Below are 49,175 nucleotides of genomic sequence, written 5' to 3' on the forward strand. Positions count from 1 at the left end.
ACGATCTGATCGCGATCGCGATCTCGGCGCAGGCCGCGCAAGTCAAGCAGAAACAGATCGCCGTGCACCTGGTCGATCTCGGGCGGTTCGGAGAAGCGGCACGGATCGGCGAACATATGCAGAACAGGGCGGAGATTCGCAATATCTGCCTGCAGATAGTCAAGGCGATACCGCGCGGCGCGACCGGATCCTCCGATGAATGGGCCGCGCTGGACCGTCTGCATCCGAAGCTCGGCAAACCCCAGCGTCGGGACGTGCTGGAATTCATGGACCAGAACGGTGTGGCTCCCCTCGGCCGCTGGGCGCCTGCGGATGCGTTGGACGAGGGTGGCGGATGACGAACCGGCCTGCGGCTTCAGCCGCGCACGCCGCGCTCGAGCCGGGAGCGATCACTTCGGCATGATGGGGTGCGAGCGGGTCTAGGCTACGGATTCACGTTGTGTCGCGGTGACGTGCGTTCTCGCTCTCGAACTTCAAGGCCACCGAATGGTGGCGGCTCAGAACGAAAGATGGTGCTGACGATGGCAAAGCCCGGCGACATGCTCGTGATCCCCGACACGGAATTCACCTTGAGGTTCATCACCACCGGTGCCGAAACCGACGGTCAGCTGCTTGTGACCGAGTGGTCCGCACCGATATGGAGCGGTCCGCCGCCCCATTGGCATACGTCGATGACCGAGTCCTTCCATGTCTTGGCGGGTGTCATGACGTTCACGCTCAACGGATCCACGAGACCTCTGTGTGTGGGGGAGAGTGTCACCGTTCCCCCTGGCGAACATCATGACTTCAGCAATGACGGTCCGGACGTCCTGCGATGGCGACAGGAGAACAGGCCCGCTCTCCATCACGAGCAACTCTTCGAGTTGTTCCACACGATCATGACCAGGGAGGGCATCTCGGGCGCGCCGCAGCTGGGTGAAGCTGTCCGCCTCTTCCGGTATCTGGACGGCGGGATCAGCAGGATGTCCAGCTAGTTGCTAGTCCGCTCGTCTGAGCGCCGGCCTGCGCGATGTGGCACGGCGCCTTGCCGCACGCCTGTGCTTGTGTCCCGCACCTAGCGGGATCTGTCCGATTCGTGAGGTGTCCAGACCACTCTTACCGGCAGAGCGCCATGCCTTCCTCGGTTCTAGCGTTATCCGAGCTTCGGCGCTGTCGAGCCGCTACGACGGCGCCGGTGGAGGAACGCTGTGGTTGTGGAGGAAGCAAGCGATGAAACGAAGTATCCACGTCGGCGCAGGGCTCGCGGCTGCGGCTGTTGCCGATTCGGGCAGGGTGCAGGCAAGGATCAAGTTGGTCTCCCGCTTTGGGGTGCACGCACTCGGGGTGCTGGCGGCGGTGTCCGCCCTGGCCGCAGGGGTGATCGCGGCGTCTCCGGCCGCCAGCGCCGACTCGCCGTCGATCACCGGTTCGTGGGCGGAGGACGACCGGACCGTGCAGTTGCGGGTGCATTCCGCGGCGATGGGGCAGGACATCATGGTGAAGGTGCTGCGTCCGGCCGACCGTTCGGTGCCGCGGCCGACATTGTATCTGTTGAACGGTGGCGGCGGTGGCCAGGACAGCGCGACCTGGCAGAAGAACACCGACGTGCTGAGCTTCCTCGCGGGCAAAGACGTGAATGTCGTGCAGCCGGTGGGCGGCCGCTGGAGCTATTACGCGGATTGGCGCTCCCCGGACCCGAAACTCGGTGTGTACAAATGGAAGACGTTCCTCACCGAGGAGTTGCCGCCGCTGATCGACGCCGAGTTCGGCACCACCGGCGTGAACGCCATCGCGGGCTTGTCCACCTCCGGAACCTCGGTACTGCAGCTGCCGATCGCCAAACCCGGTCTGTATCGAGCGGTCGCGGCGTACAGCGGTTGTGCGCAGATCAGCGATCCGATCGGCCGCGAGTTCGTGAAATTGGCAGTCGAGAGCTGGGGCGGCGGCGACACCGAGAACATGTACGGCCCGCCAGAAGACCCGATGTGGGCGGCCAACGACCCGTACCTGCACGCCGAGCAACTCCGTGGCATACGCCTGTTCTTGTCGACCGGGACCGGAGTGCCGGGCATGTATGACACTTACAACGGCGCGTATGCCCAGCCGGGACCGCGCGGCTACCTCAATCAGCTGGTGCTGGGCGGCGTGATCGAGGCCGCGGTGAACTGGTGCACCCACAACATGCGCGACCGCCTGAATGCCCTCGGTATCCCCGCCACCTACGATTTCCAGCCCACCGGGACCCATTCCTGGGGCTACTGGCAGGAGGCGTTGAAGAATTCGTGGCCGGTGCTGGCCGACGGGTTGGAGCTGCCGCACTGATTGCCCGGGGAGGGAGGGCTGGGCGGCCGGCGGCCTCGACCACGCGGTAGCGCCCGACGCCCCGGGCCCCGCCGTGCGCCACCTTCGCGTGCACCGGAATCGAGCATGGCCCGAACTCGAGTACCAAGCGGTGCTACTGCATGATCGCCTGAATGCTCTGGGCTCTCGATTATTCAGCTCGATCCGGCATTCGGATCGGGTAAGTCTGGGCGATCCGCACAGGAGCGGGTGATTCGCCGGTGTCGAATGGTCCGATTCCGTAGTGGTGGATCTCCGGTCCAAATCAGCGGAAGCCGGTAGGCCCGGAACTCGGCCGTGGCGGATACTGGCCCGCATGACCGATGCCCTGGTGGACTCGCACTCCCTGCCGGCTGAGTTGCGTCCCTATCTGGATGGTCTCGTGCGTCGCACCCGCGCCGTCTGTGGAGGTCATCTGATCAGCGTCTTCGCGGTAGGGTCGATCGCGCTGGACGACTACAGGCACGGGCGCAGCGACGTCGATGTGACAATCGTCGCCGACCCATCGATCCCCGCGCGGGTACTGCGGGAACTGGCCGAATCGCTCGCCCACGCCTCGCTGCCCTGCCCCGCGGCCGGGCTGGAGCTGGTGGTCTACGGCGCGGACTTCGTCGCCGAACCATCCGGCGCGGCTGGCTACCTCATGGACCTCAACACCGGCCCGATGTTGCCGAACCGCGTCAGCTTCGATCCGGCGGAATCATCGGACTTCTGGTACGTCATCGATCGTTCCATCGCTCACCAGGCCGGGCGTCTCCTGTTCGGAACCCCTGTACGGCAGGTCCTCGCAGCACCGTCAAGGCTCGACCTGTACGCGGCGATGCGGGCTTCGGTCCGGGAGCACGCCGGGGGAGCGGGGCATCTGGGCGACAACCGGGTGCTGAACGGCTGCCGGATGGCAGCGTTCTGCCGCACGGGTCGCTGGCCGGCCAAACGCGAAGCGGCACAGATGATCGCCACATCCGAGGAGAAATTCCGCCCCCTCGTCGAAACCGCCCTGCGCAGCTTCCAGCGCCCCCGCTCGGCAGCGCTTCCGCTGCCCGCGACCGACGTTCGAACCTTCCTCACTTGGGTGGGGGAGCGCGTCGAGGAAGCTGCGATCCACGCGTTGGTCGATGGTCAGCGGGGAGATGCGGACCTGCGCCGGGGGAACGTGAAGTCCTCCGAAGTGAATGACTGACTCGATCCGCGTCGGAAACCCGGCTTTCGAAGACAGTCAATAATGTCGTTACTCGGATATGCGCATCTGGCTATAAATTTGTCCTGAACAATGCTCGGTGGGAATAAAAGCCGGAGAACGAAGGGCGCTAGGCCTGTTCGCTGGCCATGTAGTGCACACGCACCGGTACATCGTCGGCCCAGGGCTGGCGGGTGACCATGTCGGCGACCTTCACCTCTCCGCGTTCGAATTCGCCGGTGGCCGCGTCGACGAGGCGGTATTGCTGGGTCTGCTTGTGGATCGGCTGGGCGTCCAGGAGGACCACGCGTACTTCGCCGGGTTCGAAGTTGCAGCGCCGGTGCATGGCGGCGATGAGTTGTTCGTTGTGCATGTGGCCGTCGCCGAAATTCCAGCCTACGGCGGTGCTACAGATGCGTTCGCCGTCGGTGATGGTGTACTCGTCTTCGCGGCCGGGCGGCATGGCGCGGTGGACGAGCGTGAACAGTGCGCGGCCGTGGGTGTTCATGGCACGGAAGGCGTATCCCAGGTACATCGGAATCTGCGCGCGGTCCTTCCCGTAGAACCGCTCCAGCTGCGCCTGCGGCATGCTCGCGATGGCGACGATGCTGGTGCCGATCTTCTGCGCGGCCGAGGGTTTGACGCACCACATCGTGGTGTCCCAGTTCCCCGCGTAGTACCGCATGCCCGGCAGGAAGGAGATCTTGCGCGGGAACAGGTTTCCGGCGATCGCGATGCTCGCGGTCACGCCGAACAGCACTGCGACCGGTACCGGATTTCGCAGGCTGCTCAGGCCGAGGTCGGCATGCGCGACGAACAACGCGGCGATGCCGAAGATCATGAAGACGTTCCATTCCAACGGCACGCCCATCGGAATGGCGGTCAGGATCGCCAGATGGAAGCACACCATGACGAACGCCGCGACGGCGGTCGGCCACCCGCCGGGGGAGAAGAACAGCGCCGGCGGAACGCACATCTCGACGACGGTGCCGCCGTGGGCGAAGACGCGGGACAACCGCCCTGGCCGCAGATCGTCGGGGAAGCGTTCGAAGAAGGCGCGCTTGAGTGGTTTCGGCCGGAACACCGGACTGTTGGACATCATCGTGGAGACCACGAAAGGGAAGTGCTTGTTCAGCTTCGATGTGGCCGCGCCCATCCAGATCACGACGAAAACCGCTTTCGCGGCGACGATCGAATCGGCTCCGGGGAAAAGGAAAGCGATGGTTAGCGTGGCGTAGACCTCGCCCCGGGCGGCCAGAAAGATCACCTTGTCGCGCAGGCCGATGACGCCCAGCAGGCCGAGAACCGCCGCGACCTGCCAGTGCGGCAACAAACCCACGGTGGTGTCCAGTTCCGGGATCGGGCCGGTGCCGTCGGACAGCAAGGCGACCGTTGTCGTCGCCAGCAGCGCCGCGTACACAGCGATGTCCACCGGGGTGCGGTTGTCGCCCTTGGTGAGCGGTACCCGATCCGGCCATGGTGGCAGCCGAATAGTGTTGGGGCGCAGCCAATACAGGATCGAGCCCAGCGGCGGGAAGTATCGGTTGTTGAGTGGGCCGAAGCCGCAGCCCAGCCCGACCACCTCGAACAGCAGCGTGTACAGCACGATCTTCTGGAAGACGATCGGTTCCGCCCACCAGGCGCTGACGTTGGTGAATCCGTCGATGCCCGCCGTGGTCAGCGCGACCAGCATGCCGCCGAGCACGTACAGACAAATCTTGCCGACGTAGAACAGGTGCAGCACCACGGGTGTCCCGAACCCCACTTCGGCCCAGTGCCGGGCCATGGGACGGATGCGCTCGCCACGCGTGCCCTTGCTCCATTCCGCCAGGTCGACCACGGGCAGGTCGGGCTCGAGAAACCCCATCAAGCACGCTCCGATCGCGAACGCCCGAGGCACGGCCGGGGCCCCGAGGTTCCCGATACGGTGACAGGTGCGGCATTTGCTGTCAACGACTCCCGCGTCGCCTCCCGTGTCCGGTTCGGGCAAGATCGAGGCCATGGAGCCGACTCCGAAAGCGCCGCTGCCCAGGAGCATCGACGAGTTCCGCGTGCTCGCGACCTCCCGGCTGGCGGGATTCCCGCGCATCGAGGTCGCCGACGCGCCCGGTGTGCGCCGCGCGGCGGTGGTGTTGTGTGTGGTCGAGGAGCCCGATGGACCACCGGCGGTGATCGTCATCAAGCGGGCCTACCGTGGCCGCAACGCCGGACAGTGGGGATTGCCCGGTGGCCGCTTGGACGAAGGCGAGACCGCGGAACAAGCCGCCCTGCGTGAACTGCACGAAGAATTGGGGCTGCACGCGCGTCCCGAAGATCTGCTCGGCGCGCTCGACGACTTTCCCGCCGCGTCCGGCTTCACGATCACGCCTCTCGTTCTGGTGCTGACCGACGCCACGCGATTGCGGCCGAACCCGGACGAGGTCCACTCGGTGCACCTGGTCGACCTCGCCCGGCTCGCCGCCGAGGACACCCCGCGCTGGGTCCGGGCCGAGGACGCGGTACGGCAGGCGGAACTGCGCGACGATGCCGCGCCTGCCGACGAAGCCGGCCTGCTGCAGATGCGGCTCGGCCCGAAGATGACCATCCACGCGCCGACCGGCGCACTGCTGTGGCAGTTCCGCGAAGTCGTCCTGCTCGGTACAGCGCCTTCCGCGGCCCGGGTCGCTCACTTCACCCAACCCGATTGGACGCATCGGTAGGCCTCCTGCCAGGTCCGGCGCGGGAGGTCGACGGCGGTGGAACGTATACGGCCTGCTACCTTGAACGTCGTTCAAGTTCTATGCGGAGGGTTGTCGTGGAGGGTGTCGAGGACTCTCGGGAGCCGAGGGTCGGTATTTCCGCGCGGGACATGGCGCAGATCGCCGTCTTCGCGGCGCTGATCGCGGCGCTGGGCTTGCCGGGCGCCATCACGGTCGGGTTCAGTGGTGTGCCGATCACGGTGCAGACCCTCGGTGTGATCCTGGCGGGTGCGGTGCTCGGGGCACGCAAAGGAACGGCCGCGGTCGTGGTCTTCCTGACGCTCACGATGATCGGCCTGCCGCTGTTGTCCGGCGGCCGTACCGGTCTGACGGCGCTGGCCGGTCCCAGTGCCGGGTACCTGATCGGCTGGATCCCCGCGGCGCTGTTCATCGGACTGTGCACCGCCCGCATCCTGCCGAAATACCCGATCGCGCTCGGTCTGCTGATCAACGCCATCGGCGGCCTGCTGATCATCTACCTGTTCGGCACGGTGGGCCTGCTGCTGCGCACCGACCTGGGCGTCGGAGCGGCCATCACCACGAACTGGGCGTTCATTCCCGGTGACCTGCTCAAAGTGGTCGTCGCGAGCGTCGTGGCCAAAGGAGTGCACCGCGCGTATCCCGGTGTGATCCGTGCCTAGTCGCGAACTCGGCGGCGCGGGCGACGCGCCTGCCCTCGACTTCGACGGCCACACCTACACCTACCGCGAACTCGACCGGGCTATCGAGCGATGGATCGCCCGGGATCCGGACGCGGCCGTCTACGACGCGTCGGCCCTATCCGTCGCGGACGCGCTGATCTGCGTCTGCGCCGCGGCACGGCGCGGTATCCCGGTCTTCGTGGAGAATCCCGAAGCCCGCCCGCACCGGACGGGCATACCGCCCGCGGCGTTCTTGCTGGTGGCGACCTCGGGCTCGACCGGTCGTCCCAGGCCGCTCGCGCGAACGGCCGCCTCCTGGTACGACAGCTTTCCGGCGTTCTCGGCGATCACCGGCGTGGAACCGGCCGACCGCGTCCTGATCACCGGGCCGTTGCACGCGACCATGCACCTGTTCGGCGCACTGCACGCGTTGTGGCGCGGCGCGTGCGTCACCGACGATCCGGCGCGAGCCACGGTGGTGCACGCGGTTCCCGCGGTACTGCGTGCGGTGGTGCGCACCTGCCCGCGTCTGCGTACGGCGATCGTGGCGGGCATCGCGCTGGACGACGGCGCCTTGTCGGCGGCAGGCGAGGTGGAGGTGGTCGAGTACTACGGCTCCTCGGAGGTCTCGCTGGTGGCGGCACGCCGCGTTCCCGAGCCGATGCGGCTGCTCGACGGAGTCGAGGCCGAGGTGCGCGACGGACTGCTCTACGTTCGATCGCCGTACCGTGTGCTCGGCGCACCCGATTGGTTCGGAGTCGGCGACCTCGCCGAACTGGGCCCCGATCGCGAGCTGACCGTCCTGGGCAGGGGTGACTGCGCGATCAATGTCGGTGGCACCACCGTGGTCGCCGAGGAGGTGGAGCGCGTCCTCGAATCGTTCGACGGCATCGTCGCGGTGGCCGTGATCGGCTCGCCGCATGCCGTTTTCGGTGAAACCGTCACGGCCGCTGTGCAGTTGGACGACGGCGCGGGACTCGACGAGATCCGGTCGCGAGCGCGTCGCGTGCTGGCCAAGGAGGCGATGCCGCGCCGGTGGGTGCCACTGCCCGCGCTGCCGCGAACCGCCGCGGGAAAGGTCGCCAGGGGCAGGCTGAAAGACTTGCTGACATGAGTCCGGTCCCCGTTCTGGTAGCGCCGCGCCGTACGCCGATCGGCAACGCGGGACATGGATTGGCGGACCTGACCGTCACCGACCTCGCCGCTCCTGTGCTGCGCGACGTGCTGGCCTCGCTGCGCGGCGCGGGCGTGGACGCCGACGTGGACGACGTGGTGCTCGGCAATTGCCTGGGACCCGGCGGCGATCCAGCCCGTGTCGCCGCACTGCGGGCGGGGCTGGGTGTGCACGTCCCCGGCGTCACCGTGGATCGGCAGTGCGGGTCGGGCTTGGACGCGGTGATGCAGGCGGCGTTGCGGGTGTGTAGCGGCGCGGACGAACTGATCCTCGCCGGAGGCGTCGAATCGGCGAGTACCGCTCCGTGGCGCTTCTGGCCGCCGGTGGCCGGCGCCGAGCCCGTGCGGTACACCCGGGCTCCCTTCGCGCCACCGGGCTTTCCCGATCCGGACATGGGCGCGGCCGCCGATGATCTCGCGCGAGCGCGCGGCATCAGCCGGGAACGGCAGGACGCCTACGCGGCCCGTTCGCACACGCTCGCCGCGGCCACCGACTTCTCCGCGGAGATCGTGCCGATCGGTGACGTGCACCGCGACGAACGTATCCGCGCGGGCATGACCACTGCCCGGCTCGCGCGCCTTCGCCCGAGCTTCGGCGTCGACGGCACGGCCACCGCGGGCAACTCCTGCGGCATCTCCGACGGCGCCGCGGTCATGGCGGTCACCAGCGAGTCGATGGTCGCCGGGCTGCCCGCGTTGCGGATCCTCGGCTGCGCGGTCGCCGGATCCGATCCCGCGTTTCCCGGTCTCGGGCCCGTGCCCGCGATCCGGAAATTGCTGGGCCGGACCGGCGTCGGTGTGGCGGACCTCGGCGTCATCGAGATCACCGAGGCGTTCGCCTCGGTGGTGCTCGCGGTGGCGGACGAATTGGGCCTCGACGAGTCCACGATCTGCCCGCAGGGCGGCGCCATCGCGATGGGACACCCGTGGGGCGCGTCCGGAGCCATCTTGCTGGTGCGCCTGGCGAGTCGGATGCTGCGGGCGGACGGCCCCGCGCTCGGTCTCGCGGCCTGCGCCATCGGCGGCGGGCAGGGAATCGCCGTGCTCGTGGAGCGAGTGTCATGAGTGAGATCGTCTTCGACTCGGTGCACCACCGTTTCGGTGAGCGGAAGGTGTTGCGCGACATCGACCTGCGGATCACCGAGCCCCGCGTCGGCATCATCGGGTCCAACGGCTCCGGCAAATCGACCTTGGCGCGCATGATCAACGGCCTGCTGACGCCGAGTTCCGGCACGGTCACGGTGGACGGCGTGGACGCCTCCCGCAAGGGCGCACAGGTGCGGCGGAAGGTGGGGTTCGTCTTCACCGACCCCGATACCCAGATCGTGATGCCCACGGTCGCCGAGGATCTCGCCTTCTCTCTGCGGCGGACGGGGCTGAGCAAGCGAGAGATCGCGGCGCGCGTCCAGGAGATCCTGGAACGGTTCGGGCTCGCAGGCCACGCCGAACACCCCGCACATCTGTTGTCCGGTGGCCAGAAACAGCTGCTCGCCCTCGGTGCCGTCCTCATCCGGCGGCCGGAGGTGATCGTGGCGGACGAGCCGACCACGCTGCTGGACCTGCGCAACGCCAGGGTCGTCGCCGACGCGCTGGACAACGTGGATCAGCAGGTGATCGTCGTGACCCATCAGCTGTCGTTGCTGGAGAGCTTCGAACGCGTCATCGTGATCGACGACGGCGCGGTGGCGTTCGACGGAACCCCCGGCGACGCCGTCGCGGCATACCGGGCAGCGGTCGAATGATCGGCCTGTACCGTCCGGGCGATTCGCCGCTGCACCGGATACCGGCCGGGGCGAAGCTGGTGCTGCTGCTCGGGTCGATCGTGGCCACCACGGTGTTCGCGCGAACCCCGCCGCAGGTGCTGGCTACCGCGGGGGTGGTGGCGGTCCTGTTCGCGGTGGCCCGGATCCCTTGGCGCGTCGCGCTGGCACAACTGCGTCCGTTGGTGTGGATGCTGCTGCTCATCGCCGTTTTCCAGGTGCTGATCACCTCGCCCGCGCGAGCCGCGGTGGTGTGCGGGGTGCTGGTGGTCTCGGTGGCGCTCGCGGCGCTGTTCACCCTCACCACGCGGGTGACCGACATGCTCGACGCCGTGACCCGGTGGCTCGGGCCGCTGCGCAGGGCCGGTGTCGATCCGGAGCGGATCGGCCTGCTGCTGGCTCTGGCGATCCGGTGTGTCCCGTTGCTGGCGGGGATAGTGCACGACGTGGCCGAGGCGCGGCGCGCACGTGGCCTGCAATGGTCGATGACGGCACTGGTCACCCCGGTGCTGGTGCGGGCGCTGCGGACGGCCGACGCGATGGGTGACGCCCTCGCGGCGCGAGGGGTGGACGATGACTGAACTGCTCGCCGCGCGGATCGCCCGGCAGGCCGCCGCGAACCCGGCCGCATCCGCGGTGATCACGGGACCCGAGCGGGTGGGTTACGAGCGGTTCTGGTCGAAGGTCGTTCGGGTCGCGGCCGGGCTCGGCGGCATGCGCCGGGTGGCCGTGCTCCCCACGTCCGATGTCGAATCGCTGGTGACGGTGACGGCGGCGATGCACGCCGGGGTGAGCGTCGTGCTGCTGCATCGTCATCTGCTGCCCGCCCAGCTGAGCCGGGTACTCGCGCTCGCCGAGCCGGGAGCCGTCGTGGCCGTGCCGCAGCAGCACCGGCGATTGCGGCGGCTGGGATACGACGGAATCGTGCGGACCGCCGCCACACTGGAATCCGAGGGTGCGGTGGGCCGGGTGGAGCCGGGCGCCGAACTGTTGGTCGGCATCACCTCCGGCACCAGCGGCGAACCGAAACTCTTCGTGCGCGACCAACGGTCGTGGGCCACGACATCGGATCGCTCCGATCGGACGTTCGACATCGGCGCCGGCGACCGGGTGTCGGTGCCCGGCGTGCTGGACCACACCCATTTCCTCTACGGCGCGTTGCACGCCTTGAGCCGGGGCGCGACGGTCGATCTGCGGCCGGTGGGCGATGCGCTGAAAGACGGTGCGACGCATTTATATGCGGTGCCGACGATCGCGTGGGACGTGGTGCGGGCGGGTATCGGCCGGTTCGGCGGTGTCCGGGAAGTGCTGTCCTCGGCGGCCCGGTGGCCGCGCACGGGCCGGGAAGCGTTGCAGGAGGTCCTGCCGAACGCCTCGCTCGTGCACTTCTACGGTGCGTCCGAATTGAGCTTCGTCTCCTTCGATCGCGGGCTCGGCAGCACGGACGAGAAGTCCGCGGGTGAACTGTTCCACGGTGTTCAGGCGCGTGTTCGCGACGGCTTGGTGTACGTGCGCAGTGACATGCTCTTCGACGGCTATCTCACCGAGGACGGTGTGGTCGGCGGGCCGGTGGACGGGTGGATGACGGTCGGCGACCGGGGCGAGGTGATCGGCAACCAGCTGCGGCTGTTCGGCAGGGACAGCGACATGTTGATCCGGGCCGGTCTCAATGTGGAACCCGCGGCCGTCGAAGCGGCGCTCACGGCGATACCGGGTGTCGCCGAGGCCGCCTGCGTCGGCGTGCCCGACGCACGCATGGGTGAGGCGCCCGCGGCGGCGATCGTGGTGGGCGCTGCCGCACCGGGCGCCGAGGAGATCTGGCGGCGGCTGCGCGCCACCTTACCGAGTCCGAGTATGCCGGTGCAGGTGCTGGTCGTGGACAGCCTGCCTCGCACGCCGCGGGGCAAGCTGGATCGGGCCGCGCTGGCCTCGACGCTGGCCGCGCACCGTCGTGGCGGTCGCCCTGCCGAGGCCGATCACTGACCGCCGGCGCTTCGCTCCGATGGACGAGGACTCGCCTGTATCCCCGAATCGGCGGTGCGACAAGCAAAAGCACCGCCCGCGCACTGGGTGCGCGGCCGGTGCGGGCCGTTCAGAGCTTCGCCGGCAAACCGGCCGACCGGGTCGGCTCGACCGATGACGCGCCGAACCACGTGGTGTAGAACATGATCGCCAGCGCACTGAGCGAAGCGACGAGCGCGATTCCGGACGGAATCGGGTACGCCGCCATCTGCGCGGCGAGGAACCGAATGCACAGCAGCACACCGGTGCAGACCGCGACCCCCATTGCGACGATCCGGACGCGCGGGCGATCCCAGCCCCGGTCGGGGTCGCGCAGCGCGGATTCGACGGTCAGGCACAGTGCCGCGCCCACGATCAGGTCGACGCCGTAGTGGGCGCCGAGGCCGAGTGTCGCGATGAGCGTGCACACCAGCCAGAACGCGCCGCCCCAGCGCAACCACAGCGGGCCGCGCCGGGAGTGGATGAACAGCGACAGTGCCCAGGCGGTGTGCAGCGAGGGCATGCAATTGCGCGGCGTGATGCCGTCGAAGCGCAGCGCCTCGAGTGAGGACGGCACCGCGGGAACGACGTTCGGCCAGACGTCGGCGATCTGGAAACCCAACCCCTGCGGCCCGTACGCGAGCACCGGCCCCACCACCGGGAACACCACATACCAGATCGGCCCGACGACCCCGAGTGTCAGAAACGTTCGCACCAGGTAGTGCCGTGGCCACGCACCGGTCGTCACGCCGCGCAACTGCCACGCCGCGACCAGCACGGCCGCCAGCGGCAGCTCGAAGTACACCCAGCGCACCACGCCCGAGGCCAGCGGTCCCGCCGCGTCGAGCGCGTGCCCGACCAGCCACGACGGGCTGCCGAGGGCGCGGTCGGCGACTTGCACGTACGGGTCGAGAACCATCGGGCAGGCCCACGCGGTGATGTCCAACCAGATCTCGCTGACCTTCGTCGCGCAGATCAGCAGGACGCCGAAGGCGATGGTGCGCAACGCCGTGCGGCGTCGCTGCTCGTCCCACCGCACGAACGCGATCACCGCCAGTGCGGTCAGCACGAGGGTCGGACCGTTGCCGACGGTGAACGGCCGTCCCTCGGCCGCCCTGATCAGAACGAACACCAGGTCGATGGCGATCGCCGCGGCGACGGCGCCGACCCGTGCGCGAGCCGTGATCCCGACCAACGCCAGCAGGAACCCGGCCCACGGTGTGGTCGCCGACTTCGGTGTTCCGGCATAGTCCCGCAGCAAGCTGGTCAGCGGCCCCAGCGCCCCGATGTGCGCGGCCATGAGCTCACCACCGACCAGCGCGAGCACGATGGCCGCGATACCGCACCACACGACCACCGGCCGGAACCGACGCTCCCGGAGCTCTTCGATACCGACTCGCTCGCCCGGTGGGGTCGAGCTCCCTCGCACGTCGTTCACAAGCACCGACACATCGTAAACACGACATTAACGACGCATGTACGGGGAGATGCCCACACGCGGACGGGCGCCGTGGCGGAGGGTGCGCGATGCGCGGCCGGATCGGCCGGAACGGCGGGCGCTGATATCGCGTGCACGGACACCCGCGATGACTGTGCTGCCGCCGCGGGAAGGTGTGCTGGAGGCATTCCCGTTCGACCTCGGCTATCGAGAGGCGACGGGCACACCGCGTTGTCGATGTGTGCCGCCGGAAGGTTCGACACCGCACCCGCCGAAATCACAGCGCTGTGGGCGGAGACCAGTGGGAGCCCCGGGGACGGTTCAGGCGTAGCGGTCGCTCAACGGATCGCCTCGTCGCCGAGGGGAGCGTGCCGTTGCCATGGACGAATGTGCTCCAGCTGTGCGGCGACCGCCAGCAGCGTGGTCTCGCCGCCGGGCGCCGCGGCGAGCTGGACGCCGATGGGCAGCCCGGCATCGGATTGTCCGGCGGGAACGGATATCGCCGGGTAGCGCACCGTGTTGAACGGCGGCGTGAACGGGATGAAGCGAGGCACGTCGAGCATGGTTCGCAGAAACCCTCTCCCGGCGAAGGCCCCGACGGGCACCGGCGGGGTTGCCAGGGTGGGCGTGAGCAGGAGGTCGTGCTCGGTGAACCACGCAGCGAATCGGCCTGCCTGCCGCGGCGGGGGAGCGTCGGGTACGGGGTGCATCCTCGTGATCACCCGTCCGGCCCGCGCTACCTTGCGGGTCAGCGGTTCGAGGAGATCCGCGCTCAGGTTCGCGGTGTCCTCGGCGACGCCGGCGAAATAGCGTGCGAGGAAGCCGAGCGCGTCCTGCGGCCGCCACGGCGGCGACGCCTCGGTGACGGTATGGCCCGCTTCGCGCAGCGCTTCGGCCGCGGCCAGCATCGCGGTGCGCACCTGAGGGTCGACGGATGCCCCCAGCACCGGTGACCGGGTGGTCATGCCGATCCGCAGCGGCCGCTCGAGCGGAGGCGGCGTCCGGTAGCGGTCGTCGGCGGCGAGCACCCCGAGCAGGAGCGCCGCGTCGGCCACCGTGGTCGCCAGTGGGCCGAACGTCGATATGCCGAGCCAACTCGAGCCGAGTTCGGCAGGGCGCGCGATCACGCCGTCCCCGGGCTTCAGGCCGACGAGCCCGCAGCAGGACGACGGGATGCGGATCGACCCGCCGCCGTCGGAACCGACTGCGAGCGCGGCCATCCCGGTGGCGACCGCCGCCGCGCCGCCGCCGGTGGAGCCGCCCGGCGTGTACGCGTTGTGCCACGGATTGCGGGTGACGCCGTGCGCGGCGCTCTCGGTGACCGGCCACTGACACAGCTCGGGCACATTGGTCTTGCCGATCAGCAGCGCGCCCGCGGCGCGCAACCGGCCGATTAACTCGCTGTCGGAACCGGCCGCGGTCTGGCGTGCCGCGCGGGACCCGTTGCCGGTCACGCATCCGGCGAGGTCGAGGTTGTCCTTCACCGCCACGGGAACCCCGGCGAGCGGAAGGTCACGAAGATCGCCGCGGGTGGCCAGCGCGCGGGCTTCGTGGCGGACCTGCTCGTGGCGCACGATCCGGAAGGCGTTGAGCCGCGGGTCGAGTGCCGCGATGCGGGTCAGGTGCTCGTCGACCACCTCGAGCGGCGATACCGTCCGGCTCCGGACTCCCGCCGCGATCTCGGTCGCCGGCGCGCCCGCCCATGTCATCGCACTCTCCTCGGTACCTCGGATCGCGACGACCGCTGCGGCACCGCCACCGGTCTTCGCGACTCGCCGCCCACGGTAATCGTCGACGGGTCGACCCACAACGACCAGCTCAGGTCGTGCGATAGGTGCGGGCCACGAGTGCCGAGCGCAGGTACCACAGGCCCGACGGCTGGGACGGGTCGAAACCGGTGAGCTGTCCGATCCGCTTGAGCCGGTAGTCCACGGTGTTGGTGTGCACGTGCAGCACGCGCGCCGTGCGCTGCCGGTTGAGGTTGTTGGCGATGTGGCGTCGCAGCGTTTCCAGCAGCTCGGGATGCGCGTCCAGCGGGTCCAGCAGCGAGCCGAGATACTCGCGGCCAGGCCCGGGTCTGGTCAGCTGGTATTCCAGTGCCAGTTCGTCGAAGCGGTAGAGCCCGGCCACCGCCTGCAATCGCTGCACCATGTCGAGCAGTTCGTGCGCCTGATCGGCGGCGGTGGGGATCTTCTCGGGAGTCGCCTCGACCATGGTCGCGGTGACGCCCACCTGCGCGGCGTGCGACAGCTGGGTGACCAGCGCGTCCAACTGCTCGTTGTCCAGATGGCCGGACGGGATGAGCACCGTGCCGCCGTCGACGCTCAGCAGCGACAGCACGGCCTCGCCACAGCGTGTGGCCAGTTCGGCCTGGACCCGGCGCAGTTTCCGGCGCGCGACGACCTTGCCGTCCACCATCGGGTTGTGTTCCTCGCGGTGCGGCGGGATCGCCACGGCCAGAACGGCGTACGACGACGCGATGGCGATGCCGCACTCGCGCGCCATGGTGGAGGTGCTGTGTCCGCCGAGCAGCGCGGAGGTCAGCGTGTGCACGGCGGTGTGGTGCTCACTGACCACCGCGCGCAGCTCGCGGACGTAGGCCATGGAGACAGCGGAGTTGATCATGTCGAGCATCTCGACGACCATCTTGGCGCCGTCGACGAGATCGTCGTAGTCCTTCATCGTCGCGTCGGACACCACCAGGTCCAGGCCCATCTTGAAGCCTTCGTGGATCGAGTGGTGGATGGTGTCGATCGGCACCCCTTCCCGCGCCCACCCCGCGGCCGCGTCACCGAGCCGCTGGAGTTTCTCCGGAAGGTCCTTCCCGTCGAGCATGCTCACCGCCAGCTCCAGGCAGACCCGGGTGATGGTGGTGACGTCGCCGGCGATCGCGTCACCGGGTAGCGTCCCGCACGGGATGACGTTCTCGACGAAGTGGCCGACCATCTGACGCGCTAGCCCGCGAACATCCTTCAGTGGGGACGACATCGGCTTCCCTGACAGGGTCAGGCTCGGCCGGGCCGAACTGTCGACGGACATTGGCGACTCCCTTCCGCCCACGATTGGTGTGCAGCGCATTCACACTAATCGGTAGATCTCCTTCGCGGACCCGATCGACCGGTTCTGTGAGAGCTGAGAGGGACCGGTCGGTGCGGAGTTGTGAGCGGTCACAGGACCGGGCCGGACAGCGGCTACCGACCCCGCGGCGGGCGGCGGCGGGTTCGGTCGTCGCCGCGAGCGCGGACGGACATGCCGGTAGGATCACCCGCGCCGGGCATGGCCATGTAACGAGGGTCTTGTCCGGCACGTGTCGTGTCCTGGATGGTGTGCAGTGCCCATCCGTCGCGCACGCCACGGCGGAAAGGCAGTGCGGACGCAACGATAGGGGCAGGGCGATGACACCGGCTCTGAGATGTCTTGTCTGGGAACTGGACAACACCTTGTGGGACGGCGCTGTGTGCGACGCGACCGTCGGCGCGTTGCGACCCGCCGCCCTGCGCACCCTGCGCGTGCTCAGCGAGCGCGGGATCTGGCATGCCGTGGCGAGCCGCGGCGAGCGCGAATGGACGCTGGACAAGCTGTACCGGTACGGCGTCTACGAGATGTTCTCGGCCATCGAGATCGGCTGGGGCCCCAAGTCTTCGGCGATCATGCGGATCGGGCGCACCCTCGGACTCGGGCCGGCGGCCATCGGTTTCATCGACCACGAACCGGTGGAGCGCGCCGAGGTCGCCCGTGCGCTGCCCGCCGTGCGCTGTTACGCCGCCCGCAACGCCGACGTCCTGCCGGTGCTGCCGGACTTCCGCCCGGTGTTGCGCACCGGTCCCGCTCCCACGCCGCCGCTCGGGTTCGCCAGGGTGCCCGCGCGCTGAGACGAGCGCGGTGTGGCCATGAAATATGCGCCCGGCCTGCGGGATCGCGTGACCGCGCCGGAGGCTTCCCAGCTGCAAGAGGAGGCGCGCTGGAGTCGTATCGTGTTCATGGACAATGCGGTATCGGTGAATCGGCGGCGATAGGTTGTCACCATGAAGTGCTATGGCGTAACCGCGAGCGATGCCGAATCGTGGACCGAGATCGCCAACAGCTTCGTTCCCATGGACTATCGCTACGGCGATCCGGATCGATGGTATTCGGGACTGACGGTTCAGGAGTCTGCCGTCTACCGGTTGTTGCGCTGGGAGCAGCGGGGAACCAGTACCTCCTACCGCACCCGGACGAACATTCGCCACGGTCCCTGTGACGACTTCTACTGGGTCGTCGTCCCCCAGCGGGGCGTGTACTCGGTGCGCTATCGCGGGGAGGAGACGCGAGCGCGACCCGAACAGGCGGCGGTGACCGCGCTCGACGATCTGTGCCAGATCCACATCCCGCTGTTGTCGGCCTACGCGTTCCAGCTGCCCCGTGCCGAACTGGACCATCGCGCGGGACCGCTCGCCGAACGCGGTATGACGATCGACCTCGACTCCGGACTCGGCCGGATCACCCAGGCCATGATCCGCAGCACCCACGACGAACAGGCGAATCTGTCCGACCTCGAGTTCAACGCGGTCTGCGACCGGATCGCGGAGTTGCTCAGCCTGATCTCGCTCGGTGAGACCGGTCCGCAGCGAACCCATCACGCCCATGTCGTCGCGCAGATCCGGCAGTACGTGCGAGCCAATGTCGGCCGGAGTGACGTGCGCCTGCCCGCGGTGGCGCACGCGCTGGGCTGGTCGCCCCGGCAGTTGCGCTCGGTACTGCAGCAGGCCGGCACCACCTACCGCGACGTGCGGCGGGACGAAGCCCTGCGCGCCGCACGCGACCTGCTCGAGGACCCGGCGCGGGAGGACGATCCCATCAGCGCGCTGGCGGTCCGCGCCGGATTCACCCCGGCATGGTTCTCCGCGGCGTTCAAGGCGCGCTTCGGTGAGACGCCGCGGACCTTCCGGCGGCGCCGAGCGGCGGAACGCGCCCTGCCTGGCGACGCGCGTGAGCCGGTGTCTACGTCCTGAACCGGACGGCATCCGGAATCAGCCGGGCAGCAGGCTGATCGACAGGCCGCGCAGCCGGGCCGCGTCGGCGATCACCTGGTATCCCGCCACCCGGTCGCCGCGCACCGTGACGGTGAGCGCCAGCAGCAGCCTGCCGTGCGGAGCGACCACGACGCCCGGGTGACCGTCCACCAGCGCGAGCGCCGCCACCTGTGCACGCCGCCGGAGCAGCACGGTCTCTTCGGCCACCGAGGCCGCGCCGCGTACGGTCGTGGCCACTCCGGCGGGAAGCGCGGCGGCGTCGGCCGTGCGGACCACATCGGGCGCCAGGACGGCCAGGAGCGCGCCGAGGTCGCCGTCGCGTGCCGCGCCGAGAAACGCGTCGACGACATGCCGCTGCGCGGTGAGTCCGGGGGCGGTATCGGCATCCCGCACGCGGTGGCGAGCCCGGCTGGCCAGCTTCTTGGTGGTCGGCGTCGTGCGTCCGACGATCGGCCCGATCCGGTCGAACGGCACCGCGAACAGGTCGTGCAGGACGAACGCGACCCGCTCGTCGGGGCCGAGCCGGTCCAGTACCACCAGCAGCGCCCGGCCGACCGAGTCGATCAGGACTGCCTCGTGCTCCGGTTCGTTCTCGTCGGCGCCGCGTTCGGGCCGGGCGGAGTGGTCGAGCGGTTCCTCGCGCCGCGCGGCCCTGGCGCGCAGCAGGTCCAGGCAGATCCGGGACACGACGGTGGTGAGCCAGCCCGGCAGGTTCCGTATGTCCTCGACGTCGTGGCGGGCCAGCCGCAGCCAGGTCTCCTGCACCGCGTCGTCGGCCTCGCTGGGTGAGCCGAGCATGCGGTAGGCGACCGCGTGCAGGTGGCCGCGCTGGGCCTCGAATTCCCGCGCGAAACCGTCTTCGGTGGGCATCGGTCACCTTTCCGCTCCATGGTCCGTCATCGAGATGACGGATCGGACAGCGCTCAGGTGACCGGGCGCGCCACCTGACGAAAGGGTATTGCCATGGACATCGCTTACGTCGTCGTCACCGTGCTGGCGGCCGTGGCCGCATTGCTCGCGGCGGGCATAGACGTGGTCCGCGCCGAGTGGGTGCGGACGAACATGCGCGCCTACGACGTTCCGGAGTCGTGGCTGACGCCTCTCGCGGTCGTCAAAGCGGTCGGCGGGGCCGGGCTGCTGGTCGGCCTGGCGGTCCCGCCGATCGCGGTTGCCGCGGCGGCCGGGTTGGTCGTCTACTTCGTCGGCGCGGTGGTGACCGTGGTCCGTGCGCGGCAGTACGCGCACATCGGCTACCCGCTGCCATACCTCGCCCTGGCGGCCGCATCGCTGGGACTGTCCGTCGCGGCGTAGCTGCGCGGCGACGCGCGTGGGGCTACTCCGCGAGGATGAACTCGGCCGCCTGCTCGCCGATGAACACCGCGGGCGCGTGCGTGTGGCCCCGGATGAGCAGCGGCATCACCGAGGCGTCGGCCACCCGAAGTCCCTGGACGCCACGCACTTCCAGCCGGGGCGTGACGACGCTGGCGGAGTCGGTGCCCATGCGGCAGGTGCCGACCGGATGGTAGAGCGTGTGGGCGTAGGAGTTGAGCGTCAGTTCGAGCACGGCTTCCGGTTCCGCGGGCGCCTGGGGCGGGTAGATCAGCGGGCCGAGCACCGCCTTCATCGACGGCTCCGCGGCGATGGCGGCGCACACCCGCAATCCGGCCATGATGGCGGCGCGGTCGGCCCCCGCGCTGTCGGACAGGTAGCGCGGATCGATCACGGGTTTGGCGGACGGGTCCGCGCCGGACAGGGTGATCCGTCCTCGGCTCTGCGGGCGCAGCAGCACCGTCGCCAGGATCACCCCGTGCTCGGTCGGGTCTTGAAGTCCTTCGTAGTAGAACGGCGCGGGCGCGAACACCAGCTCCAGGTCCGGGAACTCCAAATCCGGGTTGCTGCGCACGAACCCGTACGCCTCGCCGACGTTCGAGGTGAGCATGCCTCGATGGCGGATCAGGTAGGCCAGCAGCTGACGCGGCCGCTCGGCGCCGAACAGCGAATCGCCCGCGACGCCGTAGCCGATGCCCGCGACGAGATGATCCTGCAGATTCGCGCCGACCTCCGGCGCGTGATGGCGCACCTCGATGCCGTGGCGGGCCAGTTCGTCGCGATCGCCGATGCCGGAGAGCATCAGCAGTTGCGGGCTGTTGATCGCCCCGCCGCACAGCACGACCTCACGCCGCGCGGTCACCGTGTGCGTGCCGCCGCCGTGGCGGTACTCCACGCCCACCGCGCGCGTGCCGTCGAACAGGACCCGGGTGGCCAGCGCCTCGCTGCGCACCGTGAGGTTCGGACGACGCAGTGCCGGCCGCAGATAGGCGTCGGCGGTGCTCCAGCGGCGGCCGGCGCGCTGGGTGACCATGGTCTCGCTGAACCCCTCCGGCTGCGGACGGTTGGGCGGCTCCACCCGGTAGCCCGCCTCCTGCACAGCGGCCAGGTAGGCGGCGGTGAGCCCGCGCGGGCTGCGCTGCCGGGAGACGTGCAGCGGACCCTCGGTGCCTTCGTCGGGGTATTGGGCGTTCTCCACGCGTTCGATGCGGCGGTACTGCTCGACGGCCGCGGCGAAACCCCACTCCTCGCCCGCCAGCAGCGCCCACTCGTCGTAGTCCGCACGGAATCCGCGCACCCACATCATGGCGTTCATCGAGGACGAGCCGCCGAACATCTTGCCGCGCGGCCAGTAGATCTCGCGGTTCTTCAGTTCCGGTTGCGGCGTGGTGAGGTAGTCCCAATCCACCTCGGAGCGGAACAGTTTGGCGAATCCGGCGGGGATGTGCGCGAACTTGTTCTTGTCCGGCGGGCCCGCTTCCAGCAACGCCACCGTGGTGCCCGGATCGGCGCTGAGCCGATTGGCCACCACCGCGCCCGCTGATCCCGAGCCGACGACGACGTAGTCCGCGGAAAGCTCACCAGGTTGCACTGTTCCCACTCCGATCTGCACCGACTACGGCAAAGATACGAGCATGCCCGCGTCGCGTGGCCGATTTCGGGCAACCCGGCGCGAAGTCGTCCGGCGAAGTCCGCGCTATCGCAGGATCAGCAGCGCGGAGGTCTCGATGCGGTCGGCGATCTCGGAGTAGGACCCGTAACCCATGCCCGCCCGCACCAGCGCGCCCGCGTAGAGCAATTCCAGCGATTCGACCACGTCCGGGTCCGGATCCGGACCGAGCGCGCGGATGATCCGCTTGCGGATCTCGCCCCCGATGCGTCCGCGCAGATGCTCCACGTCCGGATCGCGGCCGAGCAGGGCGCTGGTGACCGCGCCGGAGAGTTCCTGCTCGTCGGCCACCAGCATGGCGATGTTCCGCAGCTCCGCGATCACCCGGACGGTCGGGTCCTCGTCCTCGCTGACCGGCGACGGCGACGCGACCAGCCGCCGCCAGAAGATCTCCGCGACCAGATGCTCCTTGGACGAGAAGTAGGTGTACGCGGTGGCCGTCCCGACCCCGGCCGCCGCGGCGACCATCCGGATGGTCATGCCCGCGAACCCTTCCCGCGCCAGCACTTCCACCGCCGCGCGGGTCAGCTTGTCGACGGTGTCGGCCTGCTTGCCGGACAGCCTGCGGCGGGTCGCCTCGAGAATGACGGAATCGGGTTCGGACATGTGTCTGGATCCTACTAGTGGCCGGGGCGGTTCAGTTCTTGGCCGCCGCGATGCCGGCCCGGCGCCCGTAGAAGCTGCCGTCGCCCAGCGACGCGCCGCTGACGTAGCCGCCCGCGCACAGGCCGGAGGTGCACCGGCCTGCCGCGAACAATCCCGGAATCGGCTCTCCGGAAACGTGCAGCACCCGCGAATCCAGGTCGGTGCGCAGTCCGCCGAGGGTGAAACCGGCTGTGAAGCCGCGCATGTCGAAGGCTGCCACCGGTCCGCGCAGCGGGCGCACCCATTCCGGCTTCTTGCCGAGCACCGGGTCCGCGCCGTCGGCGGCGTGCAGGTTGTAGCACTCCACGGTCGCCTGCAACGACTGGCCGGGCAGGCCCATCTCCGCTTCCAGCTCGGCGATGGTCTCCGCCACCCAGGTCGGGGGCTGGCGGAAGAACGGCGTGGAGGTCTCGGTCGTCAGCGCCTCCTCGTAGGACGCTTCGTCGATCACCAGGTACGCCTGATTGTCCTGCTGGATCAGCGTCGCCTGGCCGATCCGGCCGGGGTAGGTGTCCTCCGGGATGTAGCGCTGGCCGCGCCCGTTGACCAGGATGCCGCGGGCCAGCAGCTGCGGATCCCCGAAGAACGCCACCTCGGTCGCGTCCATGTGCGCCAGCTCCGCGCCGAGCGCCTGCGCCAGCCGGATGCCGATGCCGTCGTGTTCCTCGATCGCCGCGGCGGGCCTGCCGATCAGTCGCGGCGCGTATCCTTCGATCATCTCCTTGTGGTAGGCGAAACTGCCGGTGGCCAGCACGACGCCGCGCTCGGCGCGGATGGCGACCGGCTTGCCGTAGCGGCGGGCCAGCACCCCGACCACCCGATCGTCGTCGTCGACGATCAGCCGCGCGATCCGCATGTCGTACTCCGCCCGGATGCCCAGCGCTGCCGCGGTGTCGGCCAGCGGCTTCATCAGCATGTAGCCGCCGCCCTTCTCGCCGGTGCGCTTGTCGGCCATCTGCGGAACATGGCCGCGCGGAGCGGGTTGGGCGATCGCGTTGAAGGGCGCGGCGTTCTCGCCGCCGGAGTACATCAGTCCTTCGTCGTGCGGCGGCTCCCACCCCGGCTCGCCCCAGAACGCCTCGCGGAACGGCACGCCGCAGGACACCAGCCAGTGGAAGTGCTCGACGCTGCCGCGGCAATAGTCGGCGATCTTCGCCTTGTCCACGCCGGGGCCGAGCGCCGCGAGCAGGAAGGTCTCCATGTTCTCCGGCGTGTCCTCGAAACCGAGGGCCTGTTGCAGCGGTGTGCCGCCACCGAGGTAGATGAAGCCGCCAGCCAGGGCGGCGGCGCCACCCCAGCCGCCGGTACGCTCCAGGACCAGCACGTCCGCGCCCGCGCGGGCGGCCTCGATGGCGGCGCAGACCCCGGCGATGCCGTAGCCGGCGACGACGACGTCGGCCCGGTGGTCCCAGGTCTCGACCCGGCTCGCGCGCAGGGGGCGAATGGTGGTGGCGTCAGACATGGTCAACGAGTCCTTCACTGCTCGGCGGGCGCGGACTGCGCGCGGGCGGCCTTCTTCTGCTGCGCCACAATCGTGCCCACCAGGATGTCGAGTTTGCTGCCGTTCGGCCAACCCACGTAGTAGCACAGGAAAACCGCGATCTCGTGCAGCTGTTCTTCGGTGAGTTCGCCGTTGCGCAGAGCGGCTCCGATCTGGATGCCCGCTGTGTCGATGGCGCCCTGCGCCGCCAGCGCGCCGAGCAGCAGCAGCCTGCGATCGCGGATGGTGAGGCCGGGCCGCGACCAGATTTCGGCGAAAAGGTGGTCGGCGGTGAGGGCGAAGTGGGGGCCGGGGTAATCCTGGAACTCCGTGCCGTACACCTCGGCCATCTTGGCCAGACCGCGCTGCCGCACGGTGTCGCCGGAACCGTTGTCGCTCATGAGGTTTGCCTTTCCGATGCGAAGGTGCCCGTCTCGACGCCGAGTCCGGGGCCGAGCCGGTCGAGGGCGAGTGCGGCCAGCGGCAACTCGGTGCCGAGGCGTTCGCCCAGTTCCAGGGCGAGACCGAGATCTTTTTCCCCGAGGTCGCGCACGTGCCGCAGGATCGGCAGCCAGAAGTCGCCGTCCTGGATCGGGGCGGTGGTGTCGCGCAGCATGATGGCGCCGGGTCCGCCGGTGACCGCGTCGGAGTGGCGCACCACCTTGCCGAGCGCGGTGAGGTCGAGGCCGGCGGCCTCGGCCAGGCGTTGCGCCTCGGTGGCCGCGGTGAAGGAGACGAAGTGCAGCAGGTTGCGCGCCAGTTTCATGCGCGTGCCCGCCCCGACCGGTCCGGCGTGCACGATCAGATCGGCGAAGCAGCCGAACGGTTCGCGCACCTGTTCGAACGCTTCGTCGCTGCCGCCGACCATGATCGCGAGCGCGCCGCGGGTCGCACCGGCCGCGCCGCCGCTGATCGGCGCGTCCACCAGTTCGACGCCGCGGTCGTGACACACCGCCGCGAGCTCTTCGGCGGTGCGATCGCTGATCGTGGAGTGCACGGCGACCACGGTGCCCGGCGCGGCCGTACGCAACACGCCCTCCGGCCCGGTGATCACGTCGCGGACCTGGGCGTCGTTCACCACGGTGATCGAGATGACCGCTGCCCGCCCGGCCAGCTCGGCGGCGGAGGAGACCGCCTCGGCCCCGGCCGCGAGGAACGGCTCGACCGCCTCGGGCCGCATGTCGCACACCGCCAGCCCGCCCGGCCATTTCAGCAGCCGCTCGGCCATCGGCGCGCCCATGTTGCCGAGGCCGAGGAATCCGATGCGGGCGCTCATGACCGCACGATCTGTCCGCCGTCGACGTTGAAGATCTGCCCGGTGACCCAGCTCGCCTCGTCCGACAGCAGGTACAGGCAGGCGCCGACCAGGTCCTGCGGCGTGCCCATCCGCTTGAGCGGCAGGCGTTTGACGATGTCGTCGACGATCACCTCCGGGGTGACCGCCTTGGTGGCGTCGGTGTCGATCGGTCCCGGTGCGATGGCGTTGACGCGGATGTTCGACCCGCCGAGTTCGAAGGCCAGTTGCTGGGTGAGCCCGTTGACGCCGACTTTCGCCAGGCCGTAGAAGCTGGAATACAGCCACGCCGCGGTGGAGGACTGGTTGACGATCGATCCGCTGCCGCGCTTGGACATGTGCGGCCAGACGGCGCGGGTCATGACGAGCGCGCCGTCCATGTTCACGCTCATGAACTTCCGGTAGTAGTCCCACGGCACGGTCAGCAGCAGGTTCAGTTTCATCTCGCCGTAGATGGCGGCGTTGTTGACCAGGTGGTCGATGCCGCCGAACTCGGCGACGGCGAGATCGGCCAGCGCGGTGGCGGAGTCGGGATCGGACACATCGACCTGTCCGAACACCGCGGTGCCGCCGTCGGCGACGATCTTCTCGACGACCGCCGCGCCGCTCTCGGCGTTCTTGTCGGCGACGACGACGTTCGCGCCTTCGGCGGCCAGCGCCTGCGCGTAGGCGGCGCCGATGCCCTGAGCGGCGCCGGTGACGATGGCGGATCTTCCCGTGAAACGGGCCATGGAGTTCAGCTCCTCTGTGTTGTCCCGCGGCGGTCAGACCGCGGTGGCGATGACTTTGGTCTCGAGGTACTCCTCGAAACCGGCGATGCCCATCTCACGGCCGAGGCCGGATTGCTTGTAGCCGCCGAAGGGGACGTCGGCGGAGTACCAGATCCCGCCGTTGACGCCCAGCGTCCCGGTGCGCACGCGTTCGGTGACCCGCCGGATGCGCTCGGGGTCGGTTCCCCAGACCGAACCGGACAGGCCGTAGGGGGAGTCGTTGGCGATGCGGACGGCGTCCTCGTCGCCGTCGTGCGGGATGATCACCAGTACCGGGCCGAAGATCTCTTCGCGGGCGACGGTCGAGCTGTTGGGGACGTCCGCGATCAATGTGGGTTCGACGAAGAACCCGCGCTCGTGCCGGGCCGGCCGCCCGCCGCCGACCACGATCCGCCCGCCCTCGGCGCGCGCAATGTCGACATAGCGTTCGACCCTGGCGCGCTGGCGTTCGGAGATCAGCGGCCCGCACACCGTGCGCGGGTCGGTGGGATCGCCCGGCCTGATCCCGCCGAGCGTGGCCGCGGCCGCCTGCACCGCTTGGTCGTAGGCGGCGCGCGGGACCAGCAGCCGGGTGGACAGCGCGCACCCCTGCCCGGCGTGCACGCACACCGAGAACGCCGCCACCGAGCAGGCCGCGGCGATGTCGGCATCGTCGAGCACGATGAACGCCGATTTGCCGCCCAGTTCGAGGAACGCCTTCTTCAAAGTCGTTGCGGCACCGGTCATGACGGCCCGGCCGGTGGCCGTGGAGCCGGTGAAACTGATCATGTCGACGCGCGGGTCGGCGGTGAGCCGGGCGCCGAGCGTGTGGTCGGCGGAGGTCACGATATTCACGACGCCGGCCGGGATGTCGGTCTCCTCGGCGATGACGGCGCCGACCGCCGCCGCGCACCAAGGGGTATCGGGGGCGGGTTTGAGCACGACGGTGTTCCCCGCCGCCAGCGCGGGACCCAATTTGGCGAAGTTGATCTGATGCGGGAAGTTCCAGGGCGTGATCGCCCCGACCACGCCGATCGGCTCCCGGCGCAGCAACCGGCGGGTCTTGATGCCCATCGGTTCGGCCACGCCCAGATCGGTTTCCCAGTCGTAGCTTTCGGCGAGTCCGGCCGCGTAACCCAGGTCGGCGACCGGGCCTTCCAACTGCGGGCCCGCGGTCAGCATCCGCGGGGCGCCCGCCTCGGCGATCGTGATCTCGCGCAGGTCCTCGACGCGGGACTGCAACGCGGTGCGCAACTGTTCGAGGCAGTGGGCGCGGAAGGCGTGATCGCGCGACCAGTCCGTCTCGTCGAACGCGGTGCGCGCGGCGGCGACGGCGGCGTCGAGATCGGCCGCGTTCGCGTCGGCGGCGAGGCCCAGCACTTCCTCGGTCGCCGGGTTCACCGTCGCGAAGACACCGCCGGCGCCCTCGACCAGCTTCCCGCCGATCAGCAGGCGGGACCCGTCGGCGGGCAGAAGGCTGCTCATGGATTACTCCGATACTGTCTGGACACGTGTACGGAATATAGTCTCGGACGTCGATCCATGGCAATAACAGGTTCTAACTCTGCCATTCTCGACGGTGCTGAGCGCGAAGGGGCGTGCTCCGGCTGGATGCACGCGAGAGGGCGAATGCGGCACGGCAAAAAGATTGGCGAATCGAGAAGCATTGTCCGGAACAATGGCTCGGTGGTACTGTCCAGACACATGTCCAGCTATCTGTCTCTGCCCTGGTGGCGGCACGCTGCCGCGAGGCGGAACGTGTTATCGGATTCGGAGTGTGGGCGATGACCGCATCCAATGTGCGTGGGTTCGCCCACCTTCCCATCACCGTGGAGACTCGATAATGCCAAGATTCGCACCCCATCCCGAGCGCAGGCCCGCGCTCGTCTCCGGCGCCTCCTCCGGGATCGGCGCGGCCACCGCCGTGGCCCTGGCCGAACTGGGTCACCCGGTCGCGCTCGGCGCGCGCCGAGCCGAGCAGTGCGCCGAACTGGCGGACAAGATCCGCGCCAACGGCGGTGAAGCCTTCGCCCACCACCTCGACGTGACCGAGCCCGACTCGGTCGACGAGTTCGTGCGCGCTGCCGAAGAAGCGCTCGGACCCACCGAGATCCTGGTGTCCAGCGCGGGCGACATCGAGTTCGGACAGGCATTCGCGATGGATCCGGAACGGTTCGTGCGCCAGGTGCAGGTGCATCTCGTCGGCGCGCAGCGCCTCGTGCACCGGGTGCTGCCCGGCATGCTGCGCAGGCAGCGCGGCGACGTGGTGCTGATCAGCTCCGACTGCGCGTCCGAACCGCGTCCGCGCACGGGCGCCTACAGTGCCGCCAAGGCGGGGCTGGAAGCGATGGCCGCGCAGATGCGCATGGAACTCGAGGGCAGCGGCATCCGCCTGTCGCAGGTCCGGCCCGGCCCGACGCTGACCGGCATGGGCATGGACTCCACGCCCGAGATCGTCGGCCCGGTGCTGGAGGACTGGAAAGCCTGGGGTTTCGCCAGGCACCCGTACATGCTGCGCGCCGGTGACCTGGCCGCCGCGGTGGTGGCGGTGGTGTCCACGCCGCGCGGCTCGCACCTGGTGCTCGTCGAGGTGCAGCCCGAGGCGCCGGTGCGTCCGCTCGCGGACGGCCCGGAATCGAACGAGCGGTGAGGAGGGGCGATGCGAGTGCTGGCCGATCTGGATCTGTGTCAGGGGCATGCCGTGTGCCAGGACGAGGCGCCCGAGGCGTTCCACGTCCCCAAGCACGGCAAAGTGGAGATCCTCGACGCCGTGGCCGACCCACGAGCACGGGCCGACGTGCAGCGCGCGGTCCGCTATTGCCCCACCCAGGCGTTGACGATCGCCGCGGACGAGTGAGCGGAATTCTTCGCACGCGGCGGGTAGGCAGGGCCGGCGGGGACGAATACGATGAATCCGAAACCGGAACGTGTTCTAATCCGTGTGCACTGTCCGGCCCGGCACCTGCGGCGATGTCCGACGTCATGGAGATGATCCGATGAGCACAGCACACACCGACAAGGCGACGGGCACCGTGCCCGCCAGGATCTCCGGGGAGCTGATCACCGGGCTGACCAGCCTGGTCGCCGCCGACGGGAGCGCGGCGCCGTTCGAGATGACCGAGGTCTACACCGGCTCGCCGGTCGGTGCGCTTCCGCAGTCGACCCCGCAGGACGTCCTGCGCGCGTGCGCCGCCGCCCGAGCCGCGCAGACGGAATGGGCCGCGCGGCCACTGCGGGAACGACTGCGCGTGTTCGAACGGCTGCACGAGCTGATCCTCGGTGAAGTGGAGACCATCGCCGACCTCATCCAGATCGGATGCGGCAAGACCCGTCGCATGGCCGTCGAGGAATCCTGCGACGTGCCCATGGTGGTCAGCCACTATCTCAAGACCGCGCGCCGGGTGCTGCGGCCGAAGCGACGCGGCGGCCCGATGCCGCTGCTGACCACCTCCACCGAACAGCACCGTCCCAAAGGGCTCGTCGCGGTGATCGCGCCGTGGAACTTTCCCTTCGCCATCGCGCTGTCCGACGCCATGCCCGCGCTGATGGCAGGCAACGGCGTGGTGCTGAAGCCGGACAACAAGACCGCGCTGTGCGTGCTGTTCGGCGTCGAGCTGTTGCACCGGGCCGGGCTGCCCCGCGGTCTGGTGCAGGTGGTGTGTGGTGAAGGACCCGATATCGGGCCGACCCTGATCGACAACGTCGACTTCGTCATGTTCACCGGCTCGACCGCCACCGGCCGGATCGTCGGCGAGCAGGCCGGTCGCAACCTCATCGGGTGCAGCCTGGAGCTGGGCGGCAAGAATCCGATGATCGTGCTTGCCGACGCGAACCTGGACGAGGTCGTCCCCGGCGCGGTGTTCGCGGCGTTCGCCAACTCCGGGCAGGCGTGTATGCACATCGAGCGGATCTATGTGCACCGCTCGATCCATGACGAGTTCCTCCGCCGGTTGGTCGCCGCCGCGGCGGAATTGAACGGAAAGATCGGCGGGGCCTACGACTACACGCCGGAGTTCGGTTCCCTCGTCTCCCCGCAGCACTTGGAACGGGTCGCCGCCCATGTCGAGGACGCGCGATCGAAAGGGGCCACCGTGCACGTCGGCGGGCAGGCGCGACCCGATGTCGGTCCGGCGTTCTACGAGGCGACCGTGCTGACCGGGGTGACCCCCGAGATGACCCACGCGACGCTGGAAACCTTCGGCCCGGTCGTCACCGTGTACCCGTTCGACGACGAGCAGGAGGCGGTGCGCCTGGCCAACGCCACCGATTACGGCTTGAACGCCAGCGTCTGGACCCGGGACTTCGCGCACGCCGAGCGGATCGCCGCCCAGTTGCAGGCGGGCAATATCAACATCAACGACGGTTTCGTCGCGACCTACGCCGCGAAAGGCACGCCATCGGGTGGCGTGAAACAGTCCGGTGTCGGCACCCGGCACGGTGACCAGGGCCTGCTGAAGTACACCGACACGGTGAACGTCGGCGTGCTCAAGAAACAGGTGCTCGCCGCACGGGCAGGTCAGCCCTACGACAAGCAGCTGAAGATGACTTTGACGTCGCTGCGGCTGATGCGCCGAACCAGGTTGCGCTGAGCGCGGTTCCCTCGCTGGAACCGCAGCGCCCAACGGTCACAGCCCCCGCCGATCCGGTAGCGTGGCCGTCGGGGTGGATCCACGGCATCGAGAACGGATACGCATGAGTCTTCGAGAAATTCCGCTACGCACGCTGTCCGGCGAATCGACGACGCTGGCCGACCTGGTCGGCGACCGCGCCGTCCTGCTGGTCAACGTGGCCTCGAAATGCGGCCTGACGCCGCAGTATTCCGGTCTGGTCGAGCTGCACCAGTCCTTCGGTCCGCGCGGTCTCAGCGTGGTCGGCGTGCCGTGCAACCAGTTCATGGGCCAGGAGCCGGGCACCGCCGAGGAGATCCAGGAGTTCTGTTCCACCACCTACGGCGTCGATTTCCCCTTGCTGGAGAAGACCGACGTCAACGGCGACCAGCGCCACGTCCTCTACCAGCAGCTGGTGGAGACCCCCGATGCCGAAGGCAACGCGGGCGACATCCAGTGGAATTTCGAGAAGTTCCTGATCGACCGCGACGGCAAGGTCGCGGGCCGCTTCCGCCCGCGCACCACCCCCGAGGCGCCGGAATTGGTCGCGGCCATCGAAGCCGTGCTCTGAAGTAGGCGCGAAGACCGGAGCCGTTGTCCGATCGAGACGGCGGCTCCGGTCGCGTTCGGCGGCGATTCTTGTGGTCGGCTGTACGTAGCCGGCTTCGACGGGAGCAATTCGATACGTCATTCGACGTCGGCGTCAGACGCTTCGCTCGCTCTCCTCCCGAAACTCCTCCGCGTGTGGCCCTGTCACCTCGTAGGTGACCGTCGCCCGCTCGGCAGGCCCGTGAGCACTGTTCGGTTCACCCGGGACGATGGACTGCACCAACCTCGTGACTTCATCGAACGTCAACGCCTGCTGCGGTGCTGACACATCGAACTCGTTGATCTCACTGCGGTTCAATGGCGTTCTGCCTTGCTGTGGCCAGTGCGGCTCCAGCAGCGAAAACGGCTCCGCGGTGAGACTTGCCGCCAGCAGGTCCCCGACACCGATCCAGCTGTGCCCGTGTTCGGCGGCAATGGCCGCTGCCCGCCTGAGCCGGTCCACCAGCACGATCGCCGGCCCGGCCGCAGAGTCGGCGAACGAGCTATGAACCCGTAGACTACGCCTGCTCTGCAGGCCTCGAATCGAATCCTGTTGCGGTACAACCGCATCCGAGATAGATGCGCAGGTAGGCTACCGAAGTTCGACACCGAGCTCTACCGACGCCGAAATGTCATCGAACGTGCATTCATCAAGACCGAGAACCGGCGGGCGGTCTCCTGCCAGCGGGTCATACACCTGCATATCACGCGCGACGGTGGGCGGAACGCCAGCGATGACGTAGCCCTCACCGGCGGTGAAGGTGGCCAAGACGAGCATGTGTACCCGCAAATACACCCGGCCTGGCAATGCTGATACTTCAAACGTTCGAATTGCCTGGTCGGGTGTACGCGGACGGGTATAGGCGCTGATCCGGCCGCCGACTAGAGCTGTGCGGCCAGGCGAATCTGGGCGAGCTCGTCCGCGGCGGCCGAAGTGGTGACGTTCGTGCGTGCCGCCGCTGCGAAGATGTCTGTGAGGGTGTCGAAAATGGACTCGATGCGCTTGACCGCAGTTTCGGGTTCTTCACCGAGTATTTCGCGTGCTACTGCATTGATGACGCCGCCGGCGTTGGCTATGTAATCAGGGGCCCACAAGATGTCGCGCTCGCGCAGCAGCCCGGCAACGCTGGGCTCGGCCAGTTGATTGTTCGCCGCACCTGCGACGGCGGCGCACTGCAACCGCGGTACCAGGTCTCGGGTCAGCAGTCCGCCTAGCGCCGCAGGCACCAGCACATCAACTTCGGCGGTGGCCGCGATATCGGGCTCCGCGAATTCGGCGCCCAGTTCGTCGGCCAGTGACCGCCTGGCCGGGTTGACATCGCTCAGTATCAGGTCGGCTCCGGCCTCCGACAGTTGCCGGGCGATCTGCTCTCCAACGTGTCCGGTGCCGATCACCGCGAATCTCTTGCCCGCCAATGCCGATGATCCCGACAGCGCCTGGCAGGTCGAGCGCAGCGCCGCGACGACGCCCATCGCAGTGAACGGCGAGGGATCCCCGCTGCCGCCGGTGCCTTCCGGACGACAGAAAACGTGCTCGGTGCGTTCGCCGATGGCCACCATATCGGCGGGCCCGGTGCCGGCATCGGGGCCTGTCACGTAGCGGCCGCCGAACTCTTCCACGAGGTCGCCTACATCGTGCAGCGCAGCGTGGCGTTCATCCGCAGTAAGGGTTCGCCCGGTAGGGACGACAACCACCGTCTTGCCGCCACCGTTTGGTAGACCGGCGGCCGCGCATTTGCGGGTCATGCCCTCCGACAGCCGCAGTGCATCGCGCAGGCCGTCCTCCCAACGCTCGTATTCCCACACTCGGCAGCCGCCGACCGCCAGGCCCAGTGCAGTGGAATGCACAGCGACGATGATCGGCAACCCGGTGCGCTGTCCGCTTCGTACCACGACTGATTCATGACTGAATCCCACCGGAACCTCCATTCCCTCTAACACAGCTGGATTCGCGGCCACGACCGTCGTCTGGACGCCCAACTCTGTCACTGCCAACTTGCTTGAGACCCGAAAAGCTGACCAGTAACCGCACTTGCAGTCAAGCTGTCGCCCCCGTGAATCGCCGGACGCACAACCCGAACGGTACCCGTGCTGCATCTTTGGAATCGAACCACGAGCTACGGGCACACGGACGGGCGAGCCGGTCCATCGGGTCACCATATCAGTGCTGTGCAAGTTCTGCGCTAAGGCCTGTTAAAAACTTGGAGATGACCGGGTGCTGTGAAAGATTCTGTTTAAATTCATGCAACGCTGGGCGGTGAGATCTGGAGAAAAAATTGAGGTTTGTTTCTTGTGTTGTGTAGGTAGGGCGTAAACAATACTTGCTGGAATGTTTGATGGTGATCTGAAGTTCTGGAGATTGTGCGATAGCGGCGAACGGCCGTGGGTTGGGCGCGGTTGCGGAATCGGATGGATGTTTATGGGTGGGCATGGGATAGGTACAGGCAGTCGGCCTGACTGCTGCCAACCGAGGCCTGCGACGTCAGGGCGGTCGACTCGGCGGGCGTGGACGGCGTCGGTGAAGTGCAGCACGAATTCCACCGTGACCTCGTCGGCCTCACGATGTAAGCGGACCATGACGCCGGAACGGGATGCGGGAACGTTTCAGATTCGCGCGGACCCGCACCGACTGGGCCGGATCCATGTCGACCTTGCGAGCTTGGGACCGTGAGCGGCGGCGGTCAATTACGCGGTTGGCGTGAATCTTTGGGCGTCTTCCGGTCTCGGTGCGCAGATGGTTCCATCACGCCACCGGCCGGTCTTCGTCGCGTAGGACGCGCCCGCCGTAATGTCGCAATGATTGCCGAAGAGCCGTCAACGTGTGCGGTGCCTCCACCATCCTCTTCGATGGTCTGCCGCAACGGCGTGACGACTCTGTCGGTTCGATCGATTATGGAGCTGTTTCGGGCGCGTTCCTGTGACGCTCCAGGATGGATTGTGAGCACTGTGCTTCGCATTTGTGAATGCGAAGACACTAATGCCGGGCGCGGTTTCAACGGCGAAAAGTTCTCACTCCGATGCCCGTCATGACCGCACGCCCGAGGATACGCGTCGGTCGATGCCGTCCGGAAGTTTCAACCCGAGTAAGAGTGGCTTCGAAATATTGGAAAGCTGGAATGCAGACATTACGTGAAGTTCGTTTGGATCATGTTGAGTTCTATGTCGGAGACATCGAGGCATTCGCCAGAGAGTTCGTGACGAACTACGGCTTCCAAATTGCGGGCAAGACGAGCGCGGATACAGGAGGCCACCGCTCGCTGGCGCTGCGTCAAGGGGGCATCGTGATCCTGCTGACCGAGGGGCTCGATCACGATTCCCCGGTGTCGGCCTGGGTCCGGGCACACGGCGACGGAGTGGCGAATATCTGGTTGCGCACTCCGGCCGTTCACGATGTCCTCGCCGAGGCGATGGCCAACGGTGCCACCGTCACCCTCGCACCGCGTGAACGGGCGGGCGTGGTCACTGCAGGCATCGGGGCTTTCGGTGACATCCAACATGGTTTGGTGGAACGGCCCGACGACGCAGACAGCGGACAGCTACCCCCAGGCATCGTCCCGGTGGAGACCGCCGGGGCAGAGTCGCCCGTGAAGTTCGGCGTGCTTGACCATTTTGCATACCTGGTCAATGCCGGCGATCTCGGCTCCGCCGTGAAGTTCTACGAATCGGTCCTGGACTTCTCGGTAATCTTCCAGGAACGAACCCTCGTCGACGGACAGGGTATGGACTCCAAAGTGGTCCAGAATGCCGCAGGTGACGTGACATTCACCATTGTCGAATCCGCTGCGGCGCCAGGGCAGGCCCTAGACTTCATCGCCGCATTCGTGCGCGATCACGGCGGCCCGGGAGTTCAGCATGTGGCATTCGGTTGCGACGATATCGTGACGACCGTGCAAGACTTGCGGGACCAGGGAGTGGACTTCCTCGATACCCCGGGTACCTATTACGACATGCTGCCCGAGCGCTTGGGCGACGTCCGCCACAACCTGGACCAATTGCGTGGGCTCAGCATTCTCGCTGACAAGGACCACGCGGGCGAGCTGTTCCAGATCTTCACGCGTTCAACGCATCCGCGCAAGACGTTCTTTGTTGAGGTGATCGAGCGGTTCGGCGCCGAAACCTTCGGGAAGGGCAACGTCAAGGCGCTGTTCGAAGCCAAGAAGGCAGAGCGCGACCAGCTAGAGTGCCAGTGACTGCGGTGGGCAGCGAACTGCCCGATCGGCTCCAGTGCTTGGCTGATTTCGCTGACCGGGCACAGAAGACAATGTCGGCGGCCACCTGGGATTTTGTCTCGGGCGGCAGCGGCACCGAGCGGAGCCTGGCTGCTAACCGAAACGCATTCGACAACCTGTTCCTGATACCGCGAATGCTTCGGGACGTGTCGCAGATATCGACCGCTACCCGGCTTGCGGGGACATCGGCGTCCCTGCCGGTGGCCATCGCCCCGATGGCCTACCACAGTCTGGTACATCCAGAAGGTGAATTGGCCACCGCGCGTGCGGCGAAGGTGGCCGGAGTGCCGTTCACCGTGGCCATGCTCAGCGGGACACCCATCGAGCAGATTTCCGAATCCGGCGCCGATCTGTGGTTTCAGCTGTATTGGCTGCGGGATCGGGGCGCGACGGCGGAGTTGCTGCGCCGGGCCGAGGCCGCGGGCTGCCGGGCGATCGTTCTCACCGTGGATGTTCCTCGGCTGGGCCGCCGGTTGCGCGATCACCGCAATGGTTTCGCGCTGCCGGGAAACGTCTATGCCGCCCATTTCAGGGGCGATGCCGCGGTGGGTGCGCAGCGGTCAAGTACCGGCGGTTCGGCCGTCGCAACACACACCACCGAGATGTTCGACCCTGCGCTGGACTGGAGCGACGTCGAATGGCTGCGGCAGCGCACAGAGCTGCCGATCGTTGTGAAGGGCATACTCGCGCGCGAAGACGCTGCGATGGCCGTGCGATCCGGCGCGGACGCGATCGTGCTGTCCAATCACGGTGGCCGCCAGCTCGACGGGGCCGTACCTGGCATCACTGTGCTACCAGAGGTTCGGGCCGCAGTGGGTGATGACGTGGAACTCCTTGTCGACGGGAGTGTCCGGACTGGTACGGATGTACTCAAAGCCTTGGCAAGTGGAGCTGACGGTGTCCTCCTGGGGCGTCCGATCCTCCACGGGCTCGCGGTATCCGGCGAGGCGGGTGTCGGCGCAGTGCTCGCGCTGTTGCGCGAGGAGTTCGAAACTGATCTCGCCCTGTCCGGCTGCCGTACCATCCGCGACGCCGCCCGGCTGCGGATCACGTCCTCGACTGCGGCCGGGCATTCGCCCTATTGATTCAATGGATCCCAATTCGATAAGACTGGTAGGCGAGTGAATCATCATGAATTACGACGTCATAAAAACGCTCGGACCCGCAGGTACCGATGCGCACGCTGAAGCGGTCCGTATCGGTGCCGACAGGATCGAATTGTTTCCCTCCTTTCGAACCGCAATCGACGACTCCGAACTGCGCGGCGGAAAGGCGCTTGTCGCCGCTGGGTACTTGGACATGAATGATGGACTAGTGGTTGACTCATGGGTTGATCTGCACTTCAGCAAGCGTCAATCCATGGTGATGATCGGAGTATGGGAATCGCCGACGAAACCCATGTGCGTCGCGGTTCATTCTGATTTTCCCGGAGGTTTGTCGAATATTCGCTCGGCGGTGGCACATCCCGCAACTCTGCAAATGGTCCGCGAAAACATGCCCACCGATGTCGCGATATCGACGGTGAATGCGAAGCCCGAAGCCGCACGGCTCGTCAGCGAGCGAAGAGTCGACGCCTGTATCGGATCGGTGGACGTCGTGGAATCCATCGAGAATCTGAAGGTCCTCAGGAAGCTGGAGGCGTCGTCGATGGTCTGGTGTCTGTATGAGCACCGCTGACATTGCTGCGGACAAGTGGGTCCGAATCGGTGGTTTGCAGGTCGCGAGTACATTACGGGACTTCGTGGAGCTCGAGGCGATCCCCGGTACCGACATAGACGCGGCCACCTTCTGGGCGGGCGCCGAGCGGCTGATCGCCGATCTTGTCCCGCGGAACCGCGAATTGCTGGCTCGGCGCGACGATCTGCAGCGCAAGCTGGATGTTTGGCATGCCGAGCACCGTGGCGAGAACTTCGACGCGGTCGACTATCGGGCATTCCTGACCGAGATCGGCTACCTGGTTGCACCGCCCGCGCCATTTACCGTGGACACCGCGAATACGGATGTGGAAATCACCCATGTCGCAGGTCCGCAACTGCTGGTGCCGATTATCGATGAGGCCTTCGCGCTCGAGGGGGTGAATGCACGTTGGGGGTCACTGTATCGTGCTCTGTACGAGACCGACGCAATACCCGCGGATGGTTTTGCTGATCGTAAGCGAGCCGTAATCGACTACACCCGCAGCATTCTCGACACTGCGGCGCCGCTGGTAGCGGGTTCCCACGCCGATTCGACGTGCTATTCTATCGAAGCCGGCACGTTGCAGATTCAGCTGATAGACGGTACACACACCGGGCTCGCACCCGACGCAAGGCTGATCGGTTTCCAGGGAGACCCCGCAAGCCCATCAGCGGTGCTGATCGAACACCATGGACTGCACATCGAAATCCGGATCGACCCCAGCGCTGAATTCGGCCAGATCGACTCAGCTGGTGTCCAGGATGTGGTTCTGGAGTCTGGGATCTCCACAATCATGGACTTCGAGGATTGCGTTGCGGCCGTGGATGTCTCGGACAAAGTGCAGGTTTACCGGAGCTGGCTCAGTCTGATGAAGGGCAGCTTCGCGTCGCGCCGAGGCAGTTCGACTATGAACCCGGACCGGCGCTACACCGGTCCGGATGGCTCCCAGGTGACGCTGCACGGCCGGGCATTGCTGTTCGCGCGGATCGTCGGGCCTCTGATGACCACCAACGCCGTTCGGTGCGCCCAGGGCGCCGAGGTTCCAGAGCTCATCCTCGATGCGCTGATCACCACACTGGCAGCACTGCATGATCTTCGGGGCAACACCTCTCTGGCGAACTCGCGCAACAGTGCGGTATATCTGGCGGTGCCCAAACAGCACGGGCCCGAGGAGTTCGCATTCACCGACGAGCTATTCGGCCGCATCGAACAGTTGCTTGGCCTGCCGAAATACACGCTGAAACTTGGGATGTTGGACGAGGAGCGGCGCACCACCGTCAACTTGTCGGCATGTCTTGCGGCTGTCCGACACAGGGTCGTATCCACCAACAACGGTTTGCTCGACCGCACCGGCGACGAAATCCACACCTCGATGGCGGCCGGACCGATGGTTCGCAAGGCCGATATGAACCGACAGCGCTGGCAACAGTCGTTTGAGGAATGGCACGTTGATACCTGCCTGGCACACGGACTTTCGGGCAGGGCGCTGATCGGGCTGGGAATGTGGCCTACACCCGATAGTATGCACGAGCTGCTGCAGCGAAAGATAGGGCAACTAACAGCTGGTGCCGGAACCAGTTGGGTGCCGACCGCCGATGCGGCGATCTTGCATGTCCTGCACTACCACTGGCTAGATGTTGTTGCCCAGCAACGCAAGGTCGCCGCCGACGGGCCTCGCCGGTCGCTTGACGACCTCCTACAGCTGCCTGTGGCCCAGGATTTGGCATGGACCGCGGCAGAAAAGCAGGCGGAGGTGGACGCCCACTGCTACACAATCCTCGCCTATGTCGTGCGGTGGATCGAGCAGGCTGTCGCCAGCTCGCCGATGCCCAGTATCAATGGTGTCGTGGTACTGGAAGACCGTGCGACGCTGCGGATGTCCACCCAGCTGCTGGCTAACTGGCTCCATCACCACGTAATAACTGAGCGCGATGTGCTCGGCAGTCTCCGGCGAATGGCCGCACTCATCGATGACCGCCACCGTGACGACCCCGGCTACCGGCCGCTGGTGCCACAGGGCGAGACCACGATCACATGGCGCACTGCGTACGAGCTGATCGCACAGGGCGTGTCCGCGCCCAACGGTTACACCGAGCCGTTGCTGTACCGGCGGCGCCGCGAATACAAGGCACGAACCGACAGGACGCCAGTCGAGCTGACGAGAAGGGGAGAGGTATGCGGGCAGTTGTAGTGAGCGAGCCTGGCGGTCCAGATGTCCTGCGCTACAACCACATGCCGGATCCGGTTCCAGGGCCGGGCGAGGTGCTGGTTCGTACGGGGGCGATTGGTGTCAACTATCGCGACGTGTACGTGCGTTCGGGCACATACCCCGCCGAGCTACCGATCCCCGGCCTCGAAGGGGCCGGCGTGATTGTTGCGATCGGCAGCGACTCCGGAGAATTCACTGTCGGTGATCGGGTGGCCTGGGGTTTCGCCCGGGGCAGTTATGCCGAGCTGGTCGCTGTTCCGGCCGGTCAGTGCGTGCCGGTACCCGACAACATCGAGTTGCAGGTGGCTGGCAGCGGACTGCTGCAGGGAATGACAGCGCATTACCTTCTGGAGTCGGTGTACAAGCCAACCCCCGGGGAAGTGATCCTTGTCCACGCGGGGGCCGGGGGAACAGGGCAGTTGCTGATCCAGTGGGCCACCGCCCGCGGGATTCGGGTGATCACCACCGTTTCCACCGATGAGAAGGAGAAGCTAGCCCGGGAGGCTGGGGCGTGGCAGGTGCTGCGCTACGGTGCCGACCTCGCCGACCGCGTCCGCGAACTGACGGAGGGCGATGGTGTTACGGCCGTCTACGACGGCGTCGGCGCGCCGACCTTTGAGGCGAGCCTGGCAGCGCTGCGCCCACGTGGTGTGCTCGTCCTGTTCGGAGCTGCAGGCGGCCAGGTTCCGCCGTTGGACCTGCAGCGACTGGCTGGGCGGGGCTCGCTCTATGTCACCCGTCCAGTGTTACCGGACTTTCTGCGCACCCGAGCAGAGGTCCTGAGCCGCTCGCACGCGGTCTTCAAAGCCCTGGCGGATAGCACACTGCGAATCCGCTGCGGCGGCACCTACCCCCTGGCCGATGCCGCTCAGGCCCACCGTGACCTCGAATCACGCGCTACCACCGGATCGCTCGTCCTGATCCCCTAGCCAGATCTTGGGGCGCCCGCGTTTCAAAGGGAGTACACCGAGATGTTTTACCGGCCGATCAGTAGAAGTCCACTGCGGTCACCGCGGGCGTGGATTGCATAACGTGCCTGACAGGGCGCGGTCATCGGTATGTGGCACCCGGGAGGGTATGCAAGCCATGTGAAGATTTAGTCTAAATCCGTGCAACGAGCCGTGGTGAGAGCTGGAGAAAACCTTGATATTAGCATCTTGCATTTCGTCAGTAGAGTGCCGATAATTGTTCTTGGGGGAATTCTATGGCGACCCGAATGTCGGCTGAATCGTTGAGAGCGGCAATGGTCGAGTACGTAAGGAGGGTGCAGATATCGATGGTATTGCGATGAATGGACTCTGCTCACCGGTTGAGCGCTGCAAATATCCACCATCTGCGGAACACGCCGATGGACAGTTCCTAACCGTCATGTTCCACAGATGGTGGTGACAAGCACGTCGCAGACGGTCGCCGGGCGAACATTCGAGCGTAGGTCAGGAGGAATCCAATTTGCCGCGGGCGATGGTGGGATTCGTGTTGGGCACGTTGCCAAGAGTTCCTAGGTTCGACACAACCGGGAAGCGGACACACACATCGAGACCGTGCCCTGAGGGCGCAACATCCAGGGTCAGCAGACCCCGATTCTGCTTGACCAGCACATCCGCGATGGAGAGACCCAGGCCGTGACCGGGTCCGTCGGCGGCATTGGCCTGCCAGCCGCGCGCGGTCGCGTGTGCTCGTTGCTCGTCGACCATGCCCGCCCCCTGGTCGACGACCCGAATCGCCACCTGATTTCCAGCTTGGTCGACCTTCGCCGACAGCAGTATCTTGCCATACTGTGGCGAGTGCCTGATCGCATTGTCCAGAAAGATGTCGAGCAGGTGCTCCAAGGTGCCGCGCTGGGTCACGATCACGGCCGAGTCGATCGAAACTTGCCGGAGTGAGATCGAGCCCTGCCGACTGGCCATGTCCGACCAGGCGTTGAATCGTTCAACCAAAACGTCTCGCACATCGATCTCGACCAGTGGCGGGGTCGTCTCGCTGCGCGCATTATCGAGGTGTTCGGTGAGCAAGTCGTGCAGGCGAGTGACATCGGCTTTCGTCTGCGTGAGGACCGCCAAACCCTCGTCGGTCAGATGGACGGCGAGCTGATCGATCCGCATTCCCAACAACTGGAGCGCTGTGCGGATCTGGTGCGCGAGATCAGCCCCCGCGACACTGTCGTGTCCGTTTCGGGCCATCAGCTTCTCGGCCGCAGTGTTGATCCGGGTGATAAAACTGTGTATCTCCGGCGGCCCATCGTATGCGTTCAATCTGCTGATCTCGCCGCGCTCAAGTTTGGCTAAGGAATCGCGTATCACGCTTGCGGGTGAGAGTGCCCACCGTGCCAAAGGCCTGGCGAACAAGCCGGTGAACGCGACGGATGCGACCCCGCAAGAGAGGGCCAACCAATTTCCATCGATACCGAGAGGTGGAATCGTGACGAGTCCAACCACGAGCGCGCAGAGGAGATCGGCGACGATGATTCGCTGTTGCAGAGTCACAATGCCAGCCGGAAGCCGACGCCGCGGACTGTTTCGATCACAGGCACTCCCAGCTTCCTTCGCAAACTGGCCGCATGGACACCAAGCGTTCTGGTGTCCCCGGCATCGCGATAGCCCCACGCTTCGATCATGATCATCTCTCTACTGAAGACCTTGCCTGGTTCGCGAGCCAAGAGCTCGAGAAAATTGAACTCTCGCCGTGTTAGATGAACCTCCTGCTCGTTCACGGTGACCCGGCGGCTACGCACGTCGATGCGTAGTTCACGTAGCTCGCGGACGTCAGCTCCGATCGTGCCCGTGCTAGTGGGGATTGGCGCCTCGCGGCGGTCCCGGGCACGACGTGTCACCGCCTCGAGTCGGGCAGCCAGTTCCCGCAGACTATGCGGTTTGGTCACGTAATCGTCCGCCCCGAGCTTAAGTGCCAGCACTCGATCGAATTCGTCCACCCGGCCGCTCAGGATAATGATCGGCACGTTGGACGTCGCCCTGATCGTGCGGCAGACCTCCAACCCGTCCATGTCTGGCAGGCCGATGTCAAGTAGCACGACCTCCACCTCGGCGTGAAGGCTGAGTGCTTCGCGTCCGGTACTCACGACGCGGCTGCGAAAGCCCTGAGACTCAAGCCCGCGGTCCAGCTCCGCCGCTAGGTGATGATCGTCCTCAACAATAAGAACTTGCACGCTTGTCCCCTTCTAATAAACTCACTCCGGTGCTGACCAAGTGCTTCTGTGCTATCGGCCCATGACTACCGCCAAACTCTCGAAGGTTTTTGAGCGCAAGGCTCCGAACGCTTGATCTCAAAGGAGAGCTGTAATATTCTTGAGATGAGGAGGCGCAACAGAATCGCGGAGCGCTCCATGACTGGCTCGACGAATTTCCAGCGCAATAGGTCCCATTATCGAGACGTATACTCTGCCGTGACTACGCTCGGTAGCGGTGTGGCCGTGCCGGCCATCGAGAACGGTGCGGAGTAGGGCCTCGGTCATGCCTACGTGTGTCGCCGATAGCGGATTGGAAACAGCTAACTTCAACGTGCCCCCCCAGGAGATGATCCAGACCTTTCGGACGATATCAGTTGCTTCAGCGCTACCACCGACAGGCAGGTGCCCACTGGCGGCTAACGTGCTCAACGTCACAGCGCCAGAAGGCTTCTCGTGAGGAAGTGCGTGAAGTGCCCGACGCTCCAGACGGTGCACCAACCCACTAGTCGGCCAGGTAGAATACGGCGCAGGATCAGGCTGCCGGCCTGCTCCGGAACGGATGTCTCGCCGCGCCGCAATGCGAATCCCGCCGGGATCCGCACCGGCCGAGTCTCGGCGTGGTGAGCGTCGCGCATCGACAACTTGGGGCACCACGTGTGGGAACCATTGCGGGACAATGCTAGTCTACGGGTCACTCCAGGAACGCGTCGGTACACAACTTCAACCTGTAGCGGCATGCAAGTCACCTTTTGCGCAGTTCTTAGCCGACACGGCTCCACGTGGACGACATCACGGTGTCGAGTCCGAGCGTCCGGTCCTGCTGTGCACGGCCCCCCCGAGCGGCATGCCCGCGGCGGCAGGAGATCCCGCGCCTGCGCCGGCCGGGGTTCGCGTGGGACACCCGACCTGTGTTGGATTCGACAAATCCGACGCTCCTGTGGAGTTTGTTCCGTGGAGCGAAAGGTGGTCTCTCGACGGGCTCGTCGCTTTCGAGTCGTCTTGTGAGGAGACCGCCGGGCCCTCGAGTGGGAAGTTCACCGAGACCGACCACGCTGACCACCGGCCCCGGTGCGAGCGGTCGACAGAACATTCCCAGCAGCCTGGGGCACGAACAGTTGCTGCGCCAACCAGCGGAACGCTCACGGGCAGAACTGACCGGCCTTAGCTGCCCAGCTCGTGGCCTGCTGGTCGCATCAGACATTAGGCGGCACCACAGGCTTCGGCGAGCAACTGCCCGGTCTGAGCAGACGTAACGCACAAGCTAATTTCACGCTAAGAAAAGTCAATCATGACATAGCGAAAACGTAGAACTTGTTTTGTCGCGTTTTTGCGTGTCTGGCGGCTAAGCTCAATAGTTGCATGTGTCCGGCGCAGCAGTATCGAAGGAAATCGGGAATACTTCCAGAGTTGGCATCGTGCGCGGAACCCGAATGTGGACAAATGGCCACAGGCCAGGTGCCACCTGGAATCCTTCCTGCGCTGATCCTTCTGCTGCAATTTCAGGAGCCGAAATGACGAATACATCCACTCGTACCGCGCGCCTGGAGCGCTACTCCACGGGTCGCGGTGCCGAGATCGGAGTGCTCACCATCGACCATCCGCCGCGCAACCTGTTCGATGCGACGTTGTGGGAATCGCTGATCGAGCACATTGCGGCGCTGGAGCAAGCCCCACCGCGCGCGGTGCTGGTGCGCGCAGAGGGGCCGGTTGTGTGCGGCGGTGCAGACGTTACCGCATTCGAGGATCTGGATGCCGTCGCTGCAGAGCAACTCTGGCGAGATCTGTTGAGCCGGATCGTCGTGCCGCTGGAGACGCTCCCCTGCCCCGTGGTCTTCGCGGCACATGCGCTGACACTGACCGCGGCGGTCGAGATCGCTCTGGCCTGCGACCTCATTGTGGCGAACCCACGGGCACAGCTGGGATTCGTGGAGACCGTGGTTGCGCTGGTTCCGTCTATGGGCGGTATCCAGAGGTTGGCTGCGCGGGCTGGTGCGGGGCGAGCGCGCAAGATGGTGATGACCGGGGATCTGTATGACGCGGCCACGTTGCACGACTGGGGAGTGATTGACGTTCTCGCGGAGGACACCGACCGCGCGGCTCGCGCGCTGACCGAGCGGCTTGCCGACGGCGGAACCCGGGCGCACGCTGCGACGAAAACTATCGTTGCGGTGTGGAGTTCGGGCGGTGTCGAGGCGGCGGACGCGGCCACTCCGAACGTGACGGGAGCGTTGTTCGACACCGCGGACACCCGTGAGGCGATCCGGAGCTTCCTCGATGCCGGGCCGGGCAAGGCCCGGTTCACCGGACAATGAGTCCCGCGACGGGATTCTCCGCACGGACGGCGCCGGGTACGGGCCGACAACGTCGGGACGGACTTCATCGTCGCCCCCGACCTCGGCTCCGAGGAACTCCCATGGTCACCACGGCCAGGGGTGAGTCGGGCCCTGGAATCCGGCCAGCAACCATGGCTGGCAACTCTGGGATCAACGGGAAAGATTCGCACATGCGGCTGAGAAGTCGGCCCGTCGGGCTGTCACGTCCCCCTGCGCAAGTTCTGTGTTAAAAGAGGGCTAACTCTTGGATGTCGTCGGGTATTGCGAAAAGTTTGGTTCAACTTCGTGCAATGCCTGATGGTGAGATCTGGAGAAAATATTGAGATCAGCTGCTTGTGTTGTGTGAGCGAGGCGTAAACAATACTTGCTGGGATGTTTGACAGCGATCTGAATTCTGGAGATTATGCGATAGCGGCGAACGGCCGTGGGTTGGGCGTGGTTGCGGAATCGAACGGATGGATATGAGTGGGCATGAGGCAGAGGCAGGTAGTCGACCTGACTGTTGCCAGCTGTGGCCGGGCGCATCATGCTGGGCGATTCGGCGGCCGATGTGGAATCCAGGAGTTGGATGTCGGACGAATCCTGTCGACTACGCATGCCTGCCGACCGGAGGGAATTCCGATGCCAGGGAAATGCTCACGGGGTCAGAACCGCGACAGAACCGGAATGATCTCGCATGGCGTGCGCAGTGTGCGCGGAGTTGGTCCGGGAAGCCAGTGCACCTGCGTGGCTCACTGTCATGCACATCTATTCTCAGAGGGCGGCCGTATACAGTGTGATCGCCCTCTGTGACCTCGACCGCTCGACGGCCTCACTCATGTCGAATTCCTGCGTGATCGACGGCTGGCACGGTGAATGCATGCGTGCCAGCAAGATAATTGAATTCCGGACCGATTTGTCCGCTTTCTCCTCTGATAGATCTGAACACCAATTCACGCGAATCGTTATGCAGCGATGCGCTGCCGAGAAGACCGGCCGGGACAATGCCTTGCCTCCCGTGTTGAGGCAACGATGCGAGTCGCCGGTCGTCCGTGATCCAGGCAGGATCGTGGTGGCCGATACGACCGCGGTTGTTTTCGGAAGGGGCATTGCTCCCAATCTTTCCGAATTCCACACCGAACCCAGCGTCTTCGGGTCGGTTTTACTTAAGCATATACAGTGGGTGGTTGGTTTTGATCGAACAGACGGCTCGCCTGGAAAGGCGCCACGAAGTGCGCGACGATGAGTCGATAAGGTTGTTGCGCGTAATGCTGCGCTCCCGTGAGTTCGAGCATCGCGCGGGCTTACTCTGTCGACAAGGCGCTGCTTGGTTTCATGTCTCATCGGCTGGTCATGAAGGCCTAGCGGGCGTAGCACAAGCGCTGCGGCCTGATGATCTCGTATTTCCGCACTACCGAGATCGTGCTCTTCTAATGGCACGATGCATGAGCATCACCGACATGACTCGGGACCTGATCGCAAGCCGCGACTCGCACTCGCGCGGGCGGAGTATGACCTCGAACTTTTCGGATCGACGCGGCAACGTGTTTTCGATGGCCAGCCCCGTAGCGAGTCAATGCCTCCCTGCAGTGGGTGCGGCATGGGCACAGCAGCTGGCCGGTGGCGACGACGTGGTCCTATGTTCAATCGGTGAAGCTTCCGCGAGACAGGGTGAGTTTTTCGAGGCAATCATGTTTGCCGTCGACCGGAACCTACCTGTCATCTTCCTTGTTTCTGACAACGGCTACGGCATCAGCTCACCGACACGCGGGCTTGCGCCTGTGCATTTGCCCGTGTTGCATGATTCGCTGGTCGCCCGCGTTAATGGCGTCGACCCAGAAGAGGTGCGCGCTGCGACACTAGACGCTGCACACAAGGCGCGGACCGGAGGTGGACCAACCGTACTGTGGTGCGATCTGGACCGATTGCACTCGCACACATCGTCGGATGACCACAGGGTGTATCGAAACTCGGACGAGTTGGAGTCGATGCGAGACCCCATCGACGTATTTATAGAACGTCTGATCACCAGGGGGATACTGTCCGAATCCGACATACATGCGGAGCGGAATCAAGCACGAGTCGACGTCGAAAAGGAAGTATTGTCAGCCATCAGCGAGATGGCCGACGAGACCTCAAATATTCATTCGCATCTTTTTGGCGCGTCCCACAATGGTATCCTCCGTATGCAGGGCGGCTTCGAAACAATCGTCGACGCCATAAATGGAACGCTTCGCCGTGGCCTATCCGAAATCTCGGAGATGATCATGTTCGGGGAGGATATAGAAGATCCGAAAGGTGGAGTGTTCGGATTTACGAAAGGCCTCGGTAGCGCTGCTGGTGGGCGCATCTTCAACTCGCCCTTGGCAGAGGCGACGATAGTAGGAGCCGCGGTGGGGTTGGCCGGATTGGGACGCCGGCCTGTCGTCGAGCTCCAGTTCATCGACTTTGTCGGGCCGGCCTGGAATCAACTGACGAATCAAGTTGCGACACTGCGATGGCGGACGGCAGGACAGTGGTCATGCCCTATGGTCATATATGCGCCGTATGGAGCCTATTTGCCAGGCGGCGGCATCTGGCACTCCCAAAGCAATGAAGCTCTGTTCACCCACATTCCTGGACTGAGGGTCGCCGTGGTCAGTAACCCGGTCGACACCGAGCTCATCTTCCTTGATGCCTTTGCGTCGAACGATCCGACACTCATTCTAGTTCCGAAGCATTTGATGCGCATTCGCCATTCGGGCGAACCTGTAGATCCCGTTTCTCCCGGGCTTGCCAGACTGGTCACGAATGGCTCTGACGTGACCCTCGTCACCTGGGGAAATGGGGTGGAACTGGCTGTCGAGGCCGCGTCGGTTCTGGCGTCGCAGGAAGTATCCGTGGAAGTCATCGACCTACGGTGGCTCGTACCATGGGATCGAGAAACTGTGCAGAAGTCCCTCAACAAGACCGGTCGATTGGTCGTGGTTCAAGAAGATAACCGAACCAGCAGTTTCGGGGCCAGTATTATCGCTGATCTGACCATTGACGACGACAACTTCTCCTCCCTTCTGGCACCGCCGCGTCTGGTCGCACGTGATGATATTCATATCCCCTTCCATCCCGACTTGGAATTGGCTGTTATGCCGACATTAGATGATGTCGTGCACGCCGTGTTGTCGACCCTAGATTGATGAGTGACATCATGATTAGACCAGATGAAGTGCGTCGGCTTACAATTCCTCGAATTGGGGAAGGGCAAGTCGACGTACGAATCCTACGTTTGTACAAGGCCCCTGGGGATCCCGTCTCGAAAGACGAGCCAATCTATGAGATGGAGACCGCCAAAGCCACGGTAGATGTCGAATCTCCGGTTGCCGGCGTGCTCGGACGATGGTTCGTGGTCGAAGAGGAGACCGTGGACATCGGTGCGGACGTCGCCGAGATCATTGGCGTATGCGCTGAAACTACCGTAGATCCCGAACCTCCCTCGGTTCGCGAATCGGCCAATCGTGAAACCGGCGGTACGAAATCTCGTAAAAGGATGGTTCCGCCGAAGACTCGGAAATATGCGGGTGAGCACGGCGTTGCCGAGAGCGAGTTGGAATCGGTACCGAGCAAGACGAGATTCCTGACGCCAGACGACATCGATGCCTATATCGAAAATAGGAATCGATCGACCGGTTCGTCTTTTTCTGATGAGAGACTCAGTGCGCGGCAACGTGTACTGAACACCGCCATGCGCAACGGGCACGCTTCGGTAGTGCCGGCCAGCATCGCGGTTGCCCTCGATGCTGACCTGCTAGAACGCGCCACAGCATCGGTCGGCGGAGTGAGTGTTGGCTTCGTCACCGAGTTCGAGGTCTTCTCATATTGTGCCGCCCGCGCTGCTGTTCGCCACCGGTCAATTCGGTCTAGAGTTTTGGATCGCGAAAATATTCGCGTGTTCGAAAACGTAAATGTCGGCGTAAGCGTTGCCGCATTGAACGGCGACCTCGAAGTGGCGGGAATCGAAGGCGTCGAAAGATTGTCCTTCGATGAATTTCATTCCGAATGGACACGCTCCATTGGGGAAGCATATACAGGCAACTCCTCGGTGGATGGCAGCGCGACATTGATGCTGTCATATCTTGGTGACAGTGTTAGCGACGGTATTCCGATCGTCGTTCCCCCGGCCGTGGCAACGGTATTCCTCGGTGGCGCGTCCAATGGATCCCAGCCTGGTTCGCAGCGCCGAATTGTCGTTGCATTCGATCATAGTGTCCTCAATGGAATGCAAGCGTCGAATTACATCGCCGAGATTATCTCGCAATTGCAGACGATGACGAGTGCTTCGAAGAGGATGCCAGGCATCTCGCGGGATGCAGTTTCTACCGGCGGCAGTGCGAGCATCTCTGTGGTGCAAATCGAAGAGATCGCTCGAGATATCCTCGGAATCGATACTGATGTATATCGCCCGCTGGGAGAGCTCGGCATTGACTCCGCTCACGCTGTAGCGATCATCGAAGCTATAAATTCCAAGCTTGGAACTTCGCTGTCGGCAACAGCTTTGTATCGATGCTCCACCCTTGCCGACCTGAGCGAAATTGTCGCAGACGGCGCCAATCCGCTCGACGACCACGGCAGCTTGCGAACGGCAACGAAGCCCAATGCCGATAACAGGCAATTCGGGAAAGCCGTGGACCCCCGTGTCAGCGATGACCCAATTGCGATCGTGGGTGTGAGTTGCCGGTATCCGGGTGGAGTGCGGTCCGCGGGCGACCTGTGGAGTGTGGCGTCTCAAGGGCGCGATGTGATTTCGGGATTCCCAGCTGATCGTAGCTGGGACATCGACAGTCTCTACAGCTCCGATCCTGACCGAGCGGGGACGTCCTACGTACGTGAGGGTGGGTTCCTCGACGACGTTGCCGGCTTCGATGCGGGATTCTTCAACATCTCACCGCGTGAGGCGCTGGCGATGGACCC

At 66.0% G+C, this 49,175-nt stretch carries 43 protein-coding genes (1 of these 43 running past the window's edge); 26 read left to right on the forward strand and 17 right to left on the reverse strand.

Going from position 1 to position 49,175, the window contains the following annotated elements:
- The 4 genes from ABZ420_RS13655 to ABZ420_RS13670 form a co-directional block, all read left to right on the forward strand.
- Positions 1-338 carry the 3' portion of a toll/interleukin-1 receptor domain-containing protein gene (locus ABZ420_RS13655; protein WP_357121463.1) on the forward strand. The gene continues 568 nt to the left of window position 1, outside the view, so the window shows 338 of its 906 coding nt (coding positions 569-906); its start codon lies off the left edge, out of view; its stop codon occupies positions 336-338.
- A gap of 171 nt (positions 339-509) precedes the next feature.
- Positions 510-974 (forward strand): cupin domain-containing protein, encoded by a 465-nt coding sequence (locus ABZ420_RS13660; protein WP_357121466.1) that lies wholly within the window; start codon positions 510-512, stop codon positions 972-974.
- Between the two features lie 235 nt (positions 975-1,209).
- A complete protein-coding gene (locus ABZ420_RS13665; protein ID WP_357121469.1) occupies positions 1,210-2,301 on the forward strand; it encodes an alpha/beta hydrolase family protein in 1,092 nt (363 codons plus the stop codon).
- A gap of 334 nt (positions 2,302-2,635) precedes the next feature.
- Positions 2,636-3,499 (forward strand): aminoglycoside adenylyltransferase domain-containing protein, encoded by an 864-nt coding sequence (locus ABZ420_RS13670; protein ID WP_357121472.1) that lies wholly within the window; start codon positions 2,636-2,638, stop codon positions 3,497-3,499.
- A gap of 127 nt (positions 3,500-3,626) precedes the next feature.
- Here ABZ420_RS13670 and ABZ420_RS13675 read toward each other — a convergent pair whose 3' ends face one another.
- On the reverse strand, positions 3,627-5,363 hold the full coding sequence (locus ABZ420_RS13675) for a DUF3556 domain-containing protein (RefSeq protein WP_357121475.1): 1,737 nt from the start codon (positions 5,361-5,363) through the stop codon (positions 3,627-3,629).
- Positions 5,364-5,439: 76 nt separating this feature from the next.
- Between ABZ420_RS13675 and ABZ420_RS13680 the strand changes: the two genes are divergently transcribed.
- The 7 genes from ABZ420_RS13680 to ABZ420_RS13710 all read left to right on the forward strand — a co-directional run bounded on the left by ABZ420_RS13680 (position 5,440) and on the right by ABZ420_RS13710 (position 11,791).
- Complete coding sequence (locus ABZ420_RS13680; protein ID WP_357121478.1) at positions 5,440-6,195, forward strand: CoA pyrophosphatase; 756 nt, start codon at positions 5,440-5,442, stop codon at positions 6,193-6,195.
- 95 nt (positions 6,196-6,290) lie between these two features.
- Complete coding sequence (locus ABZ420_RS13685) at positions 6,291-6,875, forward strand: biotin transporter BioY (protein ID WP_357042097.1); 585 nt, start codon at positions 6,291-6,293, stop codon at positions 6,873-6,875.
- A complete protein-coding gene (locus ABZ420_RS13690; protein WP_357121481.1) occupies positions 6,868-7,989 on the forward strand; it encodes an AMP-binding protein in 1,122 nt (373 codons plus the stop codon). Before ABZ420_RS13685 ends, ABZ420_RS13690 begins: the two co-directional genes overlap by 8 nt.
- Complete coding sequence (locus ABZ420_RS13695) at positions 7,986-9,113, forward strand: thiolase family protein (RefSeq protein ID WP_357121484.1); 1,128 nt, start codon at positions 7,986-7,988, stop codon at positions 9,111-9,113. Before ABZ420_RS13690 ends, ABZ420_RS13695 begins: the two co-directional genes overlap by 4 nt.
- Positions 9,110-9,790 carry an ABC transporter ATP-binding protein gene (locus ABZ420_RS13700; RefSeq protein ID WP_357121487.1) on the forward strand — a complete coding sequence of 227 codons (681 nt, stop codon included), beginning with the start codon at positions 9,110-9,112 and terminating at the stop codon, positions 9,788-9,790. The genes ABZ420_RS13695 and ABZ420_RS13700 overlap by 4 nt, the downstream gene beginning before the upstream one ends.
- Positions 9,787-10,389, forward strand: a complete 603-nt coding sequence (locus ABZ420_RS13705) for an energy-coupling factor transporter transmembrane protein EcfT (RefSeq protein ID WP_357121490.1) — start codon at positions 9,787-9,789, stop codon at positions 10,387-10,389. The genes ABZ420_RS13700 and ABZ420_RS13705 overlap by 4 nt, the downstream gene beginning before the upstream one ends.
- Entirely contained in the window at positions 10,382-11,791 is a 1,410-nt protein-coding gene (locus ABZ420_RS13710) for an AMP-binding protein (protein ID WP_357121493.1), read from the forward strand. The genes ABZ420_RS13705 and ABZ420_RS13710 overlap by 8 nt, the downstream gene beginning before the upstream one ends.
- A gap of 109 nt (positions 11,792-11,900) precedes the next feature.
- Here ABZ420_RS13710 and ABZ420_RS13715 read toward each other — a convergent pair whose 3' ends face one another.
- The 3 genes from ABZ420_RS13715 to ABZ420_RS13725 form a co-directional block, all read right to left on the reverse strand.
- Positions 11,901-13,253, reverse strand: coding sequence for a DUF5933 domain-containing protein (locus tag ABZ420_RS13715; RefSeq protein WP_357121496.1), 1,353 nt, complete (start codon positions 13,251-13,253; stop codon positions 11,901-11,903).
- A 332-nt stretch (positions 13,254-13,585) separates the two neighbouring features.
- Positions 13,586-14,956, reverse strand: coding sequence for an amidase family protein (locus ABZ420_RS13720; protein ID WP_357121499.1), 1,371 nt, complete (start codon positions 14,954-14,956; stop codon positions 13,586-13,588).
- Positions 14,957-15,065: 109 nt separating this feature from the next.
- Complete coding sequence (locus ABZ420_RS13725) at positions 15,066-16,286, reverse strand: helix-turn-helix domain-containing protein (RefSeq protein WP_357121502.1); 1,221 nt, start codon at positions 16,284-16,286, stop codon at positions 15,066-15,068.
- A gap of 356 nt (positions 16,287-16,642) precedes the next feature.
- Here ABZ420_RS13725 and ABZ420_RS13730 point away from each other — a divergent pair, with 356 nt between their 5' ends.
- Together ABZ420_RS13730 and ABZ420_RS13735 are read left to right on the forward strand one after the other, a co-directional pair.
- Positions 16,643-17,119, forward strand: coding sequence for a hypothetical protein (locus ABZ420_RS13730; RefSeq protein ID WP_357121505.1), 477 nt, complete (start codon positions 16,643-16,645; stop codon positions 17,117-17,119).
- Positions 17,120-17,272: 153 nt separating this feature from the next.
- Positions 17,273-18,238: an AraC family transcriptional regulator gene (locus ABZ420_RS13735; RefSeq protein WP_357121508.1), complete on the forward strand. Its 966-nt coding sequence runs from the start codon at positions 17,273-17,275 to the stop codon at positions 18,236-18,238.
- Between the two features lie 18 nt (positions 18,239-18,256).
- On the opposite strand, the gene ABZ420_RS13740 is transcribed toward ABZ420_RS13735, so the two are convergent.
- Positions 18,257-19,129, reverse strand: a complete 873-nt coding sequence (locus tag ABZ420_RS13740; protein WP_357121511.1) for a sigma-70 family RNA polymerase sigma factor — start codon at positions 19,127-19,129, stop codon at positions 18,257-18,259.
- 93 nt (positions 19,130-19,222) lie between these two features.
- Between ABZ420_RS13740 and ABZ420_RS13745 the strand changes: the two genes are divergently transcribed.
- Positions 19,223-19,570, forward strand: a complete 348-nt coding sequence (locus tag ABZ420_RS13745) for a DoxX family protein (RefSeq protein ID WP_357121514.1) — start codon at positions 19,223-19,225, stop codon at positions 19,568-19,570.
- 22 nt (positions 19,571-19,592) lie between these two features.
- On the opposite strand, the gene ABZ420_RS13750 is transcribed toward ABZ420_RS13745, so the two are convergent.
- From ABZ420_RS13750 to ABZ420_RS13780, 7 genes are all read right to left on the reverse strand, one after another.
- Positions 19,593-21,179, reverse strand: a complete 1,587-nt coding sequence (locus ABZ420_RS13750) for a GMC family oxidoreductase N-terminal domain-containing protein (protein WP_357121517.1) — start codon at positions 21,177-21,179, stop codon at positions 19,593-19,595.
- Positions 21,180-21,284: 105 nt separating this feature from the next.
- Positions 21,285-21,863 carry a TetR family transcriptional regulator gene (locus ABZ420_RS13755; RefSeq protein WP_357121520.1) on the reverse strand — a complete coding sequence of 193 codons (579 nt, stop codon included), beginning with the start codon at positions 21,861-21,863 and terminating at the stop codon, positions 21,285-21,287.
- 31 nt (positions 21,864-21,894) lie between these two features.
- Positions 21,895-23,364 carry an FAD-dependent oxidoreductase gene (locus ABZ420_RS13760; protein ID WP_357121523.1) on the reverse strand — a complete coding sequence of 490 codons (1,470 nt, stop codon included), beginning with the start codon at positions 23,362-23,364 and terminating at the stop codon, positions 21,895-21,897.
- A gap of 14 nt (positions 23,365-23,378) precedes the next feature.
- Positions 23,379-23,783: a carboxymuconolactone decarboxylase family protein gene (locus ABZ420_RS13765; RefSeq protein ID WP_357121526.1), complete on the reverse strand. Its 405-nt coding sequence runs from the start codon at positions 23,781-23,783 to the stop codon at positions 23,379-23,381.
- Positions 23,780-24,658, reverse strand: coding sequence for an NAD(P)-dependent oxidoreductase (locus tag ABZ420_RS13770; RefSeq protein WP_357121529.1), 879 nt, complete (start codon positions 24,656-24,658; stop codon positions 23,780-23,782). Before ABZ420_RS13770 ends, ABZ420_RS13765 begins: the two co-directional genes overlap by 4 nt.
- On the reverse strand, positions 24,655-25,407 hold the full coding sequence (locus tag ABZ420_RS13775; protein ID WP_040866630.1) for an SDR family oxidoreductase: 753 nt from the start codon (positions 25,405-25,407) through the stop codon (positions 24,655-24,657). The genes ABZ420_RS13770 and ABZ420_RS13775 overlap by 4 nt, the downstream gene beginning before the upstream one ends.
- A gap of 33 nt (positions 25,408-25,440) precedes the next feature.
- The gene (locus ABZ420_RS13780; RefSeq protein ID WP_357121532.1) at positions 25,441-26,910 is read right to left on the reverse strand and encodes an aldehyde dehydrogenase; all 1,470 of its coding nucleotides are present in this window, start codon (positions 26,908-26,910) and stop codon (positions 25,441-25,443) included.
- Between the two features lie 358 nt (positions 26,911-27,268).
- Between ABZ420_RS13780 and ABZ420_RS13785 the strand changes: the two genes are divergently transcribed.
- From ABZ420_RS13785 to ABZ420_RS13800, 4 genes are all read left to right on the forward strand, one after another.
- Positions 27,269-28,075, forward strand: a complete 807-nt coding sequence (locus ABZ420_RS13785) for an SDR family oxidoreductase (RefSeq protein WP_357121536.1) — start codon at positions 27,269-27,271, stop codon at positions 28,073-28,075.
- 9 nt (positions 28,076-28,084) lie between these two features.
- A complete protein-coding gene (locus ABZ420_RS13790; protein ID WP_357121538.1) occupies positions 28,085-28,282 on the forward strand; it encodes a ferredoxin in 198 nt (65 codons plus the stop codon).
- Positions 28,283-28,421: 139 nt separating this feature from the next.
- On the forward strand, positions 28,422-30,014 hold the full coding sequence (locus ABZ420_RS13795; RefSeq protein WP_357121540.1) for a succinic semialdehyde dehydrogenase: 1,593 nt from the start codon (positions 28,422-28,424) through the stop codon (positions 30,012-30,014).
- Between the two features lie 103 nt (positions 30,015-30,117).
- Complete coding sequence (locus ABZ420_RS13800) at positions 30,118-30,603, forward strand: glutathione peroxidase (protein ID WP_357121543.1); 486 nt, start codon at positions 30,118-30,120, stop codon at positions 30,601-30,603.
- A 132-nt stretch (positions 30,604-30,735) separates the two neighbouring features.
- Here the strand turns inward: ABZ420_RS13800 and ABZ420_RS13805 are convergent, their stop codons facing one another.
- The 3 genes from ABZ420_RS13805 to ABZ420_RS13815 form a co-directional block, all read right to left on the reverse strand.
- On the reverse strand, positions 30,736-31,089 hold the full coding sequence (locus ABZ420_RS13805; protein ID WP_357121546.1) for a hypothetical protein: 354 nt from the start codon (positions 31,087-31,089) through the stop codon (positions 30,736-30,738).
- Between the two features lie 123 nt (positions 31,090-31,212).
- Complete coding sequence (locus tag ABZ420_RS13810) at positions 31,213-31,389, reverse strand: hypothetical protein (RefSeq protein ID WP_357121549.1); 177 nt, start codon at positions 31,387-31,389, stop codon at positions 31,213-31,215.
- A gap of 113 nt (positions 31,390-31,502) precedes the next feature.
- Positions 31,503-32,609, reverse strand: coding sequence for a Glu/Leu/Phe/Val dehydrogenase dimerization domain-containing protein (locus ABZ420_RS13815; RefSeq protein WP_357121552.1), 1,107 nt, complete (start codon positions 32,607-32,609; stop codon positions 31,503-31,505).
- A 1,127-nt stretch (positions 32,610-33,736) separates the two neighbouring features.
- On the opposite strand from ABZ420_RS13815, the gene hppD reads away from it, so the two are divergent.
- The 5 genes from hppD to ABZ420_RS13840 are packed head-to-tail and all read left to right on the forward strand — an operon-like array spanning position 33,737 to position 39,664.
- Positions 33,737-34,810 carry a 4-hydroxyphenylpyruvate dioxygenase gene (gene hppD, locus ABZ420_RS13820; RefSeq protein WP_357121555.1) on the forward strand — a complete coding sequence of 358 codons (1,074 nt, stop codon included), beginning with the start codon at positions 33,737-33,739 and terminating at the stop codon, positions 34,808-34,810.
- 5 nt (positions 34,811-34,815) lie between these two features.
- Positions 34,816-35,934: an alpha-hydroxy acid oxidase gene (locus ABZ420_RS13825; RefSeq protein WP_357121558.1), complete on the forward strand. Its 1,119-nt coding sequence runs from the start codon at positions 34,816-34,818 to the stop codon at positions 35,932-35,934.
- 46 nt (positions 35,935-35,980) lie between these two features.
- Positions 35,981-36,526, forward strand: coding sequence for a hypothetical protein (locus ABZ420_RS13830; protein ID WP_357121561.1), 546 nt, complete (start codon positions 35,981-35,983; stop codon positions 36,524-36,526).
- Positions 36,513-38,717, forward strand: a complete 2,205-nt coding sequence (locus tag ABZ420_RS13835) for a malate synthase G (protein WP_357121564.1) — start codon at positions 36,513-36,515, stop codon at positions 38,715-38,717. The genes ABZ420_RS13830 and ABZ420_RS13835 overlap by 14 nt, the downstream gene beginning before the upstream one ends.
- Positions 38,702-39,664, forward strand: coding sequence for a quinone oxidoreductase (locus ABZ420_RS13840; RefSeq protein WP_357121567.1), 963 nt, complete (start codon positions 38,702-38,704; stop codon positions 39,662-39,664). The genes ABZ420_RS13835 and ABZ420_RS13840 overlap by 16 nt, the downstream gene beginning before the upstream one ends.
- Positions 39,665-40,168: 504 nt before the next feature.
- Here the strand turns inward: ABZ420_RS13840 and ABZ420_RS13845 are convergent.
- Entirely contained in the window at positions 40,169-41,218 is a 1,050-nt protein-coding gene (locus ABZ420_RS13845) for a HAMP domain-containing sensor histidine kinase (RefSeq protein ID WP_357121570.1), read from the reverse strand.
- Complete coding sequence (locus ABZ420_RS13850; RefSeq protein WP_357121573.1) at positions 41,215-41,898, reverse strand: response regulator transcription factor; 684 nt, start codon at positions 41,896-41,898, stop codon at positions 41,215-41,217. The genes ABZ420_RS13845 and ABZ420_RS13850 overlap by 4 nt, the downstream gene beginning before the upstream one ends.
- A 1,532-nt stretch (positions 41,899-43,430) precedes the next feature.
- On the opposite strand from ABZ420_RS13850, the gene ABZ420_RS13855 reads away from it, so the two are divergent.
- The 3 genes from ABZ420_RS13855 to ABZ420_RS13865 form a co-directional block, all read left to right on the forward strand.
- Complete coding sequence (locus ABZ420_RS13855) at positions 43,431-44,231, forward strand: enoyl-CoA hydratase/isomerase family protein (RefSeq protein ID WP_357121614.1); 801 nt, start codon at positions 43,431-43,433, stop codon at positions 44,229-44,231.
- A 1,187-nt stretch (positions 44,232-45,418) separates the two neighbouring features.
- The gene (locus ABZ420_RS13860) at positions 45,419-47,404 is read left to right on the forward strand and encodes a thiamine pyrophosphate-dependent enzyme (protein WP_357121576.1); all 1,986 of its coding nucleotides are present in this window, start codon (positions 45,419-45,421) and stop codon (positions 47,402-47,404) included.
- Between the two features lie 11 nt (positions 47,405-47,415).
- The coding region (locus tag ABZ420_RS13865) for a beta-ketoacyl synthase N-terminal-like domain-containing protein (protein ID WP_357121617.1) at positions 47,416-49,175 on the forward strand (1,760 nt) is incomplete at its 3' end.

It is taken from the genome of Nocardia sp. NPDC005745 (assembly GCF_040630775.1).
In the GTDB taxonomy this organism is placed as follows: Bacteria; Actinomycetota; Actinomycetes; order Mycobacteriales; family Mycobacteriaceae; genus Nocardia.

Excerpts from the sequence above, each read along its gene's own strand:
- ABZ420_RS13740 (WP_357121511.1), bottom strand. The coding sequence starts at position 19,129 with ATGCCCACCGAAGACGGTTTCGCGCGGGAATTCGAGGCCCAGCGCGGC.
- ABZ420_RS13720 (WP_357121499.1), bottom strand. The coding sequence starts at position 14,956 with ATGACATGGGCGGGCGCGCCGGCGACCGAGATCGCGGCGGGAGTCCGG.
- ABZ420_RS13790 (WP_357121538.1), top strand. The coding sequence starts at position 28,085 with ATGCGAGTGCTGGCCGATCTGGATCTGTGTCAGGGGCATGCCGTGTGC.
- ABZ420_RS13725 (WP_357121502.1), bottom strand. The coding sequence starts at position 16,286 with ATGTCCGTCGACAGTTCGGCCCGGCCGAGCCTGACCCTGTCAGGGAAG.
- ABZ420_RS13840 (WP_357121567.1), top strand. The coding sequence starts at position 38,702 with ATGCGGGCAGTTGTAGTGAGCGAGCCTGGCGGTCCAGATGTCCTGCGC.
- ABZ420_RS13745 (WP_357121514.1), top strand. The coding sequence starts at position 19,223 with ATGGACATCGCTTACGTCGTCGTCACCGTGCTGGCGGCCGTGGCCGCA.
- hppD (WP_357121555.1), top strand. The coding sequence starts at position 33,737 with ATGCAGACATTACGTGAAGTTCGTTTGGATCATGTTGAGTTCTATGTC.
- ABZ420_RS13665 (WP_357121469.1), top strand. The coding sequence starts at position 1,210 with ATGAAACGAAGTATCCACGTCGGCGCAGGGCTCGCGGCTGCGGCTGTT.
- ABZ420_RS13730 (WP_357121505.1), top strand. The coding sequence starts at position 16,643 with ATGACACCGGCTCTGAGATGTCTTGTCTGGGAACTGGACAACACCTTG.
- ABZ420_RS13710 (WP_357121493.1), top strand. The coding sequence starts at position 10,382 with ATGACTGAACTGCTCGCCGCGCGGATCGCCCGGCAGGCCGCCGCGAAC.
- ABZ420_RS13780 (WP_357121532.1), bottom strand. The coding sequence starts at position 26,910 with ATGAGCAGCCTTCTGCCCGCCGACGGGTCCCGCCTGCTGATCGGCGGG.
- ABZ420_RS13830 (WP_357121561.1), top strand. The coding sequence starts at position 35,981 with ATGAATTACGACGTCATAAAAACGCTCGGACCCGCAGGTACCGATGCG.
- ABZ420_RS13735 (WP_357121508.1), top strand. The coding sequence starts at position 17,273 with ATGAAGTGCTATGGCGTAACCGCGAGCGATGCCGAATCGTGGACCGAG.
- ABZ420_RS13785 (WP_357121536.1), top strand. The coding sequence starts at position 27,269 with ATGCCAAGATTCGCACCCCATCCCGAGCGCAGGCCCGCGCTCGTCTCC.
- ABZ420_RS13670 (WP_357121472.1), top strand. The coding sequence starts at position 2,636 with ATGACCGATGCCCTGGTGGACTCGCACTCCCTGCCGGCTGAGTTGCGT.
- ABZ420_RS13835 (WP_357121564.1), top strand. The coding sequence starts at position 36,513 with ATGAGCACCGCTGACATTGCTGCGGACAAGTGGGTCCGAATCGGTGGT.
- ABZ420_RS13755 (WP_357121520.1), bottom strand. The coding sequence starts at position 21,863 with ATGTCCGAACCCGATTCCGTCATTCTCGAGGCGACCCGCCGCAGGCTG.
- ABZ420_RS13700 (WP_357121487.1), top strand. The coding sequence starts at position 9,110 with ATGAGTGAGATCGTCTTCGACTCGGTGCACCACCGTTTCGGTGAGCGG.
- ABZ420_RS13660 (WP_357121466.1), top strand. The coding sequence starts at position 510 with ATGGTGCTGACGATGGCAAAGCCCGGCGACATGCTCGTGATCCCCGAC.
- ABZ420_RS13675 (WP_357121475.1), bottom strand. The coding sequence starts at position 5,363 with ATGGGGTTTCTCGAGCCCGACCTGCCCGTGGTCGACCTGGCGGAATGG.
- ABZ420_RS13760 (WP_357121523.1), bottom strand. The coding sequence starts at position 23,364 with ATGTCTGACGCCACCACCATTCGCCCCCTGCGCGCGAGCCGGGTCGAG.
- ABZ420_RS13800 (WP_357121543.1), top strand. The coding sequence starts at position 30,118 with ATGAGTCTTCGAGAAATTCCGCTACGCACGCTGTCCGGCGAATCGACG.
- ABZ420_RS13705 (WP_357121490.1), top strand. The coding sequence starts at position 9,787 with ATGATCGGCCTGTACCGTCCGGGCGATTCGCCGCTGCACCGGATACCG.
- ABZ420_RS13765 (WP_357121526.1), bottom strand. The coding sequence starts at position 23,783 with ATGAGCGACAACGGTTCCGGCGACACCGTGCGGCAGCGCGGTCTGGCC.
- ABZ420_RS13770 (WP_357121529.1), bottom strand. The coding sequence starts at position 24,658 with ATGAGCGCCCGCATCGGATTCCTCGGCCTCGGCAACATGGGCGCGCCG.
- ABZ420_RS13695 (WP_357121484.1), top strand. The coding sequence starts at position 7,986 with ATGAGTCCGGTCCCCGTTCTGGTAGCGCCGCGCCGTACGCCGATCGGC.
- ABZ420_RS13775 (WP_040866630.1), bottom strand. The coding sequence starts at position 25,407 with ATGGCCCGTTTCACGGGAAGATCCGCCATCGTCACCGGCGCCGCTCAG.
- ABZ420_RS13855 (WP_357121614.1), top strand. The coding sequence starts at position 43,431 with ATGACGAATACATCCACTCGTACCGCGCGCCTGGAGCGCTACTCCACG.
- ABZ420_RS13795 (WP_357121540.1), top strand. The coding sequence starts at position 28,422 with ATGAGCACAGCACACACCGACAAGGCGACGGGCACCGTGCCCGCCAGG.